Raw genomic sequence first — 57,486 nt, forward strand, 5'->3', positions numbered from 1 at the left:
GTGCAACCGCCCCCGGCCTGGCAATCGTCCCACACGCAGGCCAGCCAACTGAGCAGCCAGCAATGGTGGAGTCATTTTCATAGCCCGGCCCTGGACCGTCTAATCGCTCAAGCACGGGTCGGCAGTTACGACCTGGCCGCAGCCATTGCCCGCGTCCAGCAAGCCCGCGCCACAGCCGTTATTGCTGGCGCCCCGCTGCTACCCGAAGTGAAGTTCGCCAGCAGCGCCAACCGTGAAAAACTGCTGCGCGGCAAGGGTTACAGCCAATTGGACGCCACCGACAACAACAAGGCAGTGGACTCCTTTGACGCCAACCTGACGGCCAGCTACGAAGTGGACTTTTGGGGCGGCAAAGCCGCAGCCCGTGACAGCGCTCTGCACACGCTCAATGCCAGCGAGTTTGACCAGGCCACCGTCGAGTTGACCTTGCTCAGCGGTGTCGCCACCAGCTACGTGCAAACCCTGGCCTTTGACGAGCAACTGCGCATTGCGCGGCTCAACCTGACCAACGCCCAAAGCGTCTTGCACGTGGTTCAGACCCGCTATGACGCAGGCTCTGCCACGGCCCTCGAGCTGGCTCAGCAAAAAAGCCTGGTAGCTGCTCAACAACGGCAATTGCCACTGATGGCCCAGCAAGCTCAGGAAGCCCGTATTACCCTCGCGGTCTTGTTGGGCGAACCCGTGCAACGCCTCACCTTGGGCGACACAGCATTTGCCCAATTGCAGTGGCCAGACATCGGCAGCGGACTGCCCAGTGCACTGCTGAGCCGACGCCCCGACATTGCCAGCGCCGAGGCCAAACTGGCCGCGGCCTCAGCCGATATCACCGTCGCGCGTGCGGCCATGCTGCCCAGCCTGACCTTGAGCGCGACATTGGGCTCAGGCGCGGACCGCTTTGGCGACATGTTGCGCAGCCCTTTCTACAACCTGACGGCCGGGTTGGCCGCACCGATCTTCAACAACGGGCGCCTCAGCGCAGAACGCGACAAAACTGTGGCGCGTCAGCAGGAGCTGTTGCAAACCTATCGCGGGAGCATCATCAGCGCCTTTGCCGACGTTGAAAAAGCCCTCAACAGCGCCAGCGGCCTGGACCAGCAACGGCAATGGCAAGACGAAGAACTGCAACAGGCGCAACAGGCCTTCGACATTGCCCAAAGCCGCTACAAAGCCGGCGCCGAAGTCATGCTGACGGTACTCGAAACCCAACGCACGCTGTATCAGGCACAAGACCAGCACGTGCAACTGCGCATGGCTCGCTTGCAAGCCAGCATCGCGTTATACAAAGCGTTGGGCGGGGGCTGGCAGGTGCAATAACAACCAAAAGATCGCGATGTAGGAGCGAGCTTGCCTCGCGATCTTTTGATCTTCCCTGGGGCTCACACGGGTTTAACCACCAAATGCCGCGCATACCACGGCCGACGCGGTACCCGGCGCAGCAAGTCGTCAATTTTCTTCTCATCGCCAAAGGTAATGCGCAGCGCGAGCTTCATGGTTTCCGGGTCCATCTCGACGCTTTTGCCCACACTCAACCCCGGTGTGGTGCTGCAACCGTGGGTGTCCGGGCCTAACCACGGGTCATCAACTTCCACCCAGCGCCCCGGCGCAAACCACGGCACACCGTTGACCTCCAGACGCGTCAACTCGCCGGGATGAAACCGTTCGTGGGCACGAAACCAGTCCTCCAGACGATCATCGATCCAGCCATGAAACCGCCAAAACACCGGGTTGATATGAGACGAAAACGGGTCGCCCAGAAAATCGTTTTCCGCCACGTACCAACGTGCCGCGAAGTCTGCCGGATCCCGCGCCAAGGGTACTGGCGCGCCATTGGACGGGTCACGTGGCACCGACGCCCAGCGCATGTGCAACCAGTCATGCAGGCCCAGCTCTACCTCAGAGCCGAATTGACCCAAGGTCAGCGTCGACAGATAGCGCGGGTCCCTATAGCGTGACTCCCAGACTTCGAAGTTGCTGTGATACGTCTCGGCCTGTTTGATGTCACTCAGCCATTGGGTGTAGGTGTCATCGCCTTCTGCCAGCCAGGTCGGCGGCAAGGCGCTGCCATCATGGTTGTCGAAATAACGGGCAAATCCGGCCCGGTCGCGTTCAAGCTCGGGCTGCGGCATCGGGAACGAAGGCCACGACGGCAAGTCCTGCATCGAGCGTGCAGCCATCAGCATGTGCCGGTGCATGAAAAAAAAGTCGACGCCCGACCCGTTACGGTCTTTACGAGGGCCACGCGCATCGCGCTCCCTGTCACGCTGACCGGGCTGCCAGCCAATACCGCGCAGCGCATTGCGCTTGTCCTCGGACAGCTCATGCCAAGTATCACGCGAGGCATGCCACAGCTGGTGGAACAAGCGGTGCTCAGGCGATACCAGCCAGTCCAGCAATGTGGGGTTGAGCGGGATACGTTGCCGGGCCTCGGGAAAGGTGCGCTTGAGCGCGACAAAACGGTTGTCTTGCTCGGGCAACGCCAGTGCTCGGTCCAGACGCTGCACACGGCCACTCAGGGTGCCACTGCCAGCGTTGCCGAACATGCCCCAGACCTCATCAAGACTGAAACTGAACTCGTAATCTGGCTGACCGTTGGCGGCGGCGCTGCGGGTCAGGCGCCAGTACATGTGCTTGGGGTCCGGCTCAACCAGATCAGCCAAAATGCGATAGCGCGGCGTTTGCTCACTGTGCAGCACCTGTGCTGTGTCCAGATAACCGCGCACCCCACGCCCACGCGGCGCAATATCCAGCCACACTTCAAGGTCATCCGCAGGCAAACCGTCCAGCCCGGCATCACGGCCAGTGAAACGGATCGTCCACAACCCACGCAATTGATCGGCGATCTGCTGGCCCGCCGTGTCCGCCAAATCGACAGTTGCTTCACCGGGCGTAATCGGCTCATCGACCCGGGTCAGCTCGCGATGCCCAAAATACACCGCAGGCGCTGCTGCGCCGGTGATCGCCAAACCAGCGATAAACCATCGTCGAGAAATCGTCATTGCACTACCTGTCCAAGCCTGAATGCAGGCGTTATCCAAGCTAGAACGTTTGCTCAACGATGAAATTTAACTCGCACGGGGATCATTCATTCATGCCTTGCGGTCAAGATTGCTTTGCGTGGGCTATGGTTTTTCCCACCGCTCAAGCCGTAGATACTCACCCCATTCTTACGACCACCCAGGAGTTATCCATGACAGTCCCAGCATTCGGCCTCGGCACCTTCCGCCTCAAGGGCCAAGTGGTTATTGATTCGGTTACCAACGCCCTTGAACTGGGCTACCGGGCAATCGACACGGCGCAAATTTATGAGAACGAAGCCGACGTCGGCCAGGCCATTGCCAGCAGCGGCGTTGCGCGTGGTGAGCTGTATATCACCAGCAAAATCTGGGTCAGCAACTTCACTAAAGACAAGTTGATTCCAAGCCTCGAAGAGAGCCTGAAAAAACTGCGCACCGATCACCTGGACCTGACGCTGATTCACTGGCCTTCACCCAAGCATGAAGTACCGGTCGCAGAATTTATGGGTGCACTGCTACAAGCCAAGAAACAAGGTCTGACCAAGGCCATCGGCGTGTCCAACTTCACCATCGCGCTGATGAAAGAAGCGATTGCCGCGGTGGGTGCCGAGAACATCGCCACCAATCAGATCGAACTGCATCCGTACTTGCAGAACCGCAAAGTGGTGGAGTTCGCACAAAGCCACGGGATCCATATCACCTCATACATGACCCTGGCCTACGGCGAAGTGCTGAAAGATCCGGTGATTGTCAAAATTGCCACACGCCACAACGCCACCCCGGCACAAGTGACCCTGGCGTGGGCGATGCAACTGGGTTATTCGGTAATCCCGTCGTCAACCAAGCGCGCCAACCTTGAGAGCAACCTCAAGGCACAATCGGTCAAGCTGACCGCAGAAGACATGGCGCAGATTGCCAAGCTGGACCGCGGGCATCGCCTGACCAACCCGCAAAGCGTGGCGCCTGAGTGGGATTAAACGCTAAACACCTGTAGCCGCTGCCGCAGGCTGCGGCTACCGGGTCAATGCACACCAAAGCGCTGCAATTGCATTTCTTGCAAGCGGCTCAAGGTCCGGCGGAAAGCGAACTCCAGGTAGCCCTGGGTATACAACTGGTCCATCGGCACTTGCGCCTCAATACACAGCGGTACTTTGCGGTCGTAGCATTCGTCGACCAGCGCAATAAATCGCCGCACGCTGTCGTCATAGATCGACAACTGCGGCAGATCGCGATCACCCGCCTCGACCTTCACCGGTCCATCTTCCGTACCACGGGCGATCTTGCCTTCGCGTTGCTCGGCACTCAGGCAAGGCACGTCGCTGAGCAAAATCACCGTGTATTGATCACAGATCTGCATAAATTCCGTGGCCGCCAACGGCTGCTCACACAATTCATGAAAGCTGCACCACAACACTCCCGCACCGGCCCGCACAACGTTCACTGAGCGATGGCCTACAGCAATCGGAGCATCCGAAGTTTCCTGCCCTTTTGTCAGTTCCGTGAACACCTGCCCGATCACACTCGACTGATCCGCTGCTTTCACCCAATAACGTTGTTGCGCAATGCCGGGGTGCAGACGATGGTCTTCAGCGCCGTCCACTGACACGATGTCCATGTGCTTGAGAATGGCGGTGATCGCGGGGGCAAAACGCTCTTTATTGTGGCCGTGGCTGTACAACTGTTCTGGCGGCAAGTTCGAGGTGCACACCAGCACCACACCCTCGTCAAACATCACTTGAAACAGCCGCCCGAGAATGATCGCATCACCAATGTCATTGACGAACAACTCGTCAAAACACAGCACTTTCAGTTCCTTGCCCAAGTCCTTGGCGATGATCTTGAGCGGGTCGGCGACGCCGGTCAGCTGAAACAGCCGTTGATGCACCCATTGCATAAAGTGATGGAAATGCTGACGCCGCGCCGGGACGCGCAAGCTTTGGTAAAACTGATCCATCAGCCAGGTTTTACCTCGTCCGACCGGCCCCCACAGGTACACGCCTCTGACCGAACGAGCCCCTGAGTGCAAAGCCTCGTGACAGCGCTGCAACACCTGCACCGCCTGCCATTGCGCAGGATCCTGGACAAAACCTTGCTGTTCAACGGCCCGTTGCCAGGCACTGAGGGGGGACTCGACATTCATTGTTGGGTTTGGCTCCTGAATCAGACGCGGCAGTATGCCAGCGGTTTTTGTCCGACAGGCACTTAAACGATTAATTGCTGAACCAACCCTGCGTAGGAGCGAGCTTGCCTCGCGATCTTTTTGACGATCAAAAGATCGCGAGGCAAGCTCGCTCCTACAGGATTGTTACCGATCCTGCATAAGTGCATGGCAGCATTCGGTCTTTAACCTGCCCGGCAAAACCTTATGATTGAACCACCCCCTAGAAACAACATTGAAACAGGGCACGGTACTTCGTGGCAGACACATACTCAGTGGTCTGGCAACTTCTACCGCCATCCGGCACTTGAAGTCAGTTAGTCGTGATTGTTTTAAGGTCTTATTGAAAATGAAACGTTTGATTGCACTTGCTCTGATGGGTCTGTCTACTTTGGCGATGGCCGACGACCTTAAAGTTGCACAACCCCAACCTGCCGTTGAGCAATACACCTACGCCACCGACCTGGACATCGCCAAAGTCATTAATGTGTCGCCTGTCGCCGATGTGTGTGGAGTAGTTCCGGCAAAAATGACGTACGAAGACCATCAAGGTCAGCGTCACATCATCGAATACCGCGTGATGGGTAACGGTTGCACCAACGGCTAACACCCGCAGCAACCTAAGCCTCAGATCAGCCCCCGTTTGACGGGGGCTTTTTTATGGGTGGGCTCACTGCGATACGCCTCAGCAAACACCTCGGTAATCAACTTGCGTGGTGAGCGTTTGATCAACGCCTTGACCTTGGCGCTCAATCGGAGCAACTCGGCGCTGGGCTTGGCCCATTGCTCGGGCGGCAACGGCTCGGACCATTTACGCATCGCCTCGGGCAGCGCTTTGCGGCCGACCTTGGCGATGCGTTTTATCTCCCATTCCACCAAGTGGTTGGGCAAGGTCCATAACGTCATGACGTGGTAGACGTACCAAAAAAAGCCGTAGATCCACCCCACTTCTTTCTCCCGTATACGCCGATGCAAACTGGCACGGGCATTGCGAAACGTGTGCAGACCTTCATGGGGCGGGTCGCCGGAAGCCTGAAGTTCCAGCGGGTCCTGGATGGCGTGCAGGTCGTTGAGTTCGTACTCCATATAACCGCGCACGGCCTCCCAATTGGCAATCGCCAATTGCAGGGCACCGCACTGGAATTCGACGCTGACCAATTCACCTTCATGCACAAAGCCCATGCCCATCCAGTAGTGGCGGGTCACGCCGTATTGCGTCGCGCTTTGGCCTTGAACCACCCAGGCAGACAGAGATTCCCAAGGGACGAACAAGGGTTCTGTGGCGCCGTCAGGCATAAAACAGACTTCGCGCCGCTGGCGGTTGAAGCGGGTGGGGATGACTTTGGTGAAGAGTTTGTGGTGGTGGAGCCAGATGCAAAAAGCCATGACTAAAAAGAATCCTCCTCCGAAGAGGCCCCACTTCCAGAACACTGCAAAGGTTCCTTGAATCGAATCTAAAATATCCTCACTACCCAATCCTAAAGACGCCGCTAATAATCCTGTTAAAAGTGGAAATACAAAAGAGACTAAGCATGCACAGCTAAATGGCCCACCCAAATTTACTTGGTACGAGAAAACATTCGGCTCCCCCCCACCAAAGTCCAAATAAATATCGTTGTAATCACTGATATAGGGGCAGCAAGGTTCTGCCGCTGTCGGCAGTGGTAAAGGGGCCAAATAGGTTTGTCGCCCAACAAGACATAACTCTATGTCACCCGCTTTTTTTTGTGGGGCTTCATTTGATTGTTGAGGTGATGTCGATATGGCGGAGGTCATTGCAAAGGCTCCATTGCCATGACATCAACCCCCAACAAAGGCATTTCTACGCTCGAATCGAAATGCTGCTTCGCCGAGAGAAAGCGTCCACCTTCAAGAGGATTGAAGCGAATACGGTAATTACGCCGGACCAACTGCCCCTCGTCATCTAACGACTGGAGCTCAAGCTCAATCAATAACTCCTCGGAAATATTGCCGATAGTGCGTTCAGGATTGCGTGGATAAGTCAGCTTGATCAATAAGGGTGCTGACCCGCTCTGTTCTTTTTCGGGCTTGCTCACCATTCGATACAACCCTGCCTGCACCTGCTCCACGGCAAAAGCTCGCCCCCCCTCAAATAAACATTTGATTGCACTTACTCCCATGGGGCTGTCTACCTAGACATCACTAAAGTCATTAACGTGTCGCCTGTGACCTATGTAGGTGAAGTAATTCCGGCAAAAATGACTTATGAAGACTATCAAGTGTGGGAGCGGGCTTGCTCGCGATGCTCTCAAGAGCGCCTCATTTACTCGACAAATACGCATCATCGTTAATGACCATCGCGAGCAAGCCCGCTCCCACAGAGGCAGAAATTGCATAAGTGAACAGCATTGCCGCATACCGGGGGCTCTGTTTGAACAGGTTGCAGCCCAGTGATTTGAGTCGTCATAGCCGCTTAACCACGCTGCCGCGAGTTGGGCTCGCTGCGATACGCCTCAGCAAACACCTCAGTAATAGGCTTGCGCGGTGAGCGTTTGATCAATGCCTTGACCTTGGCGCTCAATCGGAGCAACTCGGCACTGGGCTTGGCCCATTGCTCGGGCGGCAGCGGCTCGGACCATTCGCGCATCGCCTCGGGCAGGGCTTTGCGGCCGACCTTGGCGATGCGTTTTATCTCCCACTCCACCAAATGGTTGGGCAAGGTCCATAACGTCATGACGTGGTAGACGTACCAAAAAAAGCCGTAGATCCACCCCACTTCTTTCTCCCGTATACGCCGATGCAAACTGGCGCGGGCATTGCGAAACGTGTGCAGACCTTCATGGGGCGGGTCGCCGGGAGCCTGAAGTTCCAGCGGGTCCTGGATGGCGTGCAGGTCGTTGAGTTCGTACTCCATGTAACCCCGCACGGCCTCCCAATTGGCAATCGCAAGTTGCAGAGCGCCGCACTGGAATTCGACGCTGACCAGCTCGCCTTCATGCACAAAGCCCATGCCCATCCCGTAGTGGCGGGTCACGCCGTATTGCGTCGCGCTTTGGCCTTGAACCACCCAGGCAGACAAGGATTCCCAAGGGACGAACAAGGGTTCTGTGGCGCCGTCGGGCATAAAACAGACTTCGCGGCGCTGGCGATTGAAGCGGGTGGGGATGACTTTGGTGAAGAGTTTGTGGTGGTGGAGCCAGATGGCGAAGCAGACAGCTGAGGTTACTAGCCACATACATGCTGAAAATTTCCAGGCAGAGAGGAAGTAGCTTATCGAAAAAACCCAACTTGTTGCAGCACTGTCCCCTAGAGCCAATCCCATTAGCCAGATTAATAGTGAACCTCCCAGAGACATTAAACAGGCAAACGTAAAAGGGCCTCCTAAATTAATCTGATATGAGAATACATTTGGCTCACCTCCTCCAAAGTCCAAGTAAATATCGTTGTAATCGCTGATATACGGACAGCAAGGTTCTGCAGCTGTGGGCAGCGGCAAAGGGGCCAAATAGGTTTGTCGCCCAGCAAGACAAAACTCTATGTCACCCGCTTTTTTGGGGGATTCTTCAACTGATTGTTGAGGTGCTGTCAATATGGAAGAAGTCATTGCAAAGGCTCCATTGCCATGACATCAATCCCCAACAAAGGCATTCCTACGTTCGAATCGAAATGTTGCTTCGCCGAGAGAAAGCGCCCGCCTTCAAGAGGATTAAAGCGAATACGGTAATTACACCGAACCAATTGCCCCTCGTCATCTAAAGACTGGAGCTCAAGCTCAATCAATAACTCCTCAGAAATATTGCCGATAGTGCGTTCAGGAGTGCGTGGATAAGTCAGTTTGATCAATAAGGGGGCTGGTCCGCTCTGCTCTTTTTCGGGCTTGCTCACCATACGATATAACCCTGCCTGCACCTGCTCGGTTACAACCTCGCGCTGCTCAACGGGAACACCTCGATCCCCCCGAAGAAACGTTGTAATTCGCTGTGCGCCGATCTTAAGGCCATGACTGGCCCGTCCATCCAGCCTGTCTTGATAATCGGCCAGGGTCACACCCGGCAGTATCACGAAAATCTCGCCCGGCTTAGTGCCACCCAACATGCTTTGCCAAAACGATTCATCATCTGAACGTTTGACCTCTACAAAGGGCGCCTGCTGCTGCAACGTCAAGTAATGCTGGAACTCATGAAGGTTGAGATCTTTACGTTTATCAACATCCAGCCCCCACGGGGTACTTTGCAGCCACTGATCATGGCCACTGGTGTTGTAGCGGTTGTAAAGCCAGGTGCCGGCCAGCTCCAGTATCGTGAAGAACCCACCGGCCCAACTGGAACGGAAAAAGACGCTGCCAAGGCGAGCGCCAGCAACCTTCCACGCCGTCTTACGGGCCTCACCTTTGGCTGCCATCAGTACTTGATAACCGGCTTTTGCGGTATGACCAAAACCATAAGCATTAGTGGCGGCCAAACCTCCCGATGCGCCCATTGTGATCAAAGCACCATTTTGGGCTCCGCGATTGCCGCTACGTACTGCTTGCACCCAGTTGTCACGGTATGTATTCAAACTAAAAACTGCTGCTGCAAACCCGAATGCGTAAGTTAAAAAACCTAATCCAACATGCAACTTGCCAATCGTGACTTGCAGTCGGCTGAGTGAAGTTCGAACTAAGCCTTCCCCTAGATTTTTAGCCTGAGCACTTAGCGCCGTATCGAACACGCCTTGAGCAGCAGCAAACCCAACTGCTCCAGTGGCAGCAAGCGCACTCTTGAAAGCCCCCCAATCCTGATTATCTATGCCCTTAGCCCTAACCTCTCTAAACACCTGAACCAAATTCACCGCCTGCGCCACAAACAGCAACAACGCCGCGCCATCCCCCAGCACGTTCATTACCGGCGCGCGATGGACACCTTTACGAAAGTTATCCATCAACCCGGCCACTTGCCGTTTGCCTTCATTCGGGAAGATAACCGTCAGCCCTGCTTTGCCCTGCGTCGAACCGAAAATCCGTGCATGTTCATCCGGCAACTCCGGGATTGGGCTCAGGCTGGCTGCCAGCCGTCTTTGCTCCAGATCCAGCCGTTGGCTGTCGTACTGGATTTTCTCCAGCAGTTCCCGGGAGGTCTGCGATTTGTGCCCGTGTTGACGATTGGACCTGGCCCGTTTCTGTTTAAGCAGGGCTATTTCCTGGCGCAGTTTGAAGGTCTCACCCAGCGTTTCGCGTAACGCGGCCTGTTCTTGTGGGGTCGCAAAGTGAAACGTCACGCCCTCGGTTTTGGCCGCCTGCACTATTCGCGATTTGAGGGCGACGGGAAGTTTGCGCAGCAGTTCTTCAACGTCGGGCATGGCGTTGTTTTTGAAGAACTCGTCAAAGTTAACCAGCACGTTTTCCAACCCGCGATTAAGCGCCGGGGTCAGGGTGTTGAGGGCGGCATTGGCTACTGAGCGGGTACTCTCCGGGAGGTCGTCCAGCGCCGGTAAGCGGCTCTGTTCAATGCTGCGCAGACGGGCCAGGAGTTCAGGGCTGTTGTTGAACAGGACCATGCCCGCGGCCAGCAAAAATGCGTAGTGCACCCACAACGAGGTTTGGGCGCTGTAGGGCAAGGTGTAATACAGCGGGCGGCTGAATTGGGGGTTGCGCTCGCTGTACACCAGCAGTTGTTCACAAGCGTCGTCGCTGCGGCAAATGTCTTTGAGGCAGGCATATTCAGTGGCAAACGCGTGCCCGGCGTGGCCGATGTCCATCGGGTCGAAGTACCAGCCCGCTGTATGAAACGCGCCCGAGCACATCAGTTTGACCCGGTCGGCAGTGATGGCATCGAGCAGGTGGTTCCAGCGCGCCAGCCCGGCTCGATGGGCGAGTAATTCTCGGTCCATTGCTTCGCGGTCGATCAGTTCATTGACGCCGCGTTGGCCCAGCTTGGTCCCATACAAAACTCCAGTGATCTGCTGGCTCTGTTGCTTACCCAGAGCAATCAACGCTTCGAAGTGTTCATCGACAAATGCCGGTGGCGCTACGCGAAAGTGTTCACGAGTGAAGAAACGACGATCAACGTCTTCAAGTACATTCAGCGCATCAGCGCTGTTGCTCATGCCACGTGAATAGTCAATGTTCTCGGCCAGCGCCTGCGCCCGTTGACGCAACACCTCCAGCTCCGCCGGCACCGGGCTACCCGCGGGCGGGGTCATCAAGCCACCTCTTTCGAGGTACTCAATAATCGCGGTATTTGTGACCCCGTGTTGCGGCTCAGCCATGCCCTGTAAATCATCCAGCAGTGCTTTGTGCGCCGGGTCCGTACTTTCACCGATCAGCGTTTTGACATCCCGCGCATTGAGCTGGCTGAGAGATTCGATGTAGCACGCCAGTACATAGTCGCGTTCGTTGTTGCCCTGCTTCGCCCCGCCATTGCTCCAGTCGTCGATCCAGCCAACCACGTGGTCCTGATAATTGGCCAGGTCGCGCATGACGCCCAAGGTGTCTTCCAGCACCAGATACAGCGTGTCGTGCCGGTACTGTGGATGAATGCAGCCAGTGAGGCGGTTCATGGAGGTTTGAGCGAAACGCGCGGGGGTTTCCCACAGGTAGGGCAAACGCTCGTGCTCGGGCAGTTCCGCGTCCAGCCGTTGTTGGGTGCTGCTGGTGTGCTCGGCCAGCGTGGTGGCAGGGTTCTGTTGTTCTGCCTCGATTCGTTCGGTGGCGACTTCGGCCAGCCAATGCTCGGTCATGTCCGGGGTCAGCAGGTGGGGCCCGCCGGTGTCGCACTTGGCCTTGCTCAAGTCGATCGCTTGCATGAAGTGATTACGCTCGGACGTTGAGTTCAGCACCTGCTGGCACTTTTTCGCGGTCCACGGGACTTCAGAATACGTGACGTACAGCGTGCTGGTTTTGGCGTAAATCAGCCTCGGTTCGTGGATCGGTGCTTCACGGTCGTCGTCGAATACCTCACGACCTTGCCACAGCATGGCGCTGACCAGACCGTCTTCAATACGGTACTCGGACAAGGTCCCGCTGCTGCCCTCAATCACGTACAACCAGCCATCGCGCAACAGCCGGATGCCCAGCGGCCGGGCGTCGAGGCTGTAGGGCATGGCAACCTCGCTCGCGGGATCGAGTCCCGGATTGTCGACGATGGCGTAGCGCAGCGGGATCAACTGCACGGTGGTTTTCATCAGCGGGCAGGTGCCCATACTGTTTCGCGCATCATCGCGGGAGAGGTTGACGTTATTGGGGTTTTTGGGCCAGAAGGGCTTTGACATCTTGGAGCCTCCGGCGAACGCAACGCTCGCCTACTAGATCCATACGAGATATCAAGCACCGTGCCAGAAACAAAACACTCCATATAAAACAAACGTTTGGCGCTAACTAACGGCCAAAACCACCACCGAAACTGGCACAAACAGGTTAAAAGTGCGCAAAAAGCTGCTCAGTACTGCGCAAGAAGTTGCGCAGTTCGCTACAGCCCTTTATTCACGGGGCTTACAGCACGTTAATCCATGTAAAAACAGCGTTTAACTGCGCAAGTTTTTGCGCACTCGTAAAGCGCAGATGTGTATTCAGAGTTAATCTCGATGCAAATTAATGGCAAGGAGCCATTCACATGGACGCGCCGCCCACCTTGCAAACCCAGCGGTTGATCCTGCAGCCCTTGAGCCTGGCGGATGCTGATGCCATCCAGCAACGCTTCCCGCATTGGGAAGTGGTGCGCTACCTGAACGATGTCGTGCCGTGGCCGTACCCGGATGACGGCGCCCTCAGTTACCTGCGTGACGTCGCTCTGCCAGCCATGGCCCGCGGCGAAGAATGGCACTGGACACTGCGTTTGCGCACCCGGCCAGAAGAGGTCATTGGCAGTATCAGCTTGATGGATCACGTCGATAACCACCGGGGGTTCTGGTTGTCACCGCCCTGGCAAGGTCAAGGGCTGATGAGCGAAGCCTGCACTGTGGTGGACGCTTACTGGTTTGAGACGCTGGGCCGCGAAGTGATGCGCGTGCCCAAGGCCGCTCCCAACGCGGGATCTCGGCGTATCTCGGAGCGTGGCGCAATGCGTCTGGTGAGCAGTCAGGAAGGCAGCTTTGTCGGTGGCAAATTTGCGTGCGACTTATGGGAAATTACTCGCGAACAATGGCTCGCACATAGAGCCAGGCGCTAAAAACAAAGCCCGATCCGCACAGGCAGGATCGGGCTGCAAACACTCAGTGAGTGCCTGGACTGAAATCGGCGAGAATCAGTCTTTCTTCTCGGAGATTACTTTGCCTGTCGAGTCGAAAATGATTTCGTACTGAACACCATCAGCCGCTTTGATGCCTTCAGCTTTCCAGAGGCCATTGGCAGGGTTTTCCGCTTCAATTTTCTTGATCACGGTGTAACCGTTTTTGTTCTTCAGCACTTCAACGAGCTCTTTGGAGAACGCCCAGTTCGGATCCAGATTCGGCTGCGCCATCGCAACGCTGGAGCCCAGCAAAACAGCAGTGGTGAGCACAGCAGCAAAAGTTTTCTTCAACATGTTCTTAACTCCATTAATTGATGTTGCGTCTGGTACCAAGATGCCGAAGTAACCGTAGCAGAGAAAAAACGTGGCATCGCAATAAATGACATCCTTTTGACATGGCTCATGTTTTCGTTAGCACAAGCGCAGGGTTAGAATGCACCTCACCAAGGAGCGCACATGAGCGAAACACGCCTCACAGAAGCCGAATACGATGCCATCACCGAGGCTGCGGCTCAGTGGTGCATGCGCTTGCACGAGCCTGACTGTACTGACCAGGAACGTGCCGCTTTTTCTGTGTGGTTAAACGCTGATCCGCTGCACGCCTTTGAATATGAAGCAATGCTCGACATCTGGGACACCAGCGAGCATTTGCCACGGCCACAACCCGCTGTCGCACAGGTCGTGCCCCTGCCCCGCAAGGCTCAGCGCCGTCCTTGGCAGCGTGTGGCCATAGCAGCCGCCATTGCTCTTGTCGCGGCGCCTGTGGCGGCCTACAGCGGCTGGCAACTCGGCGTCATCCCCAGCGCGTATAAACGCCTTGAGGCAGGCAACAGCGTGGTCAACGCGACGTTGCCCGATGGCAGCCAGGTCGAACTGAACCTGGGCAGCCAACTGACCTACCTCAATTACAAAGACCAGCGCCAGGTCACCCTGAACAAGGGCGAGGCGTTTTTCAAGGTGAGCCACGATGTGACGCACCCGTTTGTCGTTCAGGCGGCTGACGGGCGTATCCGGGTCACCGGCACCCAGTTCAATGTGTGGATGTACGAAGATCAGGTGCGGGTCACGCTGCTGGAAGGGTCAGTACTGGTCACCAGCAACAAGAACCTGAGTGGCGACGGCTTGCGTCTGGAGCCCGGCATGCAGGCCAGCTACAAAGGCGGCGACTACGCGCCGCAAATCAGCCAGACCTATGCCAATGCCCCCGACCTGGCCTGGCGTAATGGCAAGCTGATTCTCGACAACCTGACCCTGGCCGACGCCTTGCCCATGATCAACCGCTACCTGAGCACGCCGCTCTCACTGGCCGATACCGCCACCGGCCAGCTGCGGATTGGCGGGGTCTTCAATACCAAGGAAATCCCGAACCTGGTGGCGTCCTTGCCCAAGGTGTTGCCGGTGTATGTGCGCGTCGATCAAAACGGCCAGCCGGTAATCAACGCCCTGCCTCGAGGCTAGAGCGCTGCAAAATTACAAATGGCCCCGAAGCGTGGTCAGCTCATACTGTGGATCGGCCTTGATCTGCGCCTCGGTGAAGGGCAAGCGCGGCCACTGCTTGTTTGAGAACGCCTCAGTCTGATCCCGCGAATGCTTTGAAGCCGGGTCGCTGGCGATCGAAAAAGCCAGCAAGCCCTGCGCCTGTGGGCCGTGCTCGTCGAAAGTCACGGTCTGCAAATAGCTGGTGCCGCTGACCACCTCACGTTTGCCACCCTCGACCGGAACACTTTGCATGGCGTTGTACACCCCCAGCGTGGCCGGGCCGCCGTGGATCGGAGTTCGCTGACCTGCACTGTTGACCCCCTGGATGTCACCCCAGGTCATCTCCGGCGTTAAGCCCTGCTCCGCCACGGTAGCTGCTGACGCCAGCAGCGCGTGCTGCACGGCTTCGACCACGGCCGGTTGCTCCAGGTCCAGACCACGCGGGGTGTGCTGCGGATCTGCCGGATTGAAAGGCACCCGCCACACCTCCGGGACATCAAGCAGTTGAGCCATGATGTTCTGAAAGTGCACCAGCCCCATCCCGCTGTTCAGATTCGCCTGTTGATCCCACGCCTTGAGGCTGGCACACACAGGGCCTTGCCGGGCTTCACACACGGTCAGCAGGTCGGGCATGACTTGCCCCGCCAGGTACACCCGGTCGTCCATCACCATGCCTTGCAAATCTGCGACGCTGACACGCCCCGGCTGACTCAAGCGTTGCAGGGCAAAACGCGCACGCGGCCCCAGCGGTTGGCGGTCCTGGCTGATAAGCGGTGAAAACCCGCTCAGCGGCGCGTTGGGGTTGGCCATCCAGGCCGAGTCGTTGGAGTGCTGCACATAATCGTTACGGCGCAATTGCGGCAACTGGCTGGCCGGGTAAATACCTGGCTGCGCCGCGCTCGGGTCAATCGTCCAGTCGCAGGCACTGCGGCTGCCATCGAGCAAAATCATTTCAAGGCCCGCACGCGGGTCACTGCACGCCGCCAGCTTGGCCTTGTCCACGTAGGGCACCACCGACACGTTCATGTACAACGCCTGCCCTTGATCATCTACCGCCAGGGTGTTTACCCACGGAATCCCTTGCAGGGTATTTACCGATGCCTGCAGGGCATCGAGGTTGCGCGCCTGATTCATCGCGTACCACTGCTGCAAGACACGGTCATTGTTCAGGTTGGCATCACGCAGGCTGAACGCCACGTGGTTATCCCAATCGAGCTTGCCCGGCCATTGCACCATCGGCCCGAATACCGAGCTGTAGAGGGTGCGCGACACCGGCACCAGGCTGCCATCGGCCTGCTTGACGTTGACCGTCAGGGTTTGTTTGTCCAGCGCTCGCGACTGACCGTCGAGCAGGTAGCGTGTCGGGTCTTTGGGGTCGAGTTCAAGTCGATACAGGGTGAAGTGCCTGGACGTATCCACGGTATGGGTCCAGGCCACGTTCGCATTGAAGCCGATGTTGATCATCGGCAAGCCCGGGAGAGCCGCACCCATCACATCCAGCTTGCCGGGGATGGTCAATTGCATCTGGTAAAAACGCATGCCGCCCACCCACGGAAAATGCGGGTTAGCGAGCAATATTGCATGGCCAGTTTGCGAGCGTTCGCTGCCAATGGCAACCGCATTGCTGCCGCGATCCAGGGCAAAACGCTGCATCCGCTCGCTCGCCACGGCAAAGCGCTCAGCCCCCGGATTGTGAGTTGCAGCGTGTGATGCTGTGAGCGGTGGCGCAGCGGCCACCAACGCTTCCCCGAATTGGCCGGCACCGCCTTCGACCAGCAAGCGACGGGTCAACTTGACCACATCAGCCGTGGTGATCGGCCGCACCGACGGGTTATCACATTGCTCAGGCAGGCCTTTGCGTTCGCCTAGCTGGCGGTTGTAACCGGCCACATAGCCTTCGATCAGGTCATGCACTTCAGGCGTTTGCGCTTGCCAGAAAGCAGCCACGGCCTGCGGGGTATTGAGCCAGGTAAAAAACAGGTCGCTGGAGAGGTTATCGCGCTCTTCGAGGGTCATCTGCTCTGGGCCAAAGTACCTCGAACGCTCGCCGTTGACGGTAACCACTTCATTGGCCAGCAGGCACAAGTTGTCCTGGGCGTAGGCATAACCGATGCCATAGCCCAACCCGCGCTCATCGGCCGCGCGAATATGCGGCACCCCAAACGTGGTACGACGAATCTCGGCACTCACCTCGCTGGCAGGTGTCTGAGCCAATACGGACACACTCAGGCTCAGGCATAACGCAGCACAACACGACTTGCTCAGCGGCTTGGAAATACTCACGCGGACTCCTGCTCGATCAGTACAAAAGGCCCGGCTGCGTCATCGATTGAAAACCGCGGGCCGGGAACAGCCTGTACAAGAAACGAAGCAGGTTAAAAAAAATTAATAATCGCCTAAAACCCCCGGCCACACGGGACCGAATCGCGATTGAGAATAATTCACGACAAAATTTCTACATTTTGATGTTCATGATTTACGCCGCTCATTCGTCTAGTTAAGTAAGAGCGCTTTTTTATTTTCCTGATCAGGCTCTGAAAGGAGTTTTTGCATGCAGAACCCGCAATTGCCAACGGATGGCAACCCACAGCGTCGCAATACCGCTTTTCAGCCTGACCCAGGCCTGCTGGAAGCGCTTGCGCCTTTGCAAGGTAATGAACGGATCCGCCAGCTACTCAAATGCTTCGGGCTGCGAACCAGTCTGGTGCGTCTCAAGGTCATCGATGCCTTGCTGACTGCCGCCGGTAACGACCGCAGGCTGGGGGTGCGTGGCATGCACAGCCACTTGCTGGCGCTGGATATCCCGCTGTCGTTTCTGAGTGTGCGTGAAGTGCTCAAGCGCTTGTGCAGCGAAGGCGTGGTGGTCCTCAACAGCGACAAGAGCTACAGCCTGCATCCACAGGCTGAAGCCGTGCTGATGGGTAAAATCGAGGCTTAAAGCTTGGTCTTGCGGCGCATCACACCGTTGATCACCACCACAACCACAGCCACGCCAATGGCGATGTACTGGAAGGTTTTTTCGGTGATCACGCCGGTGTTTTGCAGATACGACAGACCAAACATGATGCCCAGCACCACCAGAGCGATCAAAATCGAGTACACCAATCGTTGCTTAGGAGTCATTACCTGTTCCTGAAAAATAATGTGAATTGCCGGAGATGAATTGAAACAAACAGGGTCTCATCTTACAGCCGGGGAAGCTTTTTAGCTGCCACCGGCTCAACCCTGAGGATTTACAGATGTTACGTCGTGTCATTCGGCTGGTTCCGCTGTTGCTCATCCTGGCCATGAGCGGGTGCGTATTTTTCCCTGACCATGGATGGCATCACGATCACCGCTATTACGGTGGTGGCCCTGGGTATTACCAACGTTAAGCCTGTACTGCGTCTACTAACCCTGTAGGAGCGAGCTTGCCTCGCGATCTTTTTAACGATCAAAAGATCGCGAGGCAAGCTCGCTCCTACAGCGGTTTACCGTTTAAAACCGCTGTCGGGCCGGCTGCACAGGTCTACCAACCAGTCGACAAACACCCGCACCCGCGGTGACAGTTGCCGATGCGGCGGATACAACGCCGTCAACGCCAGACGCGGCGGCAAGCAATCACTTAGCACCTCCTGCAAGCTCCCCTCCCGCATCTGCTGCGCCACGTGATAACGCGGCGTCTGCACCAATCCATAACCGGCCACGCACGCAGCCAGGTAGCCCTCGGCACTGTTGACCGAGACTTGCTTGGGCAGGTTGATCAAACGTACGTCATCGCCAAGCTGAAACTCCAGCCCATAGCGCTTGCCCGAGGCGCTGGAAAAATACTCAATCATGCGATGCCCGTTCAAGTCGTCCAGCGATTGCGGCACGCCATGGGCACGCAAATAATCCGGACTGGCGCAGGTCATCTGGTCCATCTGCACCAAAGGTCGCGCCACCAGTGAATCGTCGACAGTCAGGCCGCCGCGGATCACGCAATCCACCCCCTCGCGAATCAGGTCGACGGGCCGATCATTAAGACCGATTTCCAAATCAATCTGCGGGTAGCGACCGGTAAATTCCGGCAGCGCCGGGAACACCACCAGGCGCCCGACGGCTGCTGGCATCTCAACCCGCAAGGTGCCCTTGGGCTGGCTGCCCCGGAACAATCCCTCAGACTCTTCAAGGTCCGCCAACAACCGCACACACCGCTGGTAATACGCAGCGCCATCGAGGGTGGGGCTCACTTGCCGTGTAGTGCGATGCAACAGCTGCACCCCCACATGCGCTTCCAGTTGTTTGATCAATACCGTTACCGATGCCCGGGGCATTTGCAGGCTGTCTGCGGCCTTGGCAAAGCCACCCAGCTCGACGATACGGGTGAACACCAGCATCGCGTTAAATCGGTCCATGCCTCACCCCTATTATTTAGAAAATACGAACAGTGATAGCGTTTCTACCCGGTTTATCTGCTGCGTGTCGAGGTAAACAATAGCGCCACCCCCACTCAGGAGCACCTCACATGCACACTCGCCAACTCGGCAACAACGGCCCGCACGTCAGCGCGATCGGTTTAGGTTGCATGGGCATGACTGACTTCTACACCACCGGTAGCGATACCCGTGAAGCCGTGGCCACCTTGCACCGCGCACTGGAGTTGGGCGTCAACCTGCTCGACACCGCCGACATGTATGGCCCGCACACCAACGAAGAACTCATCGGCAAAGCGATCCGTGGCAAACGCGACCAGGTATTTCTCGCAACTAAATTCGGCATTGTGCGCGATCCAGCCAACCCGTCGGCCCGCGGCATCAGCGGGCGTCCCGACTATATCCAGGCGTCTGTTGAAGGCAGCCTGAAACGTCTTGGGGTCGACACCCTCGACCTGTACTACCAGCACCGCATGGACCCGAACGTACCGATAGAAGAGACCGTGGGTGCGATGGCGGATCTGGTCAAGGCAGGCAAGGTTCGTTATCTGGGTCTGAGCGAAGCTTCGGCGGCCACCCTTGAACGGGCACACAAGGTGCACCCCATCAGCGCACTGCAAAGCGAGTACTCGCTGTGGAGCCGTGACCAGGAAGAAAACGGCTGTCTGGCCACCTGTGAGCGCCTGGGCATTGCCTTCGTGCCATACAGCCCGCTGGGGCGAGGCTTTTTGACCGGTGCCCTGAAAAGCCCGGATGACTTTGCCGCAGACGACTTCCGACGCACCAACCCGCGTTTTCAAGGTGACAACTTCGGCAAAAACCTGCGGCTGGTGGAGCAAGTACAAGCGCTGGCCGCTGACAAAGGCGTCACCGCCGGGCAATTAGCCTTGGCTTGGGTATTGGCACAGGGCGACTACCTGATCCCGATTCCGGGCACCAAGCAACGCAAATACCTGGAAGAAAACGTTGCTGCACTGGACGTACGGTTGAGTTCAAGCGAATGGGCCGCCCTGGCCGCCATCTTCCCGGCGGGCGCGGTGTCGGGCTTGCGTTATGGCGAAGAGTCGATGAAGCATTTGAATCGCTGAAACAGCACGGCGTAAACCGCGTAGTCGCTGACGAGGCACGAAGGCTGCGATACGGGCCGCAGGACCGCCGTCCAGGGTCGCTTCGCAACCCATCGCAGCCTTCGTACCTCGTCAGCGACTACGGGGGGGGGTTGCTCTAAAAATCCCGTTTGTAGAAAATATCCAGCGAACTGGCCAGACCGCTGGCCACTTCGACGTACACCCGCTTGCTCAGTTTGTAACGCAAGGCAATGGTGCTGGCCGGCTCAAACACGCCATAACCGTAACGCACGCTCAGGCGCTCGTTGATCTTGCCGCTGGCTACCAAGGCGGTGTTGTCGCCGCTGCCCTCGGTATCCAGCTCGAAATCCTTGAGCCCAAGGTGGTTGGCCAAGCTGGTGGTTACCCCCGAGCTGCCCATCAAGCCCAACCCCAACGCCGCTTGCGCGAGCATGTTGTCGTCTTCACCGGTACCGGTCAGCGGACGCCCCAGAATCAGATATGACAGCGCCTGTTCCTGGCTCATGGCCGGTTCGGAGAAGATCTGCGTGGTCGGCTGTTCGGCGCTGCCAGTAAGGCGAATCCCGGCAATCACGTCATCAGTCTGGCGCACCGCTTCGATGTCCAGGTAAGGCTGAGAAATCGGCCCGGCAAACAACAGGCGAGCCCGGCGGATGGTCAGCTTCTGACCATAGGCCCGGTAGCGGCCATTGATCAGGCGCAGTTCGCCGCGGGTGTCCAGGTCGTTGCCGATATGAAACTGCCCCGCCAGATCGGCGTTCAGCCCAAAACCGGAGAACGTCAGCAACTCCTGGCCCACCACCACGTTGATGTCCATGTCGACCACCATCGGTGGCGACGCGGACTCATCGCCAGTGTCTTGCCCGACGATCACCGTGTCATCCGACACCTTGACCGTTGAAGGCGGCAACTCGCGCACGGTGATTTCACCTTTGGGGATATTCACCGTGCCCGCGATCAACAAGGTGTTGTCCGGCTTAAGCGAGATTTTCAGGTCCGGGGCAACGTCCAGCTTGGCGTAGGGTTCAACCGTGACCGGCAAGTGGTTGCCCTTGAGCAACACATTCACGGCCATGGCCTTGCCCCAGGCGACATTCCCGGTAATCGTGCCCTGCCCTTGCTTGCCGCTGGTCCAGCCACCGTCCAGTTGCATGGCTTCACCCATGATGTGGGCTTTGAGCTGCAGATTTTCGAAGCTGGTCGGCAGCTCGGGGCCGGAGATCTCGCCGCCCGTGAGCGACACATCACCGGTGATGTACGGCGCGACCAGCGCCCCCGAAATCGACCCGGAACCGTTCAACTGGCCGGTGAGTTTTTCAACCATCGGGGCGAACGGCCGCACCACTGAGACGTCCAGGCCGGTCAAGCGGAAATCGCCGGTGATCGGCTTGTTTTTAGGCAGCGGGTTGATTCGCGCCGACAACATCACCTGCCCGAGTTTTCCGCCATCAAAGTCGAACTTTGCATCGACCCGGTTAGGGTTGAGGTTGCTGGTCAACTTGAACGCCTGATACGGGAAATCAACCCACTGGCCTTTGTCCTTGATACGCAAGGTGCCGCCGCTGGCATCCACCACCACCTGGCCTTTAGGCCCGCTGGCGGGTAAATCGAGTATCAGGTCGGCATTCAGCTGGCCTTGCCACTGGAAGTCTTTGGGGAACCATTCGGCGAGGCTGTCGAGCGGGAACTGCTTGAGGTGCATGCGCAGCTTGGGATCCGGCATCAAACGCTGTTCTTCACCGCACAAGCTGGCCGGGCCAGACGTCAGGCACAGCGCACCGAGATTGATCCGGCCATTAGCCAAACGCTCAAGCCGCGCCGGGTTTTGCAGGATCCATTGCTGCGGGCCATATTTGATGTCACCGCTGAGCAGGCGCCCACGCCAGTTGTCTTTGTCGAGGCCGCCGTCCAGTGCCAGAGCGAGTTGCAACATCGGCCCCTGCAAGGCCAATTGCAGTTGCTGGCGCTTGATGTCACCGCTGCCCGTGGCCGTCAACACACCAAACGGCGTTTCACCGGCCTGGATCCCGCTGCCTTTAAGGTCGAAGCGACCGCGCTGGGATTTATCCAGGCTGGCATCCAGCGTGAGGCTTTGCAGATGGTTATCGGCAAAGGCCACTTGCTGGCCTTGCAAGGTGACTTTACCTTGCGGCGCCTGAAGCGTACCCGCCACGTCAACCCGGCCCTTAATTTGGCCACGCAGTTCTGGCCACAGTTGAGCCAGACGCGGCAGGTTCAAATCAAGTTGCGCCTTGATTTGTTGCTGCAAGCTGGCGGTGCCATTGATGCGGTTATCACCCACGCGAATGTCCAGAGCGCTCACGGTCCAGGCGTCGCCCTCACCGGTGGCTTTGGCCTGAAGCATCGCAGGTTGGCCACGCAGGCGCCCTTTGAGGTCGAGGTTGGCGTCCAGTTTGAGCTGTTCATTTTTGAACTCGCCGGTGCTGCGCAGCGGGCCCGCCAGGGTGCCCGGCAGTTCAGCCACCCAGTACGCCGGGTTGATCGCGCTCAAGTCCAGCGCCGTATCCCACGCTACGCCATCGGCAAACTGCACATTGACGTGGCCCCGGGCTTTGCCCTGCCCCGCCACCAGCTCCAATTGCGGCATGAAGATTTTTTCGAGGTCACCACTGAACGGGCTGCTGACGCTGAAGGCGCCCGCAGGCCCGGTCAGGTCGGCCTTGAGGTTGCCCAGGTACTTGCCGTCGGTATAAGACACTTCGCCATTGAGCGTGCGCAAATCCACGTCTGGCTTGGCAATGACCGGGTACAAGTTGTGCCAGGGGAAGTCCAGCCAGTCGACCTTGGCCTCGGCACTCAAACCTGAATGCCAATCCACCTGGCCCGACAGTTTCAAATGTTGCTTGTCGTTGGCGGTCAGGTCGAGGGCACTGACTTGTGCGCCCTTGGCATCAACCCGGCCCTTGAGCAAGAGGCTCACCGGGGCTTGCTCGGCAGGCAAACTGGCGCTGCCTTCAAGTTCATAACCGCCAGTGAGGTCGCCTTTGGCCGACAATGCCAACTGATTCAGTTGCAAGGTGTCTGGCAGTTCGCTGCTGGGCTTGAACTGGGCCGAGGTGATGGTGACCTGCGCCGGCAGGTTTTCGGCCAGCGGCTCCAGTGCGCCGCTCAAGTGAGCGTCCAGGTAGCCTGTACTATCAGCGACCAGATTGATCGAGCTGCGCACATGGCCGTCAACTTTCAACGCCAGCGCCCACGGCTTGTTGTCTTGCTGCGGCAGATTGACCGTACCCTGCAAGGTCACCGGCCAATCACCCACAGGTTGCAACAGACCCGACAGCTCGACGTTCAGGTCTTCACGCTCGATGCGCGCCGAGTCGATCTGCAGCCCTTGGGCTGTCCACTTGGCGGCAATCTGTACGCCTTTAAGTTGCTCAACACCGTCAAACACGATGCTGCCCACTTTCACCACCCCGACTTCTATCGCCACTGGCAACTTCAAATCAGGTAACTCAATCGGCCCGCTGCTGCTGTCTTTTTCACTCGGGGCAAATTGCAGGTTGACCTTGTCGGCCTGCAACTGATCGATGCACAGAGTCATGCGCATCAAGCACGAAGGCGACCAGGCAAAAATCGGCCGACTCACTTCGACACGATCAGCCCCTTGCTCCCACACCAATTGATCGGCGCTCCATTGCGCGCCCAGGCGGCCAGCAAAGTTGTCGATATGCAAGCCAGGCACTTGCGCCAGCGCCCAGCGGCTACCCGCTTGCGTGCCCAAAATGGCAGCGACGCTGACAACTACCAGCAGCACTAACGCCAACAGCACCAGCCCCGCTATTTTCAAACCACGAATCACAGTTCTGGCCCCATCGAGAAGTGCAAACGAACGCCGCCATCGTCATCCAGCGCATGGGCCAGGTCGAGACGGATGGGGCCTACCGGCGAGATCCAGCGGATGCCCACCCCGACCCCGGTTTTCAAGCTTGGAAAGTCGAGGGTCTTGAAGGCGTTACCTTTGTCGACAAACGCCGCCCAGCGCCATTTTTCGGCAAATTGATACTGGTACTCGACACTCCCGGCCAGCAGGTAGCGCCCGCCGATACGGTCACCGTCGGAGTTCTTGGGTGACAGGCTCTGGTAGTCATAACCGCGCACGCTCTGGTCACCACCGGCGAAGAAGCGCAATGACGGCGGGATGGATTTGTAGCCATTGGTGGCGCTGCCGCCAAACTCGATACGGCCCAGAAAACGGTGCTTGTCCCACAACGTTTTCAGCGCCTTGAACTGGATATCGCCGTGCAGCAGGTTGGTGTCTGACATCAACCCTTGCTTGGCCACTTGGGTGCTCAGGTTGACGCTGTAACCGTGGCTGGGGTCAATCCGGTTATCGCTGCGCAAGACTGCGTAGGACAGGCCCGGCATCAACAAGGTGCTCAGGCCCGAGTCATCACCCAGGCGATATTCTTCGTGCTGCCATCTCAGCGAGACAATCCGCGTCCAGCCGTTGTCCAGTTTGCTGTGCCACTCAGGGCCGACCGTGAGCAATTTACTCAAGGTGTCGGTGTTGGCAATTTCTTCGTACTGATAACCGGCGGCAAAACGCAGTTTGTCAGTCAATGGCGGATCGAGCGGAATGTCGTACCAGGCCCCGATATTTTGCTTGGGCTGGGAGATTTCAGACTCAAAACCGTAGCTGTCGCCCCGAGGGTTGTCCCAGTGACGGGTCCAGCTGGCTTTGCCGCGTGGGCCGGTGTCGGTTGAGTAGCCAAGGCCCAGGGTCATGGTGCGTGGCTTGCGGGTATCCAGGTCTACATCCACCGGGATCACTTGCCCCACCGCCGTACTCGGCGCGGCATCAACGCGCACGGTTTCAAAGTAACCGCTCGATTGCAGGTTCTGGTTTAACTCGGCAACCAGCTCGGAGTCATAAGGCGTATTGGGCTTAAAGGGCACCAGACGGTCGAGCAAGGTCTGGTCAAACGGTGCGTCACCGGCAAAAGTGACTTTGCCCAGCAGGTAACGCGGGCCGCTTTCGTAAACCAGATTGATATCGGCATACCCGCCTTTAGGGTCCACCAACAGTTCGTGCTTGAGGAACTTGCCGTTAAAAAAGCCATAGCGCAGCGCACGGTTCTGGATCATGCGCTTGGCGTCTTCGTAGTTGCCCTGATTGAGCACGGCGCCAGGTTTAAGGTCATCACTGACCGGGATTTCAAAGGCTTTGAGCGAGGCCGCAGGGCCTTCGACGCGCACGGTCACATTGCGCAGATGCACGGGCTCGCCGGGGTCAATGTGCAACACCAGGCGCGGCGGGTCGCCCTCTGGCACATCGGCTTCGATCTTGGGTTGGTAATAGCCCAAGGCCTGTAACGCTTTAAGGGCCTGCTCCTCGGCGCCACGCTTGAAACGCAACAAGGCAGCCTCGTCGCGATCGCCGAGGCTGCCTATATAGCCTTCCACGTTGGCCTTGAGGGCATCGTTTGCCGGTTTGACCTTCACCACCAATTCGCTCTGGGCATACGCCGCAAAGCTGCTGATCAGCAGGACAACACCACTGGTAAATCTTCCTGGAAACTTCATAGGAGCGGATGCTATCACGGGCTGAGGGGGTCATAGAGCGCGCCAATGGGCAAAAAGTTGCCCTTAAGCCGTTGCTGCTTGTAACACCTGAGGGTTGGCGTGAAAGAAAACGTGCTCAACGATGGGCCCCAAGGGAACCTGACCAATTTCGACATAACCATGACGCTTGTAAAACTCCTGATAGCGCGGGTTACTGCTGTCGAGGACGACACCTTCTGAATGTTCGTCCACGGCGCACCAGTTATGTACCGCCTCAAGCAACTGTTCGCCATAGGACAATTCTTGAAAATCAGGATGAATCGCCAACAAAGGCAGCATATGCACGGCATCGCCCGGCACGCAGGCCAAGACCGCCTGATGGTATTCAAGGTAGCGTCGTGTACCGCGCAAGCCCGCCGTCAGCACCATGCGCAGTTGCCACGCCCAACTCTCAGTAATGCCCAGGCGCCGTTGCGGTGGAGCAATCAGTGCGACACCGATGAGGCGGTCATCGACCAGCAAACCCAAGGCGGGTAACTGCTGGAAAAAATGCTGTTTGACCAACGCCCGAACCGTGGCCCGCACCCGCTGCGCGTAGCCCTTGCGATGGGCTTCAAACACATAACGGAAGGTCGGGTCATGCATATACGCCTCATACAGCAAAGCCCGGGTTTCTTTGGAGTAACCGCTGTCGAGCTGGCGGATCTGGCAAGTGGCATTCAACGTTTGCTTCATGACGGTCAATCTCCCTGGCGTCGCTTAGGTTGCGGCACTTCTCGAGAGTACGAGCTCGCGAGGGCCGCAACAGTTCCATCTGCTTGGATGCTTCCTACGTTAGCAGTCCATTTGCCCCACTGCACGCTGGCCGCTAACATCGCAGTTTTCCTCAGGACTGCCCGCCCATGAAAATCGTTTCTTTCAACATCAATGGCCTGCGCGCTCGGCCGCATCAGCTGGCAGCGCTGATCGAAAAACACCAGCCGGACGTCATTGGCCTGCAAGAAACCAAGGTCAGCGACGAGCAATTCCCCTTCGCCGATATCGAAGCGCTGGGCTACCACGTGCACTTTCACGGGCAAAAGGGCCATTACGGCGTTGCCCTGTTGTCACGCAAGCCCGCGCTGGAGCTGCACAAGGGCTTTGCCAGCGACGAAGAAGACGCGCAACGACGCTTTATCTGGGGCACCTACGCTGACGACAATGGCCAGCCGGTGACCATCATGAACGGCTATTTCCCACAGGGAGAAAGCCGCGACCACCCGACAAAATTCCCGGCCAAGCAGCGTTTCTACAGCGACCTGCAACAGTTGCTGGAAGGCCAGTTCAGCAACGAACAGCCGCTGGTGGTGATGGGTGACGTCAACATCTCCCCGCAAGACTGCGACATCGGCATTGGCCCGGACAACGCCAAACGCTGGCTGAAAACCGGCAAGTGCAGCTTTCTGCCGGAAGAGCGCGAGTGGTTTGAGCGCCTCAAAAACTGGGGCCTGGTGGACAGCTTCCGTTACCTGCACCCCGAGGTGGCGGATCGCTTCAGCTGGTTCGACTACCGCAGCCGCGGGTTTGAAGACGAACCTAAACGTGGCCTGCGCATTGACGTGATTCTAGCCTCGCAGGCGCTGGTGCCGCGCATCAAGGCCGCCGGCGTCGATTACGACCTGCGCGCCATGGAAAAACCGTCAGACCATGCACCTATCTGGCTCGAACTGAACTGATCTAAATTTGTAGGAGCGAGCTTGCCTCGCGATCTTTTAAAGGTTCAAAAGATCGCGAGGCAAGAAGGTGTGCGTAACTGTATTGAAACGTTTCTGACTTAAATTGCTGGCAATTCTATGGCTCCAGGAAGGTGCCCGCTGATGTTGCGCTTTAAGTCACTGATCCTGCTGTGTGTAATCACCCCTCTGGCCTTTGCCCGGCCTGCGGCGGATTTGCACATCCAGGGTTCTAACACCATCGGGGCCAATCTCGGCCCGGCATTGGTGACGGCCATGCTGATCGAGCAAGGCTTTCACGATGTTCACAGCATCCCGGTCGTCCCCCCCAACGAATACAGCATCGTCGCCACCAAAACCTTGGGCCAGCAGGTGCGTGTCGATGTGTCCGCACACGGCTCCGGTACTGGTTTTAGTGCGCTCAAGGCCGGGCAAGCCGACATGGTGGCCTCGTCGCGGCCTATCAAGGACCGCGAACTGGTCGAACTGGAAGCCCTCGGCGACCTGAAAAGCCCCGAAGCCGAGCAAGTCATCGCCATCGATGGCCTGGCAATTATTGTGCACCCGCATAACCCGCTGAAAAAACTCAACACCGAGCAACTGGCCAAAGTGTTCAACGGCGACATCACCACGTGGGAAGCGCTGGGCGGCGTGGGCGGTTCGATCAATTTATATGCCCGGGATGACCAGTCCGGCACCTGGGATACCTTTAAAGAGTTGGTCCTGAGCCGCGCCGGTCGGCCGCTGAGCAGCACGGCCCAGCGTTTCGAGTCCAGCGAAGCGCTGTCCGATGCGGTGAGCAAAGACCCCCACGCCATTGGTTTTATCGGCCTGCCCTACGTGCGCGAAGCGAAATCCCTGGCCATTGTGGATGGCGCGTCGCAGCCCATGCTGCCGCTCAACAGCCTGATCGCCAGCGAAGATTACCCCCTGTCACGCCGCCTGTTTTTTTACCTGCCGCCCACCAGCCAAAACGCGCTGGCCAAGGCGCTGGTGGCATTTACCCAAAGCGCCCAAGGCCAGGCCATCGTCGCGCAAAACGGTTTTATTGCCCAAACCGTGCAGGCCAGCCACGTGCAGCCCGGTGCGCACATGCCCGAGGAATACCTGGAGCTGACCCGCGAAGCCCAGCGTCTGTCGGTCAATTTTCGCTTTGAAGAAGGCAGCGCCACCCTCGACAACAAGGCGCGTCAGGATCTGCTCCGCGTCGTCGACTATTTAAAAACCCACGACAAGCTCAACAAACAGGTGACGCTGGTGGGGTTTGGGGATGCCAAAGATGACCCGGAACGCGCACAACTGTTGTCAAAGCTCAGGGCAATGACGGTGCGCCGCGAACTGGTCAAAAGTGGCGTGGTGCTGCGTGAGATTCGCGGCTGCGGCGCGCAAATGCCGGTAGCGGCCAACACCGAAGATGAAGGCCGCCTGAAGAATCGCCGGGTTGAAGTGTGGGTGTATTAACCCGGCGATTGTGCGTACTTATCCAACTCGAATTTGCCAACCGCCGCCCGGTGCACTTCATCCGGGCCGTCCGCCAAGCGCAAGGTACGCTGCATGGCGTACATGTAAGCCAGCGGAAAATCCTGCGAAACCCCTGCCCCGCCATGAATCTGGATCGCCCGATCGATCACCTTCAACGCGACGTTGGGGGCAACCACCTTGATTTGCGCGATCTCGCTTTTCGCGACCTTGTTACCCACGGTGTCCATCATGTACGCCGCTTTCAAGGTGAGCAGCCGGGCCATGTCGATTTCCATTCGCGAGTCAGCGATTTTGTCGATATTGCCACCCAAACGCGCCAGCGGTTTACCAAACGCCGTGCGTTGCAGCGAGCGCTGACACATCAGCTCCAACGCACGCTCGGCCATGCCGATTGAACGCATACAGTGATGGATGCGGCCCGGGCCAAGGCGGCCCTGAGCAATTTCAAAACCCCGGCCTTCGCCCAGCAGGACGTTTTCGTACGGTACACGCACGTTCTCAAACAGCACCTCGGCGTGACCGTGGGGCGCATCGTCGTAACCGAACACCGGCAACGGGCGGACAATTTTCACGCCGGGGGTATCGACCGGGACCAGGATCATCGAGTGCTGTTGATGGCGGGCATTCTCAGGGTTGCTGAGGCCCATGAAGATCATGATTTTGCAGCGCGGATCGCAGGCCCCGGACGTCCACCATTTACGGCCATTGATCACCCATTCATCGCCGTCACGCACGGCACGGGCATCCATGTTGGTGGCATCGGACGAGGCCACGTCCGGCTCGGTCATGGCGAATGCCGAGCGAATCTCGCCACGCAATAGCGGCTCCAGCCACTGCTGTTTTTGCTGTGCATTGGCGTAACGCACCAGCACCTCCATATTGCCGGTGTCCGGTGCAGAGCAGTTGAACGGCTCCGAGCCGAGCATCGACCGGCCCATGATCTCGGCCAAGGGCGCGTATTCCAGATTGGTCAGCCCGGCGCCGAGTTCCGATTCCGGCAAAAACAGGTTCCACAGGCCTTCTGCCTGAGCCTTGCGCTTGAGCTCTTCCATGATTGCCGTCGGCTGCCAGCGATCACCTTGCGCCACCTGCTGATCGAAAATCGCCTCGGCCGGATAGACATAAGCCTCCATAAACGCCGTGACGCGTTCGCGCAGCGCCTGAACTTTCGGTGAGTATGCGAAATCCATGGGTGGCTACCTTTTACCGTGAATGTGTATAGAAGTTGCCGTGATGCTAGATCAGCCCTCCTCCATTTGCGCTGTCTATTAACGACGTGTATTACCATTCATAAGCAATATATGATTGCGCCCATCGCCTCATCTCCAACAACAAGAGCCCAGTGCCATGAACCTGAGCAAGGTCGACCTCAATCTGTTCATCGTCTTCGACGCCATTTACACCGAAGCCAACCTGACCCGCGCCGGACAAATCATTGGCATCACCCAGCCAGCGGTGTCCAACGCGCTGGCCCGGCTGCGTGAAACCTTTAACGACCCGCTGTTTGTGCGCACGGCGCAAGGCATGGTACCCACGCCCATGGCGCAGAACATCATCAGCCCGGTGCGCAGCGCATTGGCTCTGCTGCGGGTGTCGGTGCAAGAAAGCCGAACGTTTAACCCGCTGCAGGCGAACAAGACGTTCCGTATCAGCATGACCGACCTGACAGAAGCAGTGATTTTGCCGCCCTTGTTCCAGCGCTTGCGCCGACATGCTCCGGCCGTGGTGATCGAAAGCTTTTTAGCCCACCGCCGCGAGACCACCAGCGACCTGGCGGCAGGACGACTGGATTTCGCCGTCGATGCGCCGCTCAACACCGACGCTCAAGTACGCCATATCAAGTTGATGGAAGATCGCTACGTATGCGCCATGCGCCAGGGCCACCCGTTGGCGGGCAAGGCCAGTATCAGCCTCGACGAGTACCTGGCGCTGACCCATATCCATATCTCGACACGGCGCAACGGCCTCGGCCAGGTGGATCTGGCACTGGGCAAAATCGGCCTGCAACGCAAAATCACCCTGCGCTCCCAGCATTACCTGATGGCCTCCAATGTCTTGCAGCAAACCGACATGGTCATGACCGTGCCCGAGCGTTTTGCCCGTCGGCACGGCCTGCATTTTGTGCCGCTGCCTATCAGCGAATTGCCGGGCGTGGAAACACACTTGTACTGGCACGAAAGCACCGAGCAAGACCCCGCCAACCGCTGGATGCGTGAGCAGTTGATCGAGGTGTGCCAGCAGCAATTGGCACTGGAAAAGAAAGCCGAGGCGCAGCGCTTGCTTGACGTAAACGTCAACCAACCTTTAGCTTAACGGCATGATCCTTCCAGAGCCCGCCCATGAGCAGCCAGACGTACAGTATTTCCGACCTTGCCCGCGAACTTGATATCACCACCCGCGCCATTCGTTTTTACGAAGAACAAGGCATGCTCGCCCCCGAACGTCGCGGTCAGGAGCGGATCTATTCGGCGCGGGACAAAGTCAGCCTGAAGCTGATTTTGCGCGGCAAGCGCATCGGTTTTTCGCTGGCCGAATGTCGCGAGCTGATTGAGCTTTACGACCCTACCAGCGGCAACCAGAAACAGTTGAACAGCATGCTGGCCAAAATAGCCGAGCGCCGTGAACAGCTGGAGCAACAGTTGCTGGATATACAGCAGATGCAACTTGAACTGGATACGGCCGAAGAACGCTGTATCCAGGCGCTTGAACACACGATAAAAAGTCAGACGGCCTCCTAAAACATAACAACCCTGGTGATCCCCCCATGACATTTCCCACCCATGTGCGCCTGATTGAAGTCGGCCCGCGCGACGGTTTGCAAAATGAAGCCCAGCCCATCAGCGTGGCCGACAAGGTGCAGTTGGTGAACGCCCTGACCGACGCCGGGCTGGGCTATATCGAAGTCGGCAGTTTTGTGTCGCCTAAATGGGTGCCGCAAATGGCCGGTTCCGCCGAGGTCTTCGCGCAGATCCAGCACAAGCCGGGTGTGGTTTATGGGGCGTTGACGCCGAATATGCGCGGCTTCGAAGACGCCGTCGCCGCCGGGGTTAAAGAAGTGGCGGTGTTCGCCGCCGCCTCCGAAGCGTTTTCGCAGCGCAACATCAACTGCTCAATCAATGAAAGCCTGGAACGCTTTGTGCCCATCATGGAATCAGCCAGGCAACACGGCATCAGCGTGCGTGGCTATGTGTCCTGTGTGCTGGGCTGCCCGTACGAAGGCCAGGTATCGGCGCAACAAGTTGCCGCCGTGGCCAAAGAGCTGTACGCCATGGGCTGTTACGAAGTGTCGCTGGGCGACACCATTGGCACCGGCACGCCTTCGGCAACCCGTGCCATGTTCGAAGCCGTCGGAGCTTATGTCCCCCGCGACAAACTCGCCGGGCATTTCCATGACACCTATGGCCAGGCCATGGTCAACATCTACGCCAGCTTGCTCGAAGGTATCAATGTGTTCGACAGCTCGGTAGCAGGCCTGGGCGGCTGCCCGTACGCCAAGGGCGCCAGCGGTAACGTGGCCACCGAAGACGTGCTGTACATGCTCAACGGCATGGGGATCGAAACCGGGGTCGACATGGACAAGCTGTTACTGGCAGGCCAGCACATCTGCAACGTGCTGGGGCGTGTTACCGGGTCACGGGTCGCCAAGGCGCGTCAGTGCTAAAAAGTGTGGCTGAGTGTTACCGCTCCCTCACACAAACGAGTAACACGGAAACAAACCGGCCCTGATCCAGGCCGGTTTTTTATTGCCTAAAATATAAGTTATTGATTTATAAGGATTTTTAAAAGTTGGCACGGCTCCTGCTACCTCTATGGCATAACAAGAATAAAAACCGCAGCAACTTAATAAGAACAATACGAAACGACTCTGACATAACAAAAACAACACGGCAGAGACGCAGCTAACAGATTTTTTTGGAGAAGGTTTACTTTTCCGGGGAGCCAAGAGCCACCTCGCAACCGGGCAGAGAACAATAAAACTACCTTCAGGTAGCACCCGTTCAGGTTGGATCACCGGTTTGATAGCCAGTGATAAAAGTGGATCAGCGCTCAAAAAAATACGTTTGCACTTGATCCCGGATGGGGATCGCTAAAAAACGCAGCAAAGGGTGAGTTCCAAAAACAACAATAGACCACCCTTCAATAATAAAAAGAGCACGCAACGACACGTTAAAGGGGAGCCTAGGCTCCCCTTTGTGCTTTCCGGGGTTTGTGTTTCTGTGGGAGCGGGCTTGCTCGCGATTCAGCCAACGCGGTGTGCTTGTTGCACACCGCCGACCCATTCGCGAGCAAGCCCGCTCCCACGACAAACAGAGTTCCACATAAAACCAGCGGCCTAGACCTTTCTGATCTCCAAAATACTGATTTCGCGCATTTTGAATTTTTGGATCTTGCCGGTCACGGTCATCGGGAAGACGTCGACAAACTTGAAGTGTCGCGGCGTCTTGAAGTGGGCGATGCGCGACTTGCACCACGTTTGCAACTCAAGCTCGTTAGCACTGTGGCCAGGGTGAAATTTGATCCAGGCGACAATCTCTTCGCCGTATTTTTCATCCGGGATCCCGATAACCTGCACATCCGCCACCGCAGGGTGGGTGAAAAAGAATTCTTCCAGCTCACGCGGATAAATGTTCTCGCCGCCCCGAATGATCATGTCCTTGTTGCGCCCGACAATGCGCACATAGCCCTGCTCATTCATCTCTGCCAGGTCACCGGTGTGCATCCAGCCTTCGCTGTCCAAAGCTTCGCGGGTCGCTTGCGGGTTGTTCCAGTAACCCAGCATCACGCTGTAACCACGGGTGCACAGTTCACCCACCTCACCGCGAGCGACGATATTGCCTTGCGCGTCGATCAGCTTGTTCTCCAGATGCGGCTGGGTACGCCCTACGGTGGTCACGCGTAATTCCAGATCATCATCCGGCCCGGTCTGCATGGACACCGGGCTGGTTTCAGTCATGCCATAAGCAATTTGCACCTCACCCATGTGCATTTCGCTGATCACGCGGCGCATCACTTCTATCGGACAGGTGGCGCCGGCCATGATCCCGGTACGCAGGCTCGACACGTCAAAGCCGGCGCGCTCGGGGTGATCGAGCAAGGCAATAAACATGGTCGGCACCCCGTATAGCGTTGTAGCCCGCTCTTCGGCGATGGCTTGCAGGGTCAGCGTGGGGTCAAAGGCGTCGCCCGGGTAAATCATGGTGGTGCCGTGGGTTACGCACCCCAGGTTGCCCATCACCATGCCAAAGCAGTGATACAGCGGCACCGGAATCACCAGCCGGTCAGCGGCCGTCAGCCCCAGGCTTTCGCCAACCATGTAACCGTTGTTGAGAATATTGCGGTGGCTGAGCGTCGCACCTTTAGGAAAGCCCGTGGTGCCAGAGGTGTACTGAATGTTCACCGGCTGGTCGGGCTGAAGGCTGGCCTGTCGCACGTAGAGTTGCTGCACTGCAATGCCGCTGCCCAATGTGGCCAGTTGCGGCCAGGGCAAGAACCCTGCGGGCGGTTGTGCATCGAGGCTGATCACCCCGCGCAAGTCTTCAAAACGCTCGCTGTTGAGTTGCCCGGCCGCCTGCCCTTCCAGCTCAGGCAGCAACTCCTGGAGCATCGCGTGGTAGTTCGAGGTCTTGAACGTACTCGCGCTCACCAGCCACTGGCACTTTGATTGTTTGAGCACGTATTCAAGCTCAGACAAACGATAGGCCGGGTTGATGTTGACCAGAATCACGCCAATTTTGGCGCTGGCAAACTGGCAGATAAACCACTCGGCACAGTTAGGCGCCCACACGCCCAACCGGTCGCCCGCCTGCATGCCCAACGCCAGAAAGGCCCTGGCGTGAAGGTCAACGGCCTGAGCCAACTGCGCCCAGTTGTAACGCTGCTGCTGATGGCGCACCACCAACGCTTCACCGTCGGGGTAGCGGGCAGCGGTTTGATCGAACGCCTGACCGATGGTCATCGCCAGCAACGGCTTGTCCAGCGCGCCCTGGCTGTAACTGGGGACAGATTGCGGCTTCATGACAACTCCTCTTGTGATTGTTTTGGGAGCATGGGGAAGACGCGCACTCACGCATTCCCTCTGTGCAGAATAGCAATTACTCTGAACCAAGTTGACGTTAACGTAAAGGTCATTGACAGCATTCATTGCCAAGTTTACGTTAACGTAAAGCTTACCCATGGCGATGCTGTTAACGCCGTTTATAAGAACAATGACCAAGGTGCCCCATGAGCTACCCGACTTTGAACTTCGCCCTGGGCGAAACCATCGACATGCTGCGCGATCAGGTACAAGCCTTTGTGGCTGACGAACTCAGCCCCCGCGCGGCGCAAATCGACAAAGACAACCTGTTCCCCGCTGACATGTGGCGCAAGTTCGGTGACATGGGCCTGCTGGGCATCACCGTGCCGGAAGAATACGGCGGGACTGGCCTGAGCTACCTGGCTCACGTGGTCGCCATGGAAGAAATCAGCCGCGGCTCGGCATCGGTAGCCCTTTCATACGGGGCGCACTCCAACCTGTGCGTCAACCAGATCAACCGCAACGGCAGCCACGCGCAAAAACTCAAATACCTGCCCAAGTTGATCAGCGGCGAACACATTGGCGCCCTGGCCATGAGCGAGCCAAATGCCGGGTCTGACGTGGTGTCGATGAAGCTGCGCGCCGACAAGCGCGGTGATCATTTCGTCCTTAACGGCAGCAAAACCTGGATCACCAACGGCCCGGACGCCAACACGTATGTGATCTACGCCAAAACCGACCTGGAAAAAGGCCCACACGGCATCAGCGCTTTTATTGTTGAGCGTGACTGGAAAGGCTTCAGCCGCAGCACCCATTTCGACAAGCTCGGCATGCGCGGTTCGAACACCTGCGAGCTGTTTTTCGACGACGTTGAAGTGCCCGAAGAAAACCTCCTGGGCACCCTCAACGCAGGCGTCAAAGTGTTGATGAGTGGCCTCGATTACGAGCGTGTCGTGCTTTCAGGCGGCCCGACCGGGATCATGCAGGCGTGCATGGACTTGGTGGTGCCGTACATCCACGACCGCAAACAGTTTGGCCAGAGCATCGGCGAATTCCAGCTGATCCAGGGCAAGGTGGCCGACATGTACACCCAGCTCAATGCCAGCCGCGCTTACCTGTACGCAGTGGCGGCTGCCTGCGAACGCGGCGAAACCACGCGCAAGGACGCCGCCGGGGTGATCTTGTACAGCGCCGAGCGCGCCACGCAAATGGCCCTCGACGCGATCCAGATTCTGGGCGGTAACGGCTACATCAATGAATTCCCTGCCGGGCGCCTGCTGCGTGACGCCAAGCTCTATGAGATCGGCGCGGGCACCAGTGAAATCCGCCGTATGTTGATTGGTCGCGAACTGTTTAACGAAACCCGCTGAGGAGCGCACGTATGTCCATCTTGCATACGACCATCAACCCGCGCTCTGCGGAGTTCGCGACCAACCGCGAGGCCATGCTCAAACAGGTCGACGCCCTGCACGCGTTGCTTGAGCAGGTGCAGCAAGGCGGCGGCGCCAAGGCCCAAGAGCGCCACACCTCACGTGGCAAGTTGCTGCCACGTGAGCGGATTGACCGGTTGCTGGACACGGGCTCGGCCTTTCTGGAACTCAGTCAGTTGGCTGCCTATGGCGTGTACGGCGAAGACGTTCCGGCAGCAGGAATCATCGCCGGCATTGGTAGGGTCGAAGGGGTTGAATGCATGATTGTGGCGAACGATGCCACGGTCAAAGGCGGTTCTTACTACCCGCTGACGGTAAAGAAGCACCTGCGCGCGCAGACGATTGCCGAGCAAAACCGCTTGCCGTGCATTTATCTGGTGGACTCGGGCGGCGCCAATCTGCCGCGTCAGGATGAAGTGTTCCCGGATCGCGAGCACTTTGGTCGGATCTTCTTTAATCAGGCCAACATGAGCGCGGCCGGCATTCCGCAAATCGCCGTGGTCATGGGCTCGTGCACCGCAGGCGGCGCCTATGTGCCGGCCATGGCTGACGAAGCAATTATGGTGCGCCAGCAAGCGACGATTTTCCTGGCCGGGCCGCCCCTGGTAAAAGCGGCCACCGGCGAAGTGGTCAGTGCTGAAGACCTGGGCGGTGCCGACGTGCACTGCAAGGTGTCCGGCGTTGCCGACCATTACGCTGACAGTGACGAGCATGCCCTGGCGCTGGCCCGCCGCAGTGTGGCCAACCTCAACTGGCGCAAGCTGGGCCAGTTGAACCACCGCAGCCCATTGGCGCCGCTGTATCCCAATGACGAGCTGTACGGCATCGTCCCGGCCGATGCCAAACAGCCTTTTGATGTGCGCGAAGTCATTGCGCGGCTGGTGGACGGCTCGGTATTCGATGAGTTCAAAGCGCTGTTCGGCACCACGCTGGTCTGTGGTTTTGCTCATTTGCACGGCTACCCGGTAGCGATCCTGGCCAATAACGGCATCTTGTTTGCCGAAGCGGCACAAAAAGGCGCGCACTTTATTGAGTTGGCCTGCCAGCGCGGCATCCCATTGGTGTTTTTGCAAAACATCACCGGCTTTATGGTCGGGCAAAAATACGAAGCGGGCGGTATCGCCAAGCACGGCGCCAAACTGGTGACGGCGGTGGCTTGCGCCAAAGTACCCAAGTTCACCGTGATCATCGGCGGCAGCTTTGGCGCCGGTAACTACGGCATGTGTGGACGCGCCTACGACCCGCGCTTTTTGTGGATGTGGCCAAACGCACGTATCGGCGTGATGGGCGCCGAGCAAGCCGCCGGGGTGCTGGTGCAGGTCAAGCGCGAGCAGGCCGAACGCAACGGGCTGGTGTTCAGCCGCGAAGAAGAAGCCGAGATCAAGCAGCCGATCCTCGATCAATACGAGCATCAGGGCCACCCCTACTACTCCAGTGCCCGGTTGTGGGATGACGGCGTGATTGACCCGGCGCAAACCCGCGAGGTGTTGGCGCTGGGCTTGTCGGCAGCGTTGAACGCGCCCATCGAAGCCACGCGTTTCGGCGTGTTCCGCATGTAATGCGATGAAAGGACTGACGCACATGAACGACTTCAACACCCTTGAACTGCACACCGACCCTCGGGGTTTCGCCACCCTGTGGTTGAGTCGCGAGCAGAAGAACAACGCCTTTAACGCCGAGATGATCCAGGAACTGATCGTCGCGCTTGATAAGGTTCAGAGCGATGGCACGCTGCGCTTTCTGTTGCTGCGCGGACGCGGCAAGCATTTCAGCGCCGGGGCCGATCTGGCCTGGATGCAACAATCGGCCGAACTCGACTACAACACCAATCTGGATGATGCGCGGCACCTGGCCGAGTTGATGTACAACCTGGCCAAACTGAAAATCCCGACCCTGGCGGTGGTCCAAGGCGCCGCGTATGGCGGTGCCTTAGGCTTGATCAGCGCCTGCGACATGGCGATTGGTGCCGAGGACGCGCAGTTTTGTTTGTCTGAAGTGCGCATCGGCCTGGCCCCGGCCGTTATCAGCCCGTTTGTCGTGCAAGCCATTGGCGAACGCGCCGCCCGCCGTTTTGCCCTGACCGCCGAGCGCTTCAGCGGGCTGCGCGCCCGCGAACTGGGGCTGCTTGCAGAATGCTACCCGCTGGTCGAGCTGGAGCAGCAGATCGACCATTGGGTCGACAACCTGTTACTCAACAGCCCGCAGGCCATGCGCGCCTGCAAGGACTTGCTGCGCGAAGTCAGCCACGGCGCGCCGACGCCTGCCATTCGCCGCTACTGCGAAAACGCAATTGCCCGGATCCGGGTCAGCCCTGAAGGCCAGGAAGGCTTGCGGGCCTTTCTGCAAAAACGCACGCCCCGCTGGCAAACAGACACATCGACCCAGGAGCCGCGTTCATGAGCGCCCCTCTGATTACTTCGTTACTGGTCGCCAACCGCGGTGAAATCGCCTGCCGGGTCATGCGCACCGCCAAGGCGCTGGGCCTCACCACAGTCGCCGTGCACAGCAGCACTGACCGCGATGCGCGGCATTGTCGCGAAGCTGATATCTGCGTTGATCTGGGTGGCAGCAAGGCCGCCGACAGCTACCTGAAAATCGACAAGATCATTGCCGCCGCCCAGGCCAGCGGCGCGCAAGCGATACATCCGGGGTATGGCTTCTTGTCCGAGAACGCAGGCTTTGCCCGTGCGATTGAAGCCGCCGGGCTGATTTTTCTCGGGCCGCCCGCCTCGGCCATTGATGCCATGGGCAGCAAGTCCGCCGCCAAAGCCTTGATGGAAACGGCCGGTGTGCCGTTAGTGCCGGGCTATCACGGCGAAGCGCAAGACCTGGAAACCTTCCGCGTTGCCGCCGAGCGTATTGGCTACCCGGTGCTGCTAAAAGCCACGGCGGGTGGCGGTGGCAAGGGTATGAAAGTAGTCGAGGACGTCAGCCAACTGGCCGACGCCCTGGCTTCTGCTCAGCGTGAAGCACTGTCTTCGTTTGGCGATGCGCGGATGCTGGTCGAAAAATATGTACTCAAACCCCGGCATGTCGAGATCCAGGTGTTTGCCGACCAGCACGGCAACTGCCTGTACCTCAACGAACGCGACTGCTCGATTCAGCGGCGCCACCAGAAAGTCGTTGAAGAAGCCCCCGCCCCCGGCCTCAGTGCAGAGCAACGCCGCGCCATGGGTGAGTCGGCGGTACGTGCCGCGCAGGCCATCGGCTACGTCGGTGCCGGCACCGTGGAGTTCTTGCTCGATGCCCGTGGCGAATTCTTCTTTATGGAGATGAACACCCGCCTGCAAGTCGAACACCCGGTGACTGAGGCCATCACCGGCCTGGACCTGGTGGACTGGCAAATCCGTGTGGCACGCGGCGAAGCCTTGCCGATCACCCAGGCGCAAGTGCCGTTACGCGGGCACGCGATTGAAGTGCGTTTGTATGCTGAAGATCCGAGCAATGACTTCCTCCCGCAAACCGGTCGCCTTCAGGTGTACCGCGAGTCAGCAGCCGGGGCGGGACGCCGGGTAGACAGCGGTGTCAGCGAAGGCGATGAAGTGTCACCGTTTTATGACCCGATGCTCGGCAAGCTGATTGCCTGGGGCGAAGACCGTGAACAAGCCCGCTTGCGCTTGCTGGCGATGCTCGATGAGTTCGCCATTGGTGGCTTGAAAACCAACCTGAGCTTCCTGCGCCGCATCATCGGCCATCCGGCCTTTGCCGCAGCCGAACTGGACACCGGGTTTATCCCGCGGTATCAGGCGCAACTGCTGCCGCCTGCCCAACCGTTGCCAGGCGCCTTTTGGCAGGCCGCCGCTCAAGCCTTCCAGCAAAGCCTGGCCCCTGAGCCGCTCGACGATGACCCGACGTCACCCTGGGCCTTGCACACGGGCTTTCGCAGCGGCCTGCCGGCTAAAACCCTGCTGGTCTTGAGCGCCGGTGATGAACGCCAGGTGATCAGCCTCGGTGAACCCAAGGCCACCTTGCACAACGAACAGCTGGTGATCGAACACGAAGGGATACGCCGTCAACACCTGGCCATTCGTCACGCCGACACGCTGTACATGCGCTGGCAAGGCGAAGTTCACAGCATCAGCCTCTACGACCCTATTGCCGCCGTCAGCGCCAGCCACGGCCAGCAAGGCGGCCTGACAGCGCCCATGAATGGCAGCGTGGTACGCGTGCTGGTAGAAATAGGCCAGACGGTCGAGGCCGGCGCGCAACTCGTAGTGCTAGAAGCAATGAAGATGGAGCACAGCCTGCGAGCCCCCCAGGCGGGCGTCATCAAGGCGTTGTTCTGCGAGGAAGGGGAAATGGTCAGCGAGGGAACCGCACTGATCGAAATGGAATAAAAAAGCGGATACCGGCAACGGTATCCGCTTTTTTCCGGGCCTGTGCCGGATGTTATTCAAAATTTGGTGCTGGCCTGCACCACCACCCCGATAATCGAGCAACGCTCATCAAACAACACTTTCGGGTAAGTCGGGTTCAGCGGCTTGAGGTAAAGCTGGCCGCTTTCTTCGCTGAGCTGCCTGAACGTCGCCTCGGTCAACTCAGGTGTACGGGCAATCACCATTTTGCCGGGTTCTGCCTCGATATCCGGATCCACCAGAATCATCATGCCTTGCGGAACACTGACGCCCATTGGGGCTGTCATCGCATCCCCCATCACTTGCAACCAGAATGCCGCCCCTTTGGCGTAATGGTCGCTGACCTCAAAACGGATGCCCGGCTGATAACCCGGCAGCACTTTCTCGTTAATCTGGCCTGCCGTCGCCCAGTCACTGACGGGATAACGGAATGCAGACGTTATGTCGTAGGTGGGTTCGTCAACGCTCGGGTCATTCGCCGCCTCATTGCGTCCACGAATCACCAAGGCGACTTCCAGGTGCTCCAGCCCCAAGGCGTGCAGCACTTTGTTCATCGTGAGCAGGTCGGGCTGACGGCGTTTATTGAGCCAATGCCCAACGCCCCCTTGGGAAGCGCCAACGCGTTCGGCGAGTTTCTCTTGCGTGAGTTTTTGCTCGCGCAATTTGGTTCTGACTAAAGCGATCCATTTATCCATTGGCCGAACAATACGGATTGAATTCCGAGCAACAATACACATTCCGTATTATTTAAACCAATGCTCAAAATACTTATTGTACTAATCTGACTCCGGCTGATCCGATTAATCTCAGAAACGCAGGTAAATCATGACTTCCATAACAAAAATCACGCCGGAAACTGAGCTCGATATTGAGCTTGAAGCGCTAAAAGACGACGCCGCCACCCAGCGCGCACTCGACTATTATTTGAAACCAGCTGTTTCTCAGCCGCCTCAAGAGAAGAAAGTGTTCGTTGTGATTGATGACGTGAGCCAGGAAGAAGCCATGGTCACTGCCTGCGAATACTTGCGATGCGGGGTGAGCATGGTGCATAGCGCAGCAGACACCCATCAGGGTGCGCATCGCGATCAGTTTCTGGCACTGGCATTTTTTATCGAGTCAGCCAAACAGCTCCTGGACAAGGCCCTGGATGTGCAAAAACTGAACAATCGGTAGCTGAAACAGCCAAAAAGATGCCCAGTCGCTTGATTGGTAAACCAGCGAGCCAGAGCCTTTGTAGGAGAAAGGGAAAATAAATGTCGAAAAAGTGAGGAAAATCGTTTGACTTGCAAATGATAATGATTACTATTGCAAGCAACTGGTCGCGAGATCAGTCGATAATTCAAATGACCTTAGGTCGGTCTTCGAATTATCTCCTCATCAGGCTAATCACGGTTATTTGACCCGGCTTATGGCCGGGTCTTTTTTTTGCGGCCAGTTATCTGGCTCAGCGTGCTTCAGGCTAATGAAGTCTTGTGTGCGGCCGTTTTTTTTCGGTGGCCGCTACGATGCCGGCGATGATAGCAAAAGAATATTGACCAGCGGAAGCTTATTACCCAATACCTTAGCCGTAATAGCGATTTTGAACTTGAGAATCACTCTCAAAAACGCTATTCTCGCGCGGCGTCAAGGATGACGCCCCCCCGTTGTCCTCTCCTCCCCTTTCCAAAATTGCGTATTGGCCCATTGCGGTTGCAAGGTAAAGTAGCGACCACAATTATCTGATTCCGGGATTTGGACGATGACCGTGGCGCCCTCTGCACTTCATATCACCAGTGACTTTGACAGTGGCAACATCCAGGTACTGGATGCCAGCAATCCGCTGCATGTGCGGCTGGCGATAAAACCCGACACCCGGAGCGCACATTTCCAGTGGTTTCATTTCAAGGTCGATGGCCTGCAAATTGGTCAGACCCATCGTTTTGAATTAGGCAACGCCAGCCAGTCTTCCTACAACAAAGCGTGGGATGGCTATCAAGCGGTGGCGTCCTACGACCACGAAAACTGGTTTCGCGTCCCGACTGAGTTCGACGGCACTGCGCTGACCTTCAGCCTGAAAGCAGAGCAACCACAGGTCTGGTTTGCTTACTTCGAACCCTACAGCCGTGCACGCCACGACGAGTTGATCAAAAACGCGTTGCAGTGGTCTGGCTGTGAGGTACTGGCCGTCGGCAAAAGCGTCGAAGGACGCGATATACCCCTATTGCGCAAAGGCACCGGCGGCTGCCACAAGCGCAAGATCTGGATCATCGCCCAGCAACACCCCGGCGAGCATATGGCCGAATGGTTTATGCAGGGCATTCTTGAACGCCTTGAACAGGGCAGCGACCCACAGCTACGAAAGTTGCTGGACTTCGCCGATCTGTACCTGATCCCGAACATGAACCCGGACGGCGCGTTTCACGGGCACTTGCGAACCAATGCCAATGGTCAGGATTTAAACCGCGCCTGGCAACATACCGAGCGCGATGTCAGCCCTGAAGTATTCTTCGCCCTGGAGCAGATGAAGCACTACGGTGTCGACCTGTTTCTGGACATTCACGGCGACGAAGAAATCCCCTACGTGTTCACCGCAGGGTGTGAAGGCAACCCAAGCTACACCGAACGCCAGGCCACCCTAGAAGAGCGTTTTCGCAGCCACCTGAGCAAGCTGACTCCCGACTTTCAGACCGAACATGGCTACACCCGCGACGAGCCCGGCCAAGCCAATATGACCCTGGCCTGCAACAGCGTGGGTGACCGCTTTGGCTGCTTGTCGCTAACCCTTGAGATGCCCTTCAAGGACCACAACAATGCACCGGACCCGATCACCGGCTGGTCTGGAAAGCGCTCCATGCAATTGGGCAAGAGTGTGCTGAGCACCTTGTCAGACATGGTTCGCGAGCTGCGTTGAGCCACTTTTTCTTTTACGTGCACGAGTACACACCGCCTGCTTATGGATACCCTCGCTAAACTGCGCGCCGGCCAATTGGTCGGTCTTAAACGTCTGGATCTGTCGTGCGGGCTGACTGAATTCCCACCCGAAATTTTCCAGTTGGCTGACACCCTGGAGATCCTCAATCTGAGTGGCAACGCCCTCAGCCGCTTACCCGAGGACCTGCACCGCCTGAGCCATCTGCGCATTCTGTTTTGCTCGGACAACCAGTTCACTGAACTGCCCGCCTGCCTGGGGCAATGCGCGAAACTGAGCATGATCGGCTTCAAGGCCAATCAAATCGAGCACGTCCCTGGCGCTGCGCTGCCGCCGTTGTTGCGTTGGCTGATCCTCACGGATAACCGCATCCAGCAGTTGCCCGACGAACTGGGCCAGCGGCCCTTGCTGCAAAAGCTGATGTTGGCCGGCAACCGCCTGCAAACGTTACCGGCCAGCCTGGCCCGGTGCGAGCGTCTGGAACTGATCCGTCTGGCAGCCAACCAGTTCACCGAACTGCCTGAGACCGTGCTGGCCTTGCCGGGCTTGAGCTGGCTGGCCTACGCCGGGAATCCGTTGCGTGAAGACGCCAGCGCCCTGCGAGAAGCCGACAACACTCCTGACATCGAGTGGTCGCACCTTGAGCTGGGGCAAAAACTGGGCGAAGGCGCGTCGGGGATTATTCACCAGGCGCAATGGAATGTTCCCGGCCAAGCGGCACACGCGGTTGCGGTCAAACTGTATAAAGGCAGCATGACCAGCGATGGTTCGCCGCTCAATGAAATGAATGCCTGCATTGCCGCCGGCCAGCATCCCAACCTGATCAAGGTTCTGGGCCGTGTAACGGGGCACCCCGAGCAAACCGCTGGCCTGGTCATGGAACTGATCGACCCGTCGTTCATGAACCTGGCCGCCCTGCCCAGCTTCGACACCTGCAGCCGCGACGTCTATGCCCCTGGCACCCGCTTCACCTACGACAGCGCCTTGCGTATTGCCCGCGGTATCGCCTCGGCTGCAGATCACTTGCATGCGCAAGGCATCTGCCATGGCGATTTATACGCGCACAATATTTTGTACAGCCACGAAGGTGACTGCCTGCTTGGCGACTTTGGCGCGGCGTGTTTTCACGCCCTCGACAACAGCGCGCAGAGCCGTGCCCTGCAACGCATTGAAGTCCGTGCATTCGGGATTTTGATGGGGGAATTGCTGGAGCGAATCGACTCAAACATGAGCGATCAACAACACGCGAAGTGGAAGGATTTGCAGCAGCGGTGCACTCAACCTGACGTATTGGCCCGCCCGGATTTCGCCGCCATCAGCCAGGCATTGGCCTGAAGGCCCCACCACCCTCCTGTAGGAGCGAGCTTGCCTCGCGATCTTTTGATGATTTAAAAGATCGCGAGCCGAGCACAACCGGGATTTATGCCAAGGCTACGAACAGGTCCTGCACGTCGTCCTGCTCTTCAAGCTTGGCCAGGAACTCCTGGACTTCAGCCATTTGCTCCTCAGTCAGGCTGGTCACCGGGTTCTTCGCCTGGTAACCCAACTTGGCCGACAACACCGTAAAACCCTGCTCAGGCAGTGCCTTCTGCACCGCATCCAGGTCAGTGGTTTCAGTGATGAACAAGGTGGTGCCTTCTTCTTCGCCTTCTTCAAAATCCTGGGCGCCAGCTTCGATAGCCGCCATCTCAGGATCAGCATCGGCTGTGTCCGGCTTGGCTTCGATCAGGCCTACATGGTTAAAGTCCCATGCCACCGAACCCGAAGCGCCCAACTGGCCCTTACGGAATGCCACACGAATTTCAGCAACAGTACGGTTAACGTTGTCAGTCAGGCACTCAACAATCAACGGCACCTGATGCGGGGCGAAACCTTCGTAGGTCACGCGGGTGTATTGCACCGCTTCAGTACCGATACCGGCACCTTTGTTGATGGCACGCTTGATGGTATCGGCAGGCATCGAGGCTTTTTTGGCCTGCTCATAGACCAGGCGCAAATGCGAATTCATGTCCGGGTCAGCACCGTTACGGGCTGCTACTGTCAGCTCCTTGGCCAACTTGCCGAAAATCTTGCCGCGGCTGTTTGCGGCTTCCGCTTTGTGTTTAACCTTCCACTGTGCGCCCATTACTCATCTCTCAATCGGGTGTGTCGCGGCGGCTTGGCCGTCGAATGGATGCAAGTTTATACGGCTGAAAGTCGTCAATCGACCAAAAAATCCAATTTAGGCTGCAAGCTCCATAAACGCTTTGATCAGCCGCAGCTCTGCGCGGCGCTCCATGCAGCCGAGCATATGGCGGTTTACCAAGCCTGCACCGTTGATCGGAACAGCCCCTACCCGCGGGTCGTGGCTGACTTCTGCTGACGACACAATGCCTATCCCCAATTGCGCCGCCACCGCCTCGGTCACGGCTTCACGACTGTCCAGCTCCAGCAACACCCGCGGATTGACGCCCGCACGGTCGCAGGCCTGATCAAAGGTGCGTCGGGTAATCGAACTCGGCTCGCGCAACACCATGATGACCTGATCCAGTTGCGCAATATCCACACCCTGCGCCAGCCCCAGCCACGGGTGACTGGCCGGCACCAGGACGCAAATCCGCGACTCTTGCAGGGCCCGCAAAGTCAGCCCTTTGCGCGGCTCGACCTCGGTGAGCACTGCCACATCAACGTGCTCGGACAACAGCGCGTTCAAGGTTTCCTGGGCATTGCCCAAGCGCAAATTGACGGTAATCCCCGGATACCGCGCACGCAGGCTCGCCAGCATCGGCATCACCATATGCGGACCGTCGGCGGCCACCTCCAGTCGCCCGGTCAGAAGCTGGCGATTAGCCTCCAGCAACACCTGCGCCTCATCGACCAAGCCGAACATGGCACGGGTGATGGCCGCCAGCCGGGTACCCTCCTCCGTTAGCTCCACACGCCGTGCCGTGCGTCGCAGCAAGGTGATTTGGTAGTGCTCCTCCAGCGCCTTGATATGCCCGGTCACCGCTGGCTGGCTGATAAACAGGCGCGCCGCAGCCCTTGTAAAGCTGCCTTCACGGGCCACTGCATCAAACGCACGAAGCTGGAATAAATTCATAGGTATAAGCCTGGCCGATAGCTGAGATAACAATAAACAATTTGATTGATAGAAACGCAAACTGCAACGTATGCCCTGTAATCAATTGCCATCCCAAGTGTGTGAGGAAACCAGAATGACCCCTGCTGCGCCGATCCTGCTGACCCCGGGCCCATTGACGACCTCGCTGCGCACACGTCAGGCCATGCTGGTCGACTGGGGTTCATGGGATGACCGCTTCAACCAGTTGACGGCCAGCTTGTGCGAACAATTGCTGGCGATCATCAACGGCAGCGAGACCCACCACTGCGTACCGTTGCAGGGCAGCGGCACGTTCGCGGTCGAAGCGGCGATGGGTACCCTGGTGCCCCGCGACGGCCATGTCCTGGTACTGATCAATGGCGCATACGGCAAGCGTTTGGCAAAAATCTGCGAAGTCCTCGCCCGCCGCTTCAGCATCTTTGAAACCGCCGAAGACCAACCGACCACCGCCGCCGATGTTGAGCGCCTGCTCAAGGCCGATCCGAGTATCAGCCACGTCGCCTTGATTCACTGTGAAACCAGCACCGGGATCCTCAACCCGCTGTCAGACATAGCGGCGGTCATCGCCCGCCACGGCAAACGCCTGATCATCGACGCCATGAGTTCCTTCGGGGCCCTGCCCATCGACGCACAAACAATCGCCTTCGATGCGCTGATCGCAGCCTCCGGCAAGTGCCTGGAAGGCGTACCGGGCATGGGCTTTGTCTTCGCCCGCAAAGAATCACTGGCCAACGCTGCCGGCAACGCCCATTCGCTGGCAATGGACCTGCAAGACCAGCACGCCTACATGGCCAAGACCGGGCAATGGCGCTTCACCCCGCCCCCCCACGTCGTCGCCGCGCTACACGAAGCCTTGTTGCAATACAACGAAGAAGGCGGCTTGCCAGCACGGCACAAACGCTACGCCAACAACTGCCAGACACTGCTCGACGGCATGGCCCGGCTTGGGTTGCGCAGCTTTCTGCCCGCAGCGATTCAGGCACCGATCATCGTGACCTTCCATGCCCCCAAAGACCCGCGCTATGACTTCAAAACGTTCTACGAACGGGTCAAGGCCAAGGGTTTCATCCTGTATCCCGGCAAATTGACCCAAGTCGAAACGTTCCGCGTCGGCTGTATCGGGCACGTCAGTTCCATCGACATGCACGCAGCGGTCACTGCCATCGCCCAGGCGCTGGGCGAAATGGAAGTGCTGGACATTTAAGACCGCTCCGACCTCACACCACCCCGTTTATTTCGTGCAGCCAAGGCTGCTCATACAGGATTTACAGACATGAACTACACCAACCCAAGCAAACTTCAGGCAGCGATTCTCGACTGGGCCGGCACCGTGGTCGACTTTGGCTCCTTCGCCCCAACCCAGATTTTTGTCGAAGCCTTTGCCGAGTTCGACGTGCAGGTGTCGATCGAGGAAGCCCGCGGCCCCATGGGCATGGGCAAGTGGGATCACATTCGTACCCTGTGCGATCAACCACAGATCAGTGAGCGCTACAAAAAGGTTTTTGGCCGCACACCGAGCGACGACGATGTCACGGCTATTTACCAACGCTTTATGCCGCTGCAAATCGAAAAAATCGCCGAGCACTCCGCGCTAATCCCCGGCGCACTGGAAACCATCGCCCTGTTACGCAGGCAAGGGCTCAAAATCGGTTCGTGTTCAGGCTATCCGGCGCAAGTGATGGCCAAGGTCGTGGAGCTGGCAGCTACCAATAGTTACACCGCCGATCACGTCGTAGCCACTGACGACGTGCCTAATGGCCGCCCGTGGCCTGCCCAGGCGCTGGCTAATGTGATCGCGCTGGGTATCGATGATGTGGGCGCTTGCGTAAAAGTCGACGACACCGTGCCAGGCATTCTTGAAGGCCGCCGTGCGGGCATGTGGACGGTGGCGTTGGTGTGTTCCGGCAACGCGCTGGGCCTGACGTACGAGCAATACCGTGCGCTGGACCCAGCCACCCTGGCCTCGGAACGCGCACGTATTCACCGCTTGTTTGAAGGGTCGCGTCCGCATTACTTGATCGACACCCTCAGCGATTTGCCCGAGGTGATTGCCGATATCAACAAACGCCTGGCGAACGGCGAAATGCCGCAAAGCAGTTAAGTGATGGCCGACAGATGACTGCGCCCGGTGCAGTCGTCTGCCGTGCAGGCCTTGATCCGCGATCAGGCTTTTTTCAATTGCTCAACCCACTGGCTGTAGGCATCGATAAAGGCTTGCAGGAATGGACGGGTTTTTTCTGACAGCTTGCCTGAGTCATCAAAGACGCTACCGGCCCCGCCCAGGTAGGCTTCTGGCTGTTGCAAGCAAGGAACATTCAGAAAGACCAGCGATTGCCGCAAGTGATGGTTGGCGCCAAAACCACCGATGGCACCCGGCGACACGCTGATGATTGCGCCAGGCTTACCACCCCAGACACTTTGACCGTAAGGGCGGGAACCCACGTCAAGGGCGTTTTTCAGGGCGGCCGGAACCGAGCGGTTGTATTCAGGGGTGACAAACAACACAGCATCGGCGGCGCGTACTTGATCACGGAAAGCGCTGTAGGCCGCGGGTGGCGTGGCGGTATCAATGTCCTCGTTGTACAGCGCCAGATCCCCGATCTCGATAATGTTCAGCTTCAAATTGGCCGGCGCCAGCTCTGCCAGTGCATGAGCCACTTTTCGATTGAGCGAATCCTTCCTCAAACTACCGACTAGCACTGCTACGTTGTAGACCTTGCTCATAGAAAACTCCGAGTCTGTGGCTGTAGGAATATTAGTTATAGATGATCGGGCGGCTTTCTTGCAGTTCGATTTACCTTATCGGCGGGCAAGCCTGTAAAGTAGCCGGACTATTTTTTCCAAATCGTTAAACTTCCCCTACTGATCAACGGTCTACAGAGCCGCAAATTGGGTGTTTATCTCCAGAGGTTCTCTACAAATGGCTGCAGTTTTAGTTGGGCAATTTCATGCAAGAGACGCGGAAGGCCGTGTCTATTCGGTGCATGAGTTTGAAACAGTGGTAGAGGGTCACCCTGTGGTCACCTACAAGCTGGCTATTGGAGATCGCGTTACCAAGATCAGTGACAACGAGTTCGAACTGATCCAGTCGAAAGTGCTGCTAACGCGTGATTCGCAAACCGCCGTGGCGACAAAGCCTGACGCCGTTGTAACGCCTGAGTAACCCTCAGCCACCGGGATAACGCTGAAGTCACAGGATGAGACTGGGGTCAGGCCAGGCTAACGCGCCACCTGACCCGCTGAATACGGACTTCACGCATGCGTTTACGCCACATCGAAGTGATCCAGGCGATCTTGCAGACCGGCAACCTCGACCATGCGGCCGAGTGGTTGCAACTGCCTGTATCCACGCTGAGCGCGACACTCCATGAAGCCGAGCAACAGCTCGGCTTCATGCTGTTTGCCAGCGTGCGCGGACGCCTGCAAGCCACTCGCGAAACCCTCCTGCTGCAACCGCTGGTCAATCAGTTGTACATGGATGCAGACCCGCTTCGCCGACTTGGCGACGCCTTGCGCCAGCATCAGGACCCGACCTTGCGCGTGGCCTGTAGCGAGACCTTGGCGCAGCCCTTGCTGCCGCACAGCGTTGCGACGTTGAGACGACGCTTCCCCGACACGCCCACGACCCTGAGCAGCCAGTGCTTCTCTGAAATAGTACGCCGCGTGCTAATGGATGAATGCGACGTCGGCCTGGCTCTGCAACCGGCCGAGCAGCCGGGCGTTGATAGCCAGAAGTTGGCCCAGGGAAAAGTCCAATTGCTCGCGCCTCACGGCTGGCTTGGCCCGAAACAAAAGTACATCGCCCTGCACGATCTGGCCGGCCAAGCCATGATTGGCCTGCGTCAGCACGACCCGCTGAGCAGAATGCTCGACAGCAAGCTGCACACACTGCGGCCAGCGCCGGTGGTACACATTGACGTACAAAGCTATCAGATGATGCGCAGCATGGTTGAAGCGGGGGAAGGCCTGGCGCTGGTGGATCCGTTTACCGCCATTGGCGCCAAAAACAGCGGGCTGGACGTGTGCCCGTTATCACCCGCAGTTCCCGTGACACTGTATGCCCTTACGCGCAAAGGCTCAGAGCCCGGCGCAGCGCTTAAAGCGCTGCTTGAGATTGTGCGTGAACGGGCCGAGGTCTTGCTGGCAGACCAGGGCGCCGTCACCCTTTAACACGACCTTAGGTTTCTTACCTGTAAAGATGGCAGCCTGCGGTAGCGGCTACACCTGGCTTTCAAACAGCAGATACCAAAAAATCGCCACTTCGCAGGTTTGCGGATCAATGCCGCGATAGCGCAAATAATCGATACCGCCCACCTGATACCCGCAACGCTCATACAAGCGGCAGGCACCGATGTTGTTGTTTTGGGTTTCGAGCATGATGCCCTGCAGTTTTTTCTTGTGACTCCAGAACTTGACCACATCGAGCAATGACTTGGCCACACCATGACGGCGCGCACAAGCGGCAACGGCCAGTTCATCGACATGGGCAAAGCCATTCCAGTTTGTACTGACGACCACATGCCCTACCGGCTGATCATCCAGATAAGCCATGAAAATCGCACTGTCCGGCGCCCCAATGAAACTGGCAAATTCATCCGGGTCTATGCCGTAACACTTGCGATAGGGCGTGATCATGTCCAAAGGCCAGTGCTCGACCTTTTTATGACGGTCAGCACGGGCATACGCGTTTACTTCAAAACTAAAATCATTGCCCCATACATAAGGCGCAAACCCTTCATCCGCCAATCGAACCGAAACCACGGGGTCATTGGGGTTCAAAACCAGGTGCATGAAAAATCCCTCTTTCTTGCGGTGAAATACCCCTGCAAATCGCCATCGCAATCCGCGACGGCGTGACAACCATGATAGATCTAGTGCCGGGTTTGAGCTTCGATGAGTTGTGCCCACAACGACGGACCACCCGCCGACTTGGCAATCGCCTCAAGGCGCGCCGCATGTTCGGCCAAGTCACTTTCACTTGCACGAATAATCCGACCTGGTTGACGGCTCGCTGACAAACGGCGAATTTCCGTGGCCTGGCTGCCAGAACTCTCACCCGACTCATGGCCATCAGACGCATTACCCGCCAGCGACAGGCTGGTTTGCCCACCGGTCATGGCCAGGTAAACATCCGCCAGAATCTCGGAGTCGAGCAAGGCGCCGTGCAACTCACGGCCCGAGTTGTCTACACCATAGCGTTTGCACAAAGCATCCAGGCTATTGCGCTGCCCAGGGTGACGGCCACGCGCCATCATCAGGGTATCGAGAATGGTGCAGTGTTGGGTGATGTCAGCGCGGTCGGTCTGCCCGATCAAGGCAAACTCGTTATTCAGAAAGCCGACGTCAAACGCGGCGTTATGAATGATCAGTTGAGCACCCGAGATGAAGTCGAAAAACTCGTCGGCGACTTCGCCAAAACGCGGTTTGCCGACCAGAAACTCATTGGTAATACCGTGGACGCCGATGGCACCCTCGTCACTTTCACGGTCAGGTTGCAGGTACACGTGAAAATGACGGCCGGTGAGGCGACGGCCCATTAATTCCACGCAACCAATCTCGATCACCCGATGACCATCGGTGACGGGCATACCGGTGGTTTCAGTATCGAGTACTACACTACGCATGTTTTTTGCCCCTCATTTCCTCGACCCCGCGATTGGCCAACTGGTCAGCACGCTCATTGCCATGATGGCCAATGTGCCCGCGCACCCACTGCCATTTCACCGTGTGGCGATTGACTTGTTCGTCCAGTTGCTTCCACAGGTCGGCATTTTTCACCGGCTCTTTGGCAGCGGTTTTCCACCCGCGCTTCTTCCAGTTGACCATCCACTCGGTGATGCCTTTCATCACGTACTGCGAGTCGGTGACCAGCAAGACTTCGCAGGGGCGCTTGAGCTCTTCAAGCCCGCGAATGGCCGCCATTAACTCCATGCGATTGTTGGTGGTGTCGGGCTCGCCGCCCCAGAGTTCTTTTTCAACGCCTTGATAGACCAGCAAAGCCCCCCAGCCACCCGGGCCAGGGTTACCCTTGCAGGCTCCATCGGTGAACATTTCTACGCAATCGCTCATTGCCAACTATCCAGAAAGAACTGCCTCGGCCTGCCTATCAAGTCGTGATGGCAGCACCTGGGGCCGGGTTAACCCGACCCGGCATTTTAAATTAGGGTTCAATATCAGGTCGATTGACCTTGGCCATCTGCAGAGGGATCAGTTTGCCTTTTGGCTCTCGACGCAGTGGCTTGACGGGCCGCAAACCCACCACCATTTTGCGGGCGACCAATACATAGAAGCCCCCACCGGCCAATTGCCAGCTACCGGCCTTGCGCTCCCAACCTGACAAACGGCCTTGCCACGCCTTGGAAGCAAGCGGCGGACGATAGCATCCGAAGCGGCGTTTCTCCAGCGCAAAGCCCAGCAGATTCAGCCAGTCGGCAACCCGCGACGGGGAAATGCACCGTGCCTTGCGCAGGGCATCTTTGGCAAAAACATGCCGCAGCCCCCAACTGCTCCAGGGGTTGATCCCCACAATCAACAAATGCCCGCCGGGGCGGACGCTGCTGGCGGCTTCACGCAGCAGACCGTGAGGTGACAAACAAAAATCCAGACCGTGCTGCAACACCACCACATCGGCCGCGTGCTCGCATAAAGGCCAGGATTGCTCTTCACAAATGATTTCGACACCCGGTAAAGGCGCGCCCAGCCGCACATTGCGCTGCACTTGCGGAGCCTTGGGCGGCGTGTCGGCACCCGGACCGTAATGCACCAGGTAGCCACCGAAATAGCGTCCGAGTTCGTCCTCAAGCACACGCTGCTCATCTTCCAGCAGCAACTGGCCAAGGGGACCAGACAGCCATTCGCGGGCCGAACTGATCAGTGCCAGCCACTCAGGGTCCGCCTGAGCCAATGGTTTATCGGTCATTGTTCCTCCACCTCGCCATCCACCGGTTACGCCTCTTCGTTCGGCTGGCGCTGCAACGCGGCTCGCATTGCAACACCAACAGCCCCTAAGATGCGCCATTGTCTCGCACTTGGGAATTGCACCATGTTACAGATCGACGCCCTGCCCGCCTTCAGCGACAACTACATATGGTTGTTACAGGATACGACCCAAAAACGCTGCGCCGTGGTCGATCCGGGTGACGCCGCCCCGGTGCTGAACTGGCTCAAGCACCATCCCGAGTGGGCTCTCAGCGATATTCTGGTCACCCACCATCACCATGACCATGTGGGTGGCGTTGAGCAATTACACACCACCACAGGCGCTAAAGTCTGGGGCCCGGCGCTGGAAAACATTCCCGCGCGACAAGTGCCACTTAACGATAACGATGTGATCAACGTACTGGGAATTGAATTCAAAGTATTTCTGGTACCTGGGCATACCTTGGGTCATATCGCTTATTACCACGCTGATGTTTCAAAGCCACTATTGTTCAGCGGCGATACGTTGTTCGCGGCTGGTTGCGGCCGGTTATTTGAAGGTACTCCTGAACAAATGCATCACTCTTTAAGTCGGTTGGCAGCCTTGCCAGCGCACACTGAGGTGTATTGCACTCACGAATACACACAAAGCAACTTGCGCTTTGCCCAAGCGGTAGAGCCGAATAATCCGGATATTGCCGACCGAGTTGCACAAGTTGCGGCCTGGCGTGACGCAGGCAAAATCAGTTTGCCATCAAGTATTGCGCTTGAATTGCGCACTAATCCGTTTCTGCGGGTTAACGAAATATCTGTTAAAGAAAAAGCTGACGAATGGAACAAGCGTGACAATGACTCGCCCAGCGCGGTCTTTGCCAGCTTGCGTAGCTGGAAAGACAAGTTTTAATCAGCGTCGCGGTTGCCATTAAAATTCTGAATGGTTGACCGCGCCCCACCTGCTTTCTAGAATCGCCCGACATTTTTGCCCGAAACTATCTTTAACCAATGTCGTCATTTAAATCTAACTCCATCAGTTCAGACGCATTGACGCGCTTGGCTAAAGCGATCGCGGTGGTTGTGTCCGCCACTTTGGCGGGATGCCAGAGCTTCGATCATTCGACCCAAACGGTCGATCGGCCCACTCTCAAACTGACCAAACGCATTCCTCAAGAGCCGCTCTGGCTCAAGGAAAAGCCGGGGCCTGTTGCCCCCAAAGACGTCTGGGAACGCATGCGTCAAGGCTTCCAGCTACAAGAAGGCCTGGGCGTCAACCCGCGTATCGAACAACAGCGTTTATGGTTTGCCAGCAACCCGTCTTTTCTTGAAGGCGCCGGCGAACGCGGCAGCTTGTACATTCATTACATCGTCGAGCGCCTTGAAGAACGCAACATGCCACTCGAACTGGCGTTATTGCCGGTAATCGAAAGCTCTTACAACCCGATGGCGTATTCCCACGCCAATGCGGTGGGGCTTTGGCAGTTTATCCCGTCGACAGGCCGTTATTTCAATCTGCGCCAAACACGCGCCTACGATGGCCGACGCGACATTACCGCCTCGACCCTCGCGGCCATGAACTACCTGACGCGCCTGCATGACATGTTCAACGGTGACTGGCTGCTGGCACTGGCCGCTTATAACGCAGGTGAAGGCACGGTCAGCCGGGCGATTGAACGCAACGAAAAACTCGGCTTGCCGACCGACTACTGGAACCTGCCTTTGCCGCAGGAAACCAAAGACTATGTGCCCAAGCTGCTGGCCCTGTCACAGGTGGTGCTGACCCCCGAAGCCTATGGCATCAATCTCAACCCGATTGCCAACGAACCGTACTTCGAGATGGTCGAGATCAAGCAGTCCATGGACCTGTCCCGCGTGGCAGCCCTGGCCGAGATCGACGAAGACGAAATGTTTCAGTTGAACCCCGCCTACAAGCAGCGCGCCACCACTGATGGCCCGCAACACTTGCTGGTGCCAACGTCCAAAGCCCAGTTGTTGACCGCCAGTCTGTCAAATCTCAAGCCTGAAGAACTGGTGAGCCTGCGCCCCAAAAAGGCCGTTTTCGACACAGTCGCCAGCAACCCGCCGGCCCGGCCAACACGCCAATACCGGGTTAAACGCGGCGACAACCTGACACTGATCGCCAAAGCCAACAAAGTTAATGTCAAAGATCTGCAGCGCTGGAACAAACTTAGCGGGCATAACCTGAAGGCTGGCCAAACGCTGGTCATGCAGGACACCCGCAAGCCTGCTGCTAAAAAAGCCACAACTTACACGGTTAAAAAAGGCGACTCTTTATACATTGTTGCCAAGCGTTTCAATGTTGAAATGCAGCACCTTAAGCGCTGGAATCCAAATTCAGCCAAGGCCCTCAAGCCCGGTCAAGTCCTGACGGTCTACAAGCCGCACTGATTCGGTTCGCACGTACATGCGGGCAAGCATACTCCTACTAAATTGCAGGAAGTTGCTTGCCCGCAGTGCTTTCTGGCGTGGCCTTTTTCCTACAGATACAAGCTGTTACTGTACGGAAACCTTCAGCCCAATGCCCGGATCGAATACCTGACTTAATGCGTCCCCTTCTGTTAGTTCTTATCAATCTGGCCTTGAGCTTTCCGGCGAGTGCGACCCTGAGTGAAAGCCACGGTTATGCACAGTTCGGTACTCTCAAATACCCGGCAACGTTTACTCATTACGATTGGGTAAATCCCGACGCGCCTAAAGGCGGGACGTTGCGGGTCATGGCATTTGGCACGTTTGACACGCTTAACCCTTATTCCTTCAAGGGTACCAGCCCGGTTTCGACTGCAAACTTCTTGCAATACGGAGTCAACGAACTCAACGAGACATTAATGGCCGGTACTGGCCAATATGCCCCGTCCGGTGACGAACCTACGTCCAGTTATGGCTTGATTGCACAATCAGTCGAATACAACGAAGACCGCAGTTGGGTGGTGTTTAACCTGCGACCCGAAGCACGTTTTCATGATGGCAAACCCATCACCGCCTACGATGTAGCGTTTTCTTACAACTTGCTGCTAAAAGAAGGCCATCCTCAATACCGGACCAACCTTCAAGAAGTTCAGCGCGTCGATATTTTGGGCCCCAAGCGTATCCGTTTTGTTTTTAAACGTGCGGGCAATCCGTTATTGATTCTGCGGCTGGGGGAATTGCCGGTTCTGCCGCAGCACTACTGGGCGAAACGCGACTTCAAAGCGACAACGTTCGAGCCACCGCTGGGCAGCGGGCCTTATCGCATCACCAAGGTGACCCCAGGCCGACAGTTGGTGTTTGAACATGTCAAAAACTGGTGGGGCGCCAACCTGCCGGTCAATCGCGGTAAATACAATTTCGACCGGGTCGAAGTGGAGTTTTACCGTGACAGCAACGTTGCCTTCGAAGCGTTCAAGGCGGGCGAATTCGACATTTATATCGAACACCAGGCCAAGAACTGGGCCAATGCCTACCGGTTTCCGGCAGTACGCCGTGGCGATGTGATCAAGGCTGAAATCACCCATCAGATCCCGACCCAGACACAAGGCCTGTTTATGAACAGCCGCCGCAGTACCTTCGCGCAAGCTAAAGTTCGCGAAGCACTGGGGCAAATGTTCGACTTCGAATGGACCAACCGCGCCTTATTCAATGGCTCATATCAACGGGCCGAGAGCTACTACCCCAACAGTGAGTTCTCGGCCAGCGGCATCCCCCAAGGCCATGAATGGCTGATGCTCTCCCCTTGGCGCAGCCAGCTGCCAC

50 protein-coding genes (1 of these 50 only partly in view) are annotated in these 57,486 nt (G+C 57.6%); 27 read left to right on the top strand and 23 right to left on the bottom strand.

The features are described from left to right. On the top strand, positions 1-1,314 hold a 1,314-nt coding region (locus GHO41_RS03325), incomplete at its 5' end, for an efflux transporter outer membrane subunit (protein WP_153432966.1). Between the two features lie 62 nt (positions 1,315-1,376). On the opposite strand, the gene GHO41_RS03330 is transcribed toward GHO41_RS03325, so the two are convergent. Further along, positions 1,377-2,996, bottom strand: a complete 1,620-nt coding sequence (locus tag GHO41_RS03330) for a PvdJ/PvdD/PvdP-like protein (protein ID WP_153390485.1) — start codon at positions 2,994-2,996, stop codon at positions 1,377-1,379. Between the two features lie 191 nt (positions 2,997-3,187). On the opposite strand from GHO41_RS03330, the gene dkgB reads away from it, so the two are divergent. Then, positions 3,188-3,991, top strand: a complete 804-nt coding sequence (gene dkgB / locus GHO41_RS03335; protein WP_153390487.1) for a 2,5-didehydrogluconate reductase DkgB — start codon at positions 3,188-3,190, stop codon at positions 3,989-3,991. Positions 3,992-4,035: 44 nt separating this feature from the next. Here the strand turns inward: dkgB and zapE are convergent, their stop codons facing one another. Further along, positions 4,036-5,154: a cell division protein ZapE gene (gene zapE / locus GHO41_RS03340; RefSeq protein ID WP_153390488.1), complete on the bottom strand. Its 1,119-nt coding sequence runs from the start codon at positions 5,152-5,154 to the stop codon at positions 4,036-4,038. A gap of 367 nt (positions 5,155-5,521) precedes the next feature. On the opposite strand from zapE, the gene GHO41_RS03345 reads away from it, so the two are divergent. Next, positions 5,522-5,779 carry a DUF2790 domain-containing protein gene (locus GHO41_RS03345; protein WP_153333633.1) on the top strand — a complete coding sequence of 86 codons (258 nt, stop codon included), beginning with the start codon at positions 5,522-5,524 and terminating at the stop codon, positions 5,777-5,779. Between the two features lie 20 nt (positions 5,780-5,799). Here GHO41_RS03345 and GHO41_RS03350 read toward each other — a convergent pair whose 3' ends face one another. Both GHO41_RS03350 and GHO41_RS03355 read right to left on the bottom strand, forming a co-directional pair. Then, the gene (locus GHO41_RS03350; RefSeq protein ID WP_256678664.1) at positions 5,800-6,558 is read right to left on the bottom strand and encodes a hypothetical protein; all 759 of its coding nucleotides are present in this window, start codon (positions 6,556-6,558) and stop codon (positions 5,800-5,802) included. A gap of 386 nt (positions 6,559-6,944) precedes the next feature. Further along, positions 6,945-7,313, bottom strand: coding sequence for a hypothetical protein (locus GHO41_RS03355; protein WP_153432968.1), 369 nt, complete (start codon positions 7,311-7,313; stop codon positions 6,945-6,947). Between the two features lie 18 nt (positions 7,314-7,331). On the opposite strand from GHO41_RS03355, the gene GHO41_RS03360 reads away from it, so the two are divergent. Continuing rightward, entirely contained in the window at positions 7,332-7,484 is a 153-nt protein-coding gene (locus tag GHO41_RS03360; RefSeq protein ID WP_371928832.1) for a hypothetical protein, read from the top strand. Positions 7,485-7,606: 122 nt separating this feature from the next. Here the strand turns inward: GHO41_RS03360 and GHO41_RS03365 are convergent, their stop codons facing one another. Together GHO41_RS03365 and GHO41_RS03370 are read right to left on the bottom strand one after the other, a co-directional pair. Continuing rightward, positions 7,607-8,368 carry a hypothetical protein gene (locus tag GHO41_RS03365; protein WP_256678665.1) on the bottom strand — a complete coding sequence of 254 codons (762 nt, stop codon included), beginning with the start codon at positions 8,366-8,368 and terminating at the stop codon, positions 7,607-7,609. A gap of 365 nt (positions 8,369-8,733) precedes the next feature. Continuing rightward, entirely contained in the window at positions 8,734-12,381 is a 3,648-nt protein-coding gene (locus GHO41_RS03370) for a toxin VasX (RefSeq protein WP_256678666.1), read from the bottom strand. 341 nt (positions 12,382-12,722) lie between these two features. On the opposite strand from GHO41_RS03370, the gene GHO41_RS03375 reads away from it, so the two are divergent. Next, entirely contained in the window at positions 12,723-13,277 is a 555-nt protein-coding gene (locus tag GHO41_RS03375; protein ID WP_153327745.1) for a GNAT family N-acetyltransferase, read from the top strand. Between the two features lie 75 nt (positions 13,278-13,352). Here the strand turns inward: GHO41_RS03375 and GHO41_RS03380 are convergent, their stop codons facing one another. Continuing rightward, positions 13,353-13,631 (bottom strand): PepSY domain-containing protein, encoded by a 279-nt coding sequence (locus GHO41_RS03380; protein WP_048373129.1) that lies wholly within the window; start codon positions 13,629-13,631, stop codon positions 13,353-13,355. A 162-nt stretch (positions 13,632-13,793) separates the two neighbouring features. Here GHO41_RS03380 and GHO41_RS03385 point away from each other — a divergent pair, with 162 nt between their 5' ends. Continuing rightward, the gene (locus GHO41_RS03385; protein WP_153327743.1) at positions 13,794-14,795 is read left to right on the top strand and encodes a FecR family protein; all 1,002 of its coding nucleotides are present in this window, start codon (positions 13,794-13,796) and stop codon (positions 14,793-14,795) included. A gap of 12 nt (positions 14,796-14,807) precedes the next feature. On the opposite strand, the gene GHO41_RS03390 is transcribed toward GHO41_RS03385, so the two are convergent. Next, positions 14,808-17,099, bottom strand: coding sequence for an acylase (locus GHO41_RS03390; RefSeq protein ID WP_371928829.1), 2,292 nt, complete (start codon positions 17,097-17,099; stop codon positions 14,808-14,810). Between the two features lie 268 nt (positions 17,100-17,367). Here GHO41_RS03390 and GHO41_RS03395 point away from each other — a divergent pair, with 268 nt between their 5' ends. Then, positions 17,368-17,754 carry a fe2+ zn2+ uptake regulation protein gene (locus tag GHO41_RS03395; protein ID WP_048373124.1) on the top strand — a complete coding sequence of 129 codons (387 nt, stop codon included), beginning with the start codon at positions 17,368-17,370 and terminating at the stop codon, positions 17,752-17,754. Here the strand turns inward: GHO41_RS03395 and GHO41_RS03400 are convergent. Further along, complete coding sequence (locus GHO41_RS03400) at positions 17,751-17,939, bottom strand: hypothetical protein (protein ID WP_048373123.1); 189 nt, start codon at positions 17,937-17,939, stop codon at positions 17,751-17,753. The genes GHO41_RS03395 and GHO41_RS03400 overlap by 4 nt on opposite strands. A gap of 347 nt (positions 17,940-18,286) precedes the next feature. Next, a complete protein-coding gene (locus GHO41_RS03405) occupies positions 18,287-19,192 on the bottom strand; it encodes a LysR family transcriptional regulator (protein ID WP_153432970.1) in 906 nt (301 codons plus the stop codon). A 110-nt stretch (positions 19,193-19,302) separates the two neighbouring features. Here GHO41_RS03405 and GHO41_RS03410 point away from each other — a divergent pair, with 110 nt between their 5' ends. Next, a complete protein-coding gene (locus tag GHO41_RS03410; protein WP_153432971.1) occupies positions 19,303-20,298 on the top strand; it encodes an aldo/keto reductase in 996 nt (331 codons plus the stop codon). A gap of 136 nt (positions 20,299-20,434) precedes the next feature. Here GHO41_RS03410 and GHO41_RS03415 read toward each other — a convergent pair whose 3' ends face one another. The 3 genes from GHO41_RS03415 to GHO41_RS03425 all read right to left on the bottom strand — a co-directional run bounded on the left by GHO41_RS03415 (position 20,435) and on the right by GHO41_RS03425 (position 26,556). Next, positions 20,435-24,118: a translocation/assembly module TamB domain-containing protein gene (locus GHO41_RS03415; RefSeq protein WP_371928830.1), complete on the bottom strand. Its 3,684-nt coding sequence runs from the start codon at positions 24,116-24,118 to the stop codon at positions 20,435-20,437. Continuing rightward, positions 24,115-25,842: an autotransporter assembly complex family protein gene (locus GHO41_RS03420; protein ID WP_048387351.1), complete on the bottom strand. Its 1,728-nt coding sequence runs from the start codon at positions 25,840-25,842 to the stop codon at positions 24,115-24,117. The genes GHO41_RS03415 and GHO41_RS03420 overlap by 4 nt, the downstream gene beginning before the upstream one ends. Before the next feature lie 63 nt (positions 25,843-25,905). Next, positions 25,906-26,556: an N-acetyltransferase gene (locus tag GHO41_RS03425; protein WP_153432972.1), complete on the bottom strand. Its 651-nt coding sequence runs from the start codon at positions 26,554-26,556 to the stop codon at positions 25,906-25,908. A gap of 167 nt (positions 26,557-26,723) precedes the next feature. Between GHO41_RS03425 and xthA the strand changes: the two genes are divergently transcribed. Both xthA and GHO41_RS03435 read left to right on the top strand, forming a co-directional pair. Continuing rightward, the gene (gene xthA, locus GHO41_RS03430) at positions 26,724-27,536 is read left to right on the top strand and encodes an exodeoxyribonuclease III (protein ID WP_048373109.1); all 813 of its coding nucleotides are present in this window, start codon (positions 26,724-26,726) and stop codon (positions 27,534-27,536) included. A gap of 141 nt (positions 27,537-27,677) precedes the next feature. Continuing rightward, positions 27,678-28,994 carry a substrate-binding domain-containing protein gene (locus tag GHO41_RS03435; RefSeq protein ID WP_153432973.1) on the top strand — a complete coding sequence of 439 codons (1,317 nt, stop codon included), beginning with the start codon at positions 27,678-27,680 and terminating at the stop codon, positions 28,992-28,994. On the opposite strand, the gene GHO41_RS03440 is transcribed toward GHO41_RS03435, so the two are convergent. Next, a complete protein-coding gene (locus GHO41_RS03440; RefSeq protein WP_153350576.1) occupies positions 28,991-30,205 on the bottom strand; it encodes an acyl-CoA dehydrogenase in 1,215 nt (404 codons plus the stop codon). The genes GHO41_RS03435 and GHO41_RS03440 overlap by 4 nt on opposite strands. 157 nt (positions 30,206-30,362) lie before the next feature. Between GHO41_RS03440 and GHO41_RS03445 the strand changes: the two genes are divergently transcribed. The 3 genes from GHO41_RS03445 to GHO41_RS03455 are packed head-to-tail and all read left to right on the top strand — an operon-like array spanning position 30,363 to position 32,676. Beyond that, the gene (locus tag GHO41_RS03445; protein WP_048373102.1) at positions 30,363-31,328 is read left to right on the top strand and encodes a LysR family transcriptional regulator; all 966 of its coding nucleotides are present in this window, start codon (positions 30,363-30,365) and stop codon (positions 31,326-31,328) included. Positions 31,329-31,354: 26 nt separating this feature from the next. Further along, positions 31,355-31,753: a MerR family DNA-binding transcriptional regulator gene (locus GHO41_RS03450; RefSeq protein ID WP_048373101.1), complete on the top strand. Its 399-nt coding sequence runs from the start codon at positions 31,355-31,357 to the stop codon at positions 31,751-31,753. 26 nt (positions 31,754-31,779) lie between these two features. Further along, on the top strand, positions 31,780-32,676 hold the full coding sequence (locus tag GHO41_RS03455; protein WP_123750102.1) for a hydroxymethylglutaryl-CoA lyase: 897 nt from the start codon (positions 31,780-31,782) through the stop codon (positions 32,674-32,676). A gap of 672 nt (positions 32,677-33,348) precedes the next feature. Here GHO41_RS03455 and GHO41_RS03460 read toward each other — a convergent pair. After that, positions 33,349-35,031, bottom strand: coding sequence for an AMP-binding protein (locus GHO41_RS03460; RefSeq protein WP_153432974.1), 1,683 nt, complete (start codon positions 35,029-35,031; stop codon positions 33,349-33,351). A gap of 206 nt (positions 35,032-35,237) precedes the next feature. Between GHO41_RS03460 and GHO41_RS03465 the strand changes: the two genes are divergently transcribed. The 4 genes from GHO41_RS03465 to GHO41_RS03480 are packed head-to-tail and all read left to right on the top strand — an operon-like array spanning position 35,238 to position 40,798. After that, positions 35,238-36,401, top strand: coding sequence for an isovaleryl-CoA dehydrogenase (locus GHO41_RS03465; protein ID WP_048373095.1), 1,164 nt, complete (start codon positions 35,238-35,240; stop codon positions 36,399-36,401). Between the two features lie 11 nt (positions 36,402-36,412). Beyond that, a complete protein-coding gene (locus GHO41_RS03470) occupies positions 36,413-38,020 on the top strand; it encodes a carboxyl transferase domain-containing protein (RefSeq protein WP_153432975.1) in 1,608 nt (535 codons plus the stop codon). 22 nt (positions 38,021-38,042) lie between these two features. Next, positions 38,043-38,861 carry a gamma-carboxygeranoyl-CoA hydratase gene (locus GHO41_RS03475; protein ID WP_153432976.1) on the top strand — a complete coding sequence of 273 codons (819 nt, stop codon included), beginning with the start codon at positions 38,043-38,045 and terminating at the stop codon, positions 38,859-38,861. Then, positions 38,858-40,798, top strand: a complete 1,941-nt coding sequence (locus GHO41_RS03480; protein ID WP_153432977.1) for an acetyl/propionyl/methylcrotonyl-CoA carboxylase subunit alpha — start codon at positions 38,858-38,860, stop codon at positions 40,796-40,798. Before GHO41_RS03475 ends, GHO41_RS03480 begins: the two co-directional genes overlap by 4 nt. A 56-nt stretch (positions 40,799-40,854) precedes the next feature. Here GHO41_RS03480 and GHO41_RS03485 read toward each other — a convergent pair whose 3' ends face one another. Beyond that, on the bottom strand, positions 40,855-41,511 hold the full coding sequence (locus GHO41_RS03485; RefSeq protein ID WP_048373087.1) for a LexA family transcriptional regulator: 657 nt from the start codon (positions 41,509-41,511) through the stop codon (positions 40,855-40,857). Between the two features lie 130 nt (positions 41,512-41,641). On the opposite strand from GHO41_RS03485, the gene GHO41_RS03490 reads away from it, so the two are divergent. The 3 genes from GHO41_RS03490 to GHO41_RS03500 all read left to right on the top strand — a co-directional run bounded on the left by GHO41_RS03490 (position 41,642) and on the right by GHO41_RS03500 (position 45,059). Beyond that, the gene (locus GHO41_RS03490) at positions 41,642-41,989 is read left to right on the top strand and encodes a DUF6124 family protein (RefSeq protein ID WP_153432978.1); all 348 of its coding nucleotides are present in this window, start codon (positions 41,642-41,644) and stop codon (positions 41,987-41,989) included. Between the two features lie 565 nt (positions 41,990-42,554). Continuing rightward, on the top strand, positions 42,555-43,706 hold the full coding sequence (locus GHO41_RS03495) for a M14-type cytosolic carboxypeptidase (protein WP_153432979.1): 1,152 nt from the start codon (positions 42,555-42,557) through the stop codon (positions 43,704-43,706). Between the two features lie 42 nt (positions 43,707-43,748). Beyond that, positions 43,749-45,059 carry a protein kinase gene (locus GHO41_RS03500; RefSeq protein WP_153432980.1) on the top strand — a complete coding sequence of 437 codons (1,311 nt, stop codon included), beginning with the start codon at positions 43,749-43,751 and terminating at the stop codon, positions 45,057-45,059. A gap of 85 nt (positions 45,060-45,144) precedes the next feature. On the opposite strand, the gene GHO41_RS03505 is transcribed toward GHO41_RS03500, so the two are convergent. Beyond that, positions 45,145-45,849: a YebC/PmpR family DNA-binding transcriptional regulator gene (locus GHO41_RS03505; RefSeq protein WP_048373078.1), complete on the bottom strand. Its 705-nt coding sequence runs from the start codon at positions 45,847-45,849 to the stop codon at positions 45,145-45,147. Positions 45,850-45,945: 96 nt separating this feature from the next. Beyond that, positions 45,946-46,803 (bottom strand): LysR substrate-binding domain-containing protein, encoded by an 858-nt coding sequence (locus tag GHO41_RS03510; protein ID WP_153390505.1) that lies wholly within the window; start codon positions 46,801-46,803, stop codon positions 45,946-45,948. A 115-nt stretch (positions 46,804-46,918) separates the two neighbouring features. On the opposite strand from GHO41_RS03510, the gene GHO41_RS03515 reads away from it, so the two are divergent. Together GHO41_RS03515 and phnX are read left to right on the top strand one after the other, a co-directional pair. Next, complete coding sequence (locus GHO41_RS03515) at positions 46,919-48,028, top strand: 2-aminoethylphosphonate--pyruvate transaminase (RefSeq protein ID WP_153432981.1); 1,110 nt, start codon at positions 46,919-46,921, stop codon at positions 48,026-48,028. A gap of 69 nt (positions 48,029-48,097) precedes the next feature. After that, positions 48,098-48,925, top strand: a complete 828-nt coding sequence (phnX, locus tag GHO41_RS03520; protein WP_153432982.1) for a phosphonoacetaldehyde hydrolase — start codon at positions 48,098-48,100, stop codon at positions 48,923-48,925. Between the two features lie 62 nt (positions 48,926-48,987). Here the strand turns inward: phnX and GHO41_RS03525 are convergent, their stop codons facing one another. Further along, the gene (locus GHO41_RS03525; RefSeq protein ID WP_153432983.1) at positions 48,988-49,548 is read right to left on the bottom strand and encodes an NADPH-dependent FMN reductase; all 561 of its coding nucleotides are present in this window, start codon (positions 49,546-49,548) and stop codon (positions 48,988-48,990) included. A gap of 196 nt (positions 49,549-49,744) precedes the next feature. Here GHO41_RS03525 and GHO41_RS03530 point away from each other — a divergent pair, with 196 nt between their 5' ends. Together GHO41_RS03530 and GHO41_RS03535 are read left to right on the top strand one after the other, a co-directional pair. Beyond that, complete coding sequence (locus GHO41_RS03530) at positions 49,745-49,987, top strand: hypothetical protein (protein WP_048373067.1); 243 nt, start codon at positions 49,745-49,747, stop codon at positions 49,985-49,987. Between the two features lie 95 nt (positions 49,988-50,082). After that, a complete protein-coding gene (locus GHO41_RS03535; protein ID WP_048373065.1) occupies positions 50,083-50,994 on the top strand; it encodes a LysR family transcriptional regulator in 912 nt (303 codons plus the stop codon). A gap of 48 nt (positions 50,995-51,042) precedes the next feature. Here the strand turns inward: GHO41_RS03535 and GHO41_RS03540 are convergent, their stop codons facing one another. The 4 genes from GHO41_RS03540 to GHO41_RS03555 form a co-directional block, all read right to left on the bottom strand. Then, positions 51,043-51,615, bottom strand: a complete 573-nt coding sequence (locus GHO41_RS03540; RefSeq protein WP_048373064.1) for a GNAT family N-acetyltransferase — start codon at positions 51,613-51,615, stop codon at positions 51,043-51,045. Between the two features lie 80 nt (positions 51,616-51,695). Continuing rightward, positions 51,696-52,448, bottom strand: a complete 753-nt coding sequence (gene dnaQ / locus GHO41_RS03545; RefSeq protein WP_048373063.1) for a DNA polymerase III subunit epsilon — start codon at positions 52,446-52,448, stop codon at positions 51,696-51,698. Next, the gene (rnhA, locus tag GHO41_RS03550) at positions 52,441-52,893 is read right to left on the bottom strand and encodes a ribonuclease HI (RefSeq protein WP_048373061.1); all 453 of its coding nucleotides are present in this window, start codon (positions 52,891-52,893) and stop codon (positions 52,441-52,443) included. Before rnhA ends, dnaQ begins: the two co-directional genes overlap by 8 nt. A 91-nt stretch (positions 52,894-52,984) precedes the next feature. Further along, complete coding sequence (locus GHO41_RS03555) at positions 52,985-53,743, bottom strand: class I SAM-dependent methyltransferase (protein ID WP_123750085.1); 759 nt, start codon at positions 53,741-53,743, stop codon at positions 52,985-52,987. A 123-nt stretch (positions 53,744-53,866) separates the two neighbouring features. Here GHO41_RS03555 and gloB point away from each other — a divergent pair, with 123 nt between their 5' ends. From gloB to GHO41_RS03570, 3 genes are all read left to right on the top strand, one after another. After that, entirely contained in the window at positions 53,867-54,646 is a 780-nt protein-coding gene (gloB, locus tag GHO41_RS03560) for a hydroxyacylglutathione hydrolase (RefSeq protein WP_048387306.1), read from the top strand. Positions 54,647-54,744: 98 nt separating this feature from the next. After that, positions 54,745-56,145: a LysM peptidoglycan-binding domain-containing protein gene (locus GHO41_RS03565; RefSeq protein ID WP_048387305.1), complete on the top strand. Its 1,401-nt coding sequence runs from the start codon at positions 54,745-54,747 to the stop codon at positions 56,143-56,145. Positions 56,146-56,300: 155 nt separating this feature from the next. Next, positions 56,301-57,486 carry the 5' portion of an extracellular solute-binding protein gene (locus GHO41_RS03570; RefSeq protein WP_153432984.1) on the top strand. The gene runs 644 nt beyond the window's last position, so the window shows 1,186 of its 1,830 coding nt (coding positions 1-1,186); it begins with the start codon at positions 56,301-56,303; the stop codon falls past the right edge of the window.

This window comes from Pseudomonas sp. FSL R10-0399 (genome assembly GCF_009600165.1).
GTDB lineage: Bacteria > Pseudomonadota > Gammaproteobacteria > Pseudomonadales > Pseudomonadaceae > Aquipseudomonas > Aquipseudomonas helleri.

What these genes read in the sequence shown, in the direction of transcription:
- GHO41_RS03365 (WP_256678665.1), bottom strand. Translation starts at nt 8,368, where the DNA reads ATGTGGCTAGTAACCTCAGCTGTCTGCTTCGCCATCTGGCTCCACCAC.
- GHO41_RS03440 (WP_153350576.1), bottom strand. Translation starts at nt 30,205, where the DNA reads ATGGATTTCGCATACTCACCGAAAGTTCAGGCGCTGCGCGAACGCGTC.
- GHO41_RS03395 (WP_048373124.1), top strand. Translation starts at nt 17,368, where the DNA reads ATGCAGAACCCGCAATTGCCAACGGATGGCAACCCACAGCGTCGCAAT.
- GHO41_RS03490 (WP_153432978.1), top strand. Translation starts at nt 41,642, where the DNA reads ATGACTTCCATAACAAAAATCACGCCGGAAACTGAGCTCGATATTGAG.
- rnhA (WP_048373061.1), bottom strand. Translation starts at nt 52,893, where the DNA reads ATGAGCGATTGCGTAGAAATGTTCACCGATGGAGCCTGCAAGGGTAAC.
- GHO41_RS03565 (WP_048387305.1), top strand. Translation starts at nt 54,745, where the DNA reads ATGTCGTCATTTAAATCTAACTCCATCAGTTCAGACGCATTGACGCGC.
- GHO41_RS03410 (WP_153432971.1), top strand. Translation starts at nt 19,303, where the DNA reads ATGCACACTCGCCAACTCGGCAACAACGGCCCGCACGTCAGCGCGATC.
- GHO41_RS03435 (WP_153432973.1), top strand. Translation starts at nt 27,678, where the DNA reads ATGTTGCGCTTTAAGTCACTGATCCTGCTGTGTGTAATCACCCCTCTG.
- GHO41_RS03500 (WP_153432980.1), top strand. Translation starts at nt 43,749, where the DNA reads ATGGATACCCTCGCTAAACTGCGCGCCGGCCAATTGGTCGGTCTTAAA.
- GHO41_RS03455 (WP_123750102.1), top strand. Translation starts at nt 31,780, where the DNA reads ATGACATTTCCCACCCATGTGCGCCTGATTGAAGTCGGCCCGCGCGAC.
- GHO41_RS03350 (WP_256678664.1), bottom strand. Translation starts at nt 6,558, where the DNA reads ATGGCTTTTTGCATCTGGCTCCACCACCACAAACTCTTCACCAAAGTC.
- GHO41_RS03480 (WP_153432977.1), top strand. Translation starts at nt 38,858, where the DNA reads ATGAGCGCCCCTCTGATTACTTCGTTACTGGTCGCCAACCGCGGTGAA.
- GHO41_RS03355 (WP_153432968.1), bottom strand. Translation starts at nt 7,313, where the DNA reads ATGGGAGTAAGTGCAATCAAATGTTTATTTGAGGGGGGGCGAGCTTTT.
- GHO41_RS03445 (WP_048373102.1), top strand. Translation starts at nt 30,363, where the DNA reads ATGAACCTGAGCAAGGTCGACCTCAATCTGTTCATCGTCTTCGACGCC.
- GHO41_RS03525 (WP_153432983.1), bottom strand. Translation starts at nt 49,548, where the DNA reads ATGAGCAAGGTCTACAACGTAGCAGTGCTAGTCGGTAGTTTGAGGAAG.
- GHO41_RS03330 (WP_153390485.1), bottom strand. Translation starts at nt 2,996, where the DNA reads ATGACGATTTCTCGACGATGGTTTATCGCTGGTTTGGCGATCACCGGC.
- GHO41_RS03535 (WP_048373065.1), top strand. Translation starts at nt 50,083, where the DNA reads ATGCGTTTACGCCACATCGAAGTGATCCAGGCGATCTTGCAGACCGGC.
- GHO41_RS03495 (WP_153432979.1), top strand. Translation starts at nt 42,555, where the DNA reads ATGACCGTGGCGCCCTCTGCACTTCATATCACCAGTGACTTTGACAGT.
- GHO41_RS03465 (WP_048373095.1), top strand. Translation starts at nt 35,238, where the DNA reads ATGAGCTACCCGACTTTGAACTTCGCCCTGGGCGAAACCATCGACATG.
- dnaQ (WP_048373063.1), bottom strand. Translation starts at nt 52,448, where the DNA reads ATGCGTAGTGTAGTACTCGATACTGAAACCACCGGTATGCCCGTCACC.
- GHO41_RS03370 (WP_256678666.1), bottom strand. Translation starts at nt 12,381, where the DNA reads ATGTCAAAGCCCTTCTGGCCCAAAAACCCCAATAACGTCAACCTCTCC.
- GHO41_RS03400 (WP_048373123.1), bottom strand. Translation starts at nt 17,939, where the DNA reads ATGACTCCTAAGCAACGATTGGTGTACTCGATTTTGATCGCTCTGGTG.
- GHO41_RS03510 (WP_153390505.1), bottom strand. Translation starts at nt 46,803, where the DNA reads ATGAATTTATTCCAGCTTCGTGCGTTTGATGCAGTGGCCCGTGAAGGC.
- GHO41_RS03470 (WP_153432975.1), top strand. Translation starts at nt 36,413, where the DNA reads ATGTCCATCTTGCATACGACCATCAACCCGCGCTCTGCGGAGTTCGCG.
- GHO41_RS03460 (WP_153432974.1), bottom strand. Translation starts at nt 35,031, where the DNA reads ATGAAGCCGCAATCTGTCCCCAGTTACAGCCAGGGCGCGCTGGACAAG.
- GHO41_RS03505 (WP_048373078.1), bottom strand. Translation starts at nt 45,849, where the DNA reads ATGGGCGCACAGTGGAAGGTTAAACACAAAGCGGAAGCCGCAAACAGC.
- GHO41_RS03380 (WP_048373129.1), bottom strand. Translation starts at nt 13,631, where the DNA reads ATGTTGAAGAAAACTTTTGCTGCTGTGCTCACCACTGCTGTTTTGCTG.
- phnX (WP_153432982.1), top strand. Translation starts at nt 48,098, where the DNA reads ATGAACTACACCAACCCAAGCAAACTTCAGGCAGCGATTCTCGACTGG.
- GHO41_RS03405 (WP_153432970.1), bottom strand. Translation starts at nt 19,192, where the DNA reads ATGGACCGATTTAACGCGATGCTGGTGTTCACCCGTATCGTCGAGCTG.
- zapE (WP_153390488.1), bottom strand. Translation starts at nt 5,154, where the DNA reads ATGAATGTCGAGTCCCCCCTCAGTGCCTGGCAACGGGCCGTTGAACAG.
- GHO41_RS03420 (WP_048387351.1), bottom strand. Translation starts at nt 25,842, where the DNA reads ATGAAGTTTCCAGGAAGATTTACCAGTGGTGTTGTCCTGCTGATCAGC.
- GHO41_RS03530 (WP_048373067.1), top strand. Translation starts at nt 49,745, where the DNA reads ATGGCTGCAGTTTTAGTTGGGCAATTTCATGCAAGAGACGCGGAAGGC.
- GHO41_RS03515 (WP_153432981.1), top strand. Translation starts at nt 46,919, where the DNA reads ATGACCCCTGCTGCGCCGATCCTGCTGACCCCGGGCCCATTGACGACC.
- GHO41_RS03450 (WP_048373101.1), top strand. Translation starts at nt 31,355, where the DNA reads ATGAGCAGCCAGACGTACAGTATTTCCGACCTTGCCCGCGAACTTGAT.
- GHO41_RS03425 (WP_153432972.1), bottom strand. Translation starts at nt 26,556, where the DNA reads ATGAAGCAAACGTTGAATGCCACTTGCCAGATCCGCCAGCTCGACAGC.
- xthA (WP_048373109.1), top strand. Translation starts at nt 26,724, where the DNA reads ATGAAAATCGTTTCTTTCAACATCAATGGCCTGCGCGCTCGGCCGCAT.
- GHO41_RS03385 (WP_153327743.1), top strand. Translation starts at nt 13,794, where the DNA reads ATGAGCGAAACACGCCTCACAGAAGCCGAATACGATGCCATCACCGAG.
- GHO41_RS03475 (WP_153432976.1), top strand. Translation starts at nt 38,043, where the DNA reads ATGAACGACTTCAACACCCTTGAACTGCACACCGACCCTCGGGGTTTC.
- GHO41_RS03345 (WP_153333633.1), top strand. Translation starts at nt 5,522, where the DNA reads ATGAAACGTTTGATTGCACTTGCTCTGATGGGTCTGTCTACTTTGGCG.
- gloB (WP_048387306.1), top strand. Translation starts at nt 53,867, where the DNA reads ATGTTACAGATCGACGCCCTGCCCGCCTTCAGCGACAACTACATATGG.
- GHO41_RS03555 (WP_123750085.1), bottom strand. Translation starts at nt 53,743, where the DNA reads ATGACCGATAAACCATTGGCTCAGGCGGACCCTGAGTGGCTGGCACTG.
- GHO41_RS03485 (WP_048373087.1), bottom strand. Translation starts at nt 41,511, where the DNA reads ATGGATAAATGGATCGCTTTAGTCAGAACCAAATTGCGCGAGCAAAAA.
- dkgB (WP_153390487.1), top strand. Translation starts at nt 3,188, where the DNA reads ATGACAGTCCCAGCATTCGGCCTCGGCACCTTCCGCCTCAAGGGCCAA.
- GHO41_RS03375 (WP_153327745.1), top strand. Translation starts at nt 12,723, where the DNA reads ATGGACGCGCCGCCCACCTTGCAAACCCAGCGGTTGATCCTGCAGCCC.
- GHO41_RS03540 (WP_048373064.1), bottom strand. Translation starts at nt 51,615, where the DNA reads ATGCACCTGGTTTTGAACCCCAATGACCCCGTGGTTTCGGTTCGATTG.